Below are 54,283 nucleotides of genomic sequence, written 5' to 3'. Positions count from 1 at the left end.
CCCTGCTCAAAGGCTTCGACTGGGAAGAAGCCTGTTTGATGACCCTCACTGCCGCGTTGCTGGGTGTTTTCCGTCGTTCGTTCTATCGCCCGAGCCGTCTGACCGAACTGCCGTTCTCGCCGCTGTATCTGGTGGCCAGTCTGTGCGTGTTGGGCGCTTCGACGTGGCTGCTGCTGTTCGCCTATCAAGACGTGCCGTACAGCCATCAGTTGTGGTGGCAGTTCACTCTCGACGCCGACGCACCACGCGGCCTGCGCTCGCTGCTCGGCGCTGCCGTGCTGCTGCTGGTGATCGCCCTCACCTGGCTGCTGCGCACCGCGCGCCCGGTCATTCACCTGCCGACGCCTGACGAACTCGATCGCGCCGCGAAAATCCTCATGGCGTCGTCGCAACCCGACGGTGGCCTGGCGCTGACCGGTGACAAGGCGTTGCTGTTTCACCAGAACGACGAAGCCTTCCTGATGTACGCACGCCGTGGCCGCAGCCTGGTGGCGCTGTACGACCCGATCGGCCCCGGCCAGCAGCGCGCCGAGATGATCTGGCAATTCCGCGACCTGTGCGATATCCATCACGCTCGCCCTGTGTTCTATCAGGTGCGCGCGGAGAACCTGCCGTACTACATGGACATCGGCCTGACCGCGATCAAGCTGGGCGAAGAAGCCCGGGTCGATCTGCAGCGCTTTGACCTGGAAGCCAAGGGCAAAGAGATGAAGGACCTGCGCTACACCTGGAACCGTGGCACCCGTGACGGCTTGTCGCTGGAAATCCATGAGCCCGGTCAGGCGCCGATGGATGAGCTGAAAGTGATTTCCGATGCCTGGCTGACCGGCAAGAACGTGCGCGAGAAAGGCTTCTCCCTCGGCCGTTTCAGCGACGATTACCTGAAGCATTTCCGTATTGCGGTGATTCGCTTCGAAGGCCGCCCGGTGGCGTTCGCCAACCTGCTCGAGACCTACAGCCATGATCTGGCCAGTCTCGACCTGATGCGCGCACACCCGGACGCGCCCAAACTGACCATGGAATTCATGATGGTCGGCCTGATTCAACACTATAAGAGTCACGGATACGCGCGCTTCAGCCTGGGCATGGTGCCGTTGTCGGGGTTGCAACCCCGGCGTGGTGCACCGCTGACTCAGCGTCTGGGCTCGATGGTCTTCCGCCGTGGTGAGCAGCTGTACAACTTCCAAGGCTTGCGCCGCTTCAAAGACAAGTTCCAGCCTGACTGGGAACCCCGTTATATGGCCGTGCCCGCCGGACTCGATCCGCTGGTGGCGCTGGCCGACACTGCTGCCCTGATCGCGGGTGGCTTGACTGGATTGGTGAAACGCTGATGATTCAACGCTCCCTGAAGTACATCCTGGCCGCACTGATCGTGCTGGCCGTGATTGCCGGCGGCGGTTTCTGGTACCTCAAACGTCCGGCACCGGAACCAACGCTCGAACCTGTTACGGCGGCAGACGGCACCGTTTTGACCCGTGTCATCCCCGGCACCAAGCCCAAGGCGCAGGTGCTGGTCGCGGTCAACGACGACCAGAAACTCTCCGAAAAGCAACTGACCACCCTGAGCCGCAGCGCCTCGGCGCAAATCGTTCAGGTGATTCTGCCCAAGGACTGCCTGCTGCAAAGCCGCGCCCTGCAAACCGGTCTGCGCGAATTGAACGGCCCGGCGACACTCGTTAGCGGCATCGGCCCAGGCGCCGTGCTGGCCTGGCGCTGGTTGTCCGAGCAAAAGGACGACAAGGCCCAAGCGATTTCCGTGGACCTGGCGCTGGAAAAACCCGGCTGCACTCATCTGTTGCCGAAATCCGCCGCGCACGGTCACTGGCTGGTGGCATGGAACGACAACCCGGATGATGCCAGCGCGGGTTTCGTGCGCGATCAGCCGAACGCCGAAACCAGCATCAGCGACTACGACATCAACCTGCCGCAAGTGCTGAACAACGAACTGCGCAAAATCCTCGTCGGCGGCGACAAGGCCAACGGCGGTCTGGCGATCCCGGTGGTGGAAGTCCCGGCCGGTCAGGCCAAGGACACCGTGACCCTGTTCCTCTCCGGTGACGGCGGCTGGCGCGACCTCGACCGCGACGTGGCCGGCGAGATGGCCAAGATCGGCTACCCGGTGGTCGGCATCGACACCCTGCGCTACTACTGGCAGCACAAGAGCCCGGAGCAAAGCGCGCTGGACCTGACCGAACTGATGCAGCACTACCGGCAGAAATGGGGCACCAAACGCTTCATCCTCACCGGTTACTCGTTCGGCGCCGACGTATTACCAGCGATCTACAACCGCCTGCCGGACACCGAGCAGCAACGCGTCGACGCCATCATCCTGCTGGCCTTCGCCCGCACCGGCAGCTTCGAAATCGAAGTCGAAGGCTGGTTGGGTAACGCCGGTAAAGAAGCCGCCACCGGCCCGGAAATGGCCAAGCTGCCACCGGCCAAGGTTGTGTGCATCTATGGTGAAGAAGAGACGGATGAAAGCGGCTGCACGGACAAGACTGCGGTGGGTGAAGCGGTGAAACTGCCCGGCGGCCACCACTTCGACGAGAACTACCCCGCGCTGGCCAAGCGCTTGGTGGATCTGATCGAGAAGCGTCAGAGCAAGGACTCGGTCGCCGAAGAGTGATCTGAGCCGCGCCCACAAAAGCCCCCGCAACTTCGCAGTTGCGGGGGCTTTTTACATTCCAGCAGCCACGAAAATCCCCTGTGGGAGCGAGCCTGCTCGCGAAGCGGTGGGTCAGTTTACAGATTCGTCGACTAACACTACGCCTTCGCGAGCAGGCTCGCTCCTACAAGGGATGGCGCTGAATTCAGGCAACTCGTCAGTCTCGCTGGCCAAGCTGAACATCTATCCACGTGACATCATCGTCGCCAACGCTAAAGTCGCTATCCGGCACCGCCAACAAAGTGCTTTGCTGGGCTTGCGTCAAGTCCGCCCAAAAGCCATCAGTCACAAATACCAAGCGCTCAACAGCGTCCAGTGCACAACAAACAAAATCAGGGTTCGGAACCCGATTGATCTTCAAACATCGCGTTACCGAATTTCGTGCGGGGTCTTGTGCCAATTCACAGTGCGAACGATCGCGTCGCCAATTAGCCTTGCAGTGAGGTGGCGTAATCCACTCGATGGCTCCCGCCAGCGTCACAATCCCGCATGAACAGTCTCCCTCGTATGCAATGGTGAGTCGGCCATGAGCGAGCAAGCCAATCAGGTAACAGATGGCTCCCGTCTGATCAGCAGGCAACGACGCATGAAAATCCGCCAGTATTGAACCCAATAGACGCTCAACAGCTGCGGGCTCTGCAGGATAGCCTCCCTGCTCCATCTGTGTGGAATGAGCCGCCAACACGCCGTTTACGAAGCTTTCAGCCAGCTGTCCACTGCCGCGCCTCGAAGTGCCATCCGCGACAACAAAAATCCCACTGTCACCCTCACAGGTCGCTCCGGCATAGTCATCATTTGCCCTGCTGGCTTGCCCAGTGATTGATCGGGAGTGGTATCTCATGCGTTGGCCAACGCTTTCATACGCCTGTGAATAATCTGCCCTCTGCCTGGATTCGCCTGCACCGAGCCTGAACTTTCGATTACATAGCCAACCCCATCGAGCGCCATCAGCTTGTGGATTCCCTCTGTGATGAACGCCTTGAGGTCCTTGTCAGTCTGGCGCACCTCCTCCAACAGCTCAGGCCGACCATCGATCAAGATGATCATGTCCTCGACATCCTTGTGATAAGGATCGCCATTTCCCCGACCTGCGAAAGCTTCCAGTTTCGTCGCGAGAAAATACGTGGGCTGGAATATCTGGATGACAGTGCCGCTGGGCAGGGTGAATTTATCGGCCCTCGCCAGCCCCTCGACGAACCAGCGGTTGGCATAGCCGAGCACTGCAGGGTCGGAAGGCATGACATCCACGACAACGTCATTGAAGCGAAAACGACAATTGACCTCGTCCTCACCGGTGATCTTGAATCCCTTGGCCGCCAGCCGTTCGGTGAGTTGGTTCCAGGCGCTGACACCGGCCAACTCGATCACTAGATCAACGTCATCAGTGAAACGAATGTCGTCCAGCACGGCTGTATCTGTAACCAGCATGGCGGTTGTGCAACCGCCAACAAAAGCAACTTCGGCGAGAAACGCCTCGCCCAAGCCTTCAGCCACGAACTCAATGAGCTCGTAGTTGTGATCCGCGTTTGACGACATGTTATTTCAGCCCCATCCCTGCCTTCAGAATACTGATTGCCACACCACACTCACGCGGACCACCCAGACGGATTGCATCAGCGAGCGCCAGATAGTGGTAAAGGATCCGGTCTTTTTTCACCGCTTCCGGCACTGTTTTGTAAAGCGGCTCGATCGCTTGACCTCGCTCGGTTCCCTGCGCATCCGGCCAGACCGGAATCAAACCACCCGCACTCTTGATGCTTTTGGACAGCGCAGGCGCCGCAAAGCCTGTGGGTATGCCACGAACCATCGCGCCAGGCTTGACCGGGAAGAAGTACTTCAGTGCGTGCTCGATAATTTTCAGCAGCTCCCGGCGGTGCACTTTGGCAAGCCCGGTGTCGTAGTCATGGATGAGCAATCCGGATTCCCGGCATCGGGCGAGAGCATTTGAGACTTCGCTTTTGCTCAGTCCGAGAGAGGCAGACAGCGCACGCAGAGAGTACCGATCGCTCCAACTTGTCAGCGGTGGATCAGATGCTGGTTCCGCCCATCCCTCCCAGCCTGGCCCATCAGCGAAAGGCGAATCGAATTCGCGGCGCTGGAAGACTGTGTCTTCCCCATCAGTGGAATAGGTAACCAATGGCTTCGCCACACTCTCCCCTGCGGACATTCGGCTGACGACATAGGGCCTGAGCAGCTCTTCGACCCTGTCCGAATTCGATTCGACCTCCATCTCCCCCAAGAGATTCTCTTCCTGAGCGTGGAGACTGGCCATTTTGAACAAAAGTAAAATGTCTTGACTCTTCATTTAGCTCAAAACCTCAAGTGTCCACATTCCATAAAACGTGGACACTTGTCTCACTGACAAGGTCGGGTCGTCAAGCCCTTGGGTCGATCACTAATCGCTGCATACCTTGCCCGCATATCTTCATGGCTGATTGCTTGGGCCAGATCAAAGATGAGCAATCGTTCACTGGCCTTCTTTTCGAGCCGAAGGTCCTTCGGTTCATCCTGTGATTCTTGTTGCGCTGATGCTGTCATACGTACCTGAATGCTTTGCACACGTCGGTTCGTGTCAGACGTTTAGTATCGTTTACTTCCAGTCTCGCAATATCGGATGACGTCCACAGACCTTGTAGGCAAACTCCGAAACTCTTGTTGGGACGCTGTGCCGCTCTATTGCGCTGTTTTTTGACGGGATACTCTCCGGACGTCGCTGACCCATTCAGCGATCGGGCTTGGTAACCCGGTGGAATAAGGCGCAACAGCGCACCCGACACGACTCAGGCGTATTACACGTCTGTACCCCAGTGTTATGGCAGCTGTGCGTGGGACGCTTTCGGGCGTGCCGGTTTCCTTGATTCCCCGGTTTACCAACCTGCGCACAGCTGCCACCCATTCGCTTGGTATCGGATGCGGCAGCTCTCGAAATCAAGGGAACTGACAATGAACAATCCATCAGATCTTAAAACCATCGGCTTCACCCCCTTCCTCTACAACTCGGATCAAGCGTTCTTCAACGTCCGCTCCGGCATCCCGATCCTCAATGCCTTGTCGCAATCCTCCGACCTGCTATCCCTCGCCAAATCCTTCGCCGAGGACGCGGCCTTCATCAAAGACACCGACCGCCATGCCTGGGCTGCGCATTACCTGACGGTGATGGGCAAGGCCTTGATTGATGACGTGATCCATGCGCTGATCCCACGACCTGCACGGACGAAAACCGAATCAGAAGAGCGACCTGATAGAACGTAACACCACGAAACTCTTGTGGGAGCGGGCTTGCTCGCGAAGGCGGTGGATTAGCCGCTGGAGATGTCGACTGACACGACGCATTCGCGAGCAAGCCCGCTCCCACAGGGGATTTGCGCTGGATTTGAGGTTTATGTGGGCAGTAAAAAGCCCCCGCCAGCCACAAGGCCGACGGGGGCTTTTCAGTTGAGGCGCAGGCTTACATCTCCACCTGCGTCCCCAGCTCAATCACCCGGTTCAACGGCAGATTGAAGAACCGCAAATTCCCATTGGCATTCTTCAACATGAATGCAAACAGCGCCTCACGCCAACGCGCCATGCCCTCAAGTTTAGAGGCAATCACCGTTTCACGGCTGAGGAAGTAAGTCGTGCGCATCGGGCTGAAATCCAGATCATCCAGATGACACAGCTTCAAGGCTTGCGGCACGTCCGGCTCGTCGGTGAAGCCGAAGTGCAGGATCACCCGGAAGAACCCTTCGCCGTGCGCTTCGACCTCGAAACGTCGTGATGGCGGAACGCGCGGGATGTCTTCGTAGACCACGGTCAGCAACACCACTTGCTCATGCAGCACCTGGTTGTGCAGCAGGTTGTGCAACAGCGCATGCGGCACGGCGTCGGAGCGGGCGGTGAGGAACACCGCCGTGCCCTGCACCCGGTGCGGCGGTTGCACGCGAATGCTGCTGATGAAGATCGGCAGCGGCAGCGCGCCTTCGTCGAGGCGTTCGACCAGCAGTTGTTTGCCGCGTTTCCAGGTGGTCATCAGCACAAACAGCGCGATACCGGCGATCACCGGGAAGGCGCCGCCCTGAACGATCTTCGGCACGTTGGCAGCGAAGTACAGACCGTCCACCAGCAGGAAGCCGATCAGCACCGGCACCGCGAGGATCGGTGGCCATTTCCACAGCAGCAGCATCACCGCCGACACCAGAATGGTGGTCATCAGCATGGTGCCGGTCACCGCCACGCCGTAGGCCGAGGCCAGAGCGCCGGAGGACTCGAAACCGAGCACCAACAGGACCACGCCGACCATCAGCGCCCAGTTCACCGCGCCAATATAGATCTGGCCCTGCTCGTCGCTGGAGGTGTGCTGGATGTACATACGCGGGATGTAACCGAGCTGAATCGCCTGACGGGTCAGGGAGAATGCGCCGGAAATCACCGCTTGCGAGGCAATCACCGTGGCCAGCGTCGACAGACCGACCAGTGGAATCAGCGCCCAGCTCGGTGCCAGCAGATAGAACGGGTTACGCGCTGCTTCCGGGTTTTCCAGCAGCAAGGCGCCCTGACCGAAGTAGTTGAGCACCAGCGCCGGCAACACCAAGATGAACCACGCCCGGGCAATCGGCTTGCGACCAAAGTGGCCCATGTCGGCGTACAGCGCTTCTGCACCGGTCAGCGCCAGCACCACGGCGCCGAGGATCGCCACGCCCATGCCTGGATGAACGACGAAGAAATTCACCGCCCAGATCGGGTTCATCGCATGCAGCACTTCTGGCGCGTGGCTGATGCCATACACACCGAGGGCGCCGAGGACGAGGAACCAGGTGACCATAATCGGCCCGAACAGAATGCCAATCCGCGCCGTACCGTGTTTCTGAATCAGAAACAGCGCCACCAGCACCACCAGCGACAGCGGCACGACCCAATGGTCGATACCATCGAATGCCAGTCCCAAACCTTCAATCGCCGACAGTACGGAAATCGCCGGGGTGATCATGCTGTCGCCATAAAACAGCGCCGCGCCGATCAGTCCGCACACCACCAGCAACGACCGCAGCTTTTTGCGATGCCCTGCCGCACGACGCGCCAGCGCGGTGAGCGCCATGATGCCGCCCTCGCCCTGGTTGTCGGCGCGCAGCACGAACATCATGTATTTGATCGACACGACCCAGATCAGCGACCAGAAGATCAGCGACAGAATGCCCAGCACGCCATCGTGATTGACCGATACGCCGTAAGCGCCGGAAAACACTTCTTTGAGGGTGTACAGCGGGCTCGTGCCGATGTCGCCGTAAACCACCCCGACCGCCGCGACCAGCATGCTCAGCGGCTTGGAGGCCGAACCCTCGGCGCCTGCCGCATGACTACTTGCCTGACCCATCCAACACTCCTACTTCTCAGAACCGGCTTCTTGAATGAAGCACTATGCTTTGTGGTGCAGCATGCGCTGTTTTACCTGTTGTTACAGACGTTTTGTTGACTGTAAAAAATTGGTAAAGCTCAACGGCGCGAAGCATAGCGCAGCACTCGTCGTATTTCCCTGCATAAAGCTGGTCAAGTGCGTTGCCCGCCGCTAGAATTGCGCACTTTTTGATCAGAGGCGCGCCCTAAGCGCCCGTCCGTCGGCTTTCGCACCAAGAAAGCGATGTCACAAAATACCGAGGTTAGACATGTCCACCACTCCTGCGCCGGCCAATCCAAAGGTTGGCTTTGTATCTCTGGGTTGCCCGAAAGCACTGGTCGACTCCGAGCGCATCCTGACCCAGCTGCGCATGGAAGGCTATGACGTGGTGTCCACCTATCAGGACGCCGACGTTGTAGTCGTCAACACCTGCGGTTTCATCGATTCGGCCAAGGCTGAATCGCTGGAGGTGATCGGTGAAGCGATCAAGGAAAACGGCAAGGTGATCGTTACCGGTTGCATGGGCGTGGAAGAAGGCAACATCCGCAACGTACACCCGAGCGTGCTGGCCGTGACCGGTCCGCAGCAGTACGAGCAAGTGGTCAACGCCGTGCACGAAGTGGTGCCACCGCGTCAGGATCACAACCCGCTGATCGACCTCGTGCCGCCGCAAGGCATCAAGCTGACCCCGCGTCACTACGCCTACCTGAAGATTTCCGAAGGCTGCAACCACAGCTGCAGCTTCTGCATCATCCCGTCGATGCGCGGCAAACTGGTCAGCCGTCCGGTCGGTGACGTGCTCGACGAAGCCCAGCGCCTGGTCAAATCCGGCGTCAAAGAGCTGCTGGTGATCTCGCAAGACACGAGCGCCTACGGCGTTGATGTGAAATACCGCACCGGCTTCTGGAACGGCGCGCCGGTGAAAACCCGCATGACCGAACTCTGCGAAGCGCTGAGCACCCTCGGCGTCTGGGTGCGTCTGCACTACGTTTACCCGTATCCGCACGTTGACGAGCTGATCCCGCTGATGGCCGCCGGCAAAATCCTGCCGTACCTGGACATCCCGTTCCAGCACGCCAGCCCGAAAGTGCTGAAGTCGATGAAACGCCCGGCGTTCGAAGACAAGACCCTGGCGCGGATCAAGAACTGGCGCGAAATCTGCCCGGACCTGATCATCCGTTCGACCTTCATTGTCGGCTTCCCGGGCGAAACCGAAGAAGACTTTCAGTACCTGCTGAACTGGCTGACCGAAGCCCAGCTCGACCGCGTCGGCTGCTTCCAGTACTCGCCGGTAGATGGCGCTCCTGCCAATGATCTCGATCTGGAGATCGTTCCGGACGACGTCAAGCAGGATCGTTGGGATCGCTTCATGGCGCACCAGCAAGCGATCAGCTCGGCACGCCTGCAAATGCGCATCGGCCGTGAAATCGAAGTGCTGGTGGACGAAGTCGACGAGCAAGGCGCGGTGGGCCGCTGCTTCTTCGACGCCCCGGAAATCGACGGCAACGTGTTTATCGACAATGGCAGCAATCTGAAGCCGGGCGACAAGGTCTGGTGCAAAGTGACTGACGCTGACGAATATGATCTGTGGGCTGAGCAAATCTAAGCATCACCCAGTACCTGTGGGAGCGGGCTTGCTCGCGAAAGCGCTGGATCAGTCACCCGACATGTCGACTGACACAACGCCTTCGCGAGCAAACTCGCTCCCACAAGGGGAATAGTGTTGTATTCAAAGGCCCCGCTCTTTTTACGAGATGCGGGGCTTTTTTACGGCTATCGTTTAGCGGGGGACGGACTCCCTTTAAACGGACAAGAGGCAGACGGGCATGCGTCACCATTCGGGCATCCACACGCCGAAACTCAGCGATTATCAGGAACTGACCCGGGTCTGGGAGGCCTCGGTCCGTGCGACCCATGATTTTCTGCCAGACAGCTACATCGAGTTGTTGCGCAACCTGGTGCTGACCCGCTACCTCGACTCGGTGATGCTGATCTGCACCAAGGATCGCGAGCAACGCATCACCGGCTTCGCCGGCGTTGCGGCAGGCAAGATTGAAATGCTCTTTATCGATCCCGACCGTCGCGGCCAGGGCCTGGGTAAAACGCTGCTCAATTACGCCCTGCAGCATCTGAACGCCGATGAACTGGATGTGAACGAACAGAACCCGCAGGCGCTGGGGTTTTACTTCAAGCAAGGATTCGAGGTCATCGGCCGTTCGGAGGTCGATGGCATGGGCCAGCCGTATCCGTTGCTGCACATGCGCTTGCGGCAGAACCAGCAGCGCACCAGCAATGGCTGACACACCATAAAACCCTGTGGGAGCTGGCTTGCCAGCGATGCGGGCGCTGCGGTCTGCAAGAAATACCGAGGTGATGCCATCGCTGGCAAGCCAGCTCCCACAAGGTATACAGAACACCGTGAAATGGAACCGGGCTTAACCGGCGCCACACAGGTACAATGCCCACCCCTTTTTTGTTACGGCCCTGTCATGACTGACCCGATTCGCCTCTCCAAACGCCTCATCGAACTGGTGGGTTGCTCCCGCCGCGAGGCCGAGCTGTTCATCGAGGGCGGCTGGGTCACCGTGGACGGCGAAGTCATCGACGAGCCGCAATTCAAGGTCGGCGACCAGAAGGTGGAGCTCGACAAGGCCGCCAAGGCCACCGCGCCGGAGCCGGTGACCATTCTGCTCAACGTGCCGGCGGGCATGGATGCGAACAGCGCGATGCAAACCCTGAGCGCCGAAACCCTCAGCGAAGAACATCGCTACAGCAAACGCCCGTTGCGTGGCCACTTCCTGCGCCTGACCGCCAGCACCGACCTGCAGGCCAAGGCCAGCGGCCTGCTGGTGTTCACTCAGGACTGGAAGATTCTGCGCAAGCTCACCGCCGATTCGGCCAAGATCGAGCAGGAATACATCGTTGAAGTCGAAGGTGACATGGTCGCCCACGGCCTCAACCGTTTGCAGCACGGCCTGACCCACAAGGGCAAGGAGCTGCCGCCGGTCAAGGCCAGTTGGCAGAACGAAAACCGCCTGCGCTTCGCCATGAAAAACCCGCAGCCGGGCATCATCGCCCAGTTCTGCGAAGCGGTTGGCTTGAAGGTTGTCGGCATCCGCCGCATCCGTATCGGCGGCGTCTCGATTGGCAAAGTACCGGTCGGCCAATGGCGCTACCTGTCCGGCAAAGAGAAGTTCTGACGCTTCCATTGCCGCCACACATTCCGGCAGCGCGCCCGCGCGCTGCCCACAACGCTTATCAGGATTACCGACATGGTTCATAACGACGTATTGCGCAGCGTGCGCTACATGCTCGACATCAGCGACAAGAAGGTTATCGAGATCATCAAACTCGGCGGCATGGACGTGACCCTCGCCGACGTGATCACCTGGCTCGACAAGAAAGAAGAAGACGAAGAAGGTTTCGTGCGCTGCCCGGACGAAGTCATCGCACACTTCCTCGATGGCCTGGTGATCTTCAAGCGTGGCAAGGACGAAAGCCGTCCGCCGCAGCCGATCGAGGTGCCGGTGACCAACAACATCATCCTGAAAAAGCTGCGCGTGGCCTTCGAACTGAAAGAAGACGACATGCACGCGATCCTCAAGGCGGCCGAGTTTCCGGTGTCCAAACCTGAGCTGAGCGCGCTGTTCCGCAAGGTCGGCCACACCAACTACCGCCCGTGCGGCGATCAGTTGCTGCGCAACTTCCTCAAGGGTCTGACCCTGCGCGTTCGTCCGGACTGATGCCCTTCTGCGGTGGCGACTGATGGTCGCCACCGCAGCGCATGACCGTTCATTCCCTTCGAAAATAGTGGCTCCGTTTTTTGCGGCTGGCGACTAGGGTGTATTGATCCCTAGCCCTCAGGATTCGCCATGCACCCGTACTTTTCCCTGCAAGGCCGCACCGCTCTGGTGACCGGCGGCACCCGTGGTATCGGCAAAATGATCGCCAAGGCCTTTGTCGAGGCTGGCGCCCGAGTGTTCGTCTGCTCCCGAGACGCCGAAGCCTGCCATCAAACGGCGCAAGAACTCAGTGCCTTGGGCACTTGCCACCGCGTGGCGGCGAATCTGGCGACGGAAGAAGGCGTGCAGGAACTGGCCGCGCGCTTGGGCGAGCAGATCACCCATCTGGATATCCTCGTGAACAACGCCGGCACCACGTGGGGCGCGCCGCTGGAGAGCTATCCGGTCAAGGGCTGGGAAAAGGTCATGCAGCTCAACGTGACCTCGGTGTTCAGCTGCATCCAGCAATTTCTGCCGTTGCTGCGCAAAGCCGGGTCGGCGGCGAATCCGGCGCGGATCATCAACATCGGTTCAGTGGCGGGGATTTCTTCGTTCGGCGAGCAGGCGTATGCCTACGGGCCGAGCAAAGCGGCATTGCATCAACTGTCACGGATTCTCGCGCGGGAACTGGTGAGCCAGCACATCAACGTCAATGTCATCGCCCCGGGGCGGTTTCCGAGCAAGATGACCCAGCACATCGGCAATGATCAGCAGGCACTGGCCGAGGACACGGCGCTGATCCCGATGAAGCGTTGGGGGCGTGAGGAAGAGATGGCGGCGCTGGCAATCAGTCTGGCGAGTACGGCGGGGGCTTATATGACCGGGAATATTATTCCGCTGGATGGTGGGTTCAGCCTCTGAGATTGGCGGCGCGGCCTTCGCGAGCAGGCTCGCTCCCACAGGAATTTTGTTTACGACACAGGTCAACTGTGGGAGCGAGCCTGCTCGCGAAGAGGCCGGTCCTGCTACCACCAGTCTTGGGGCCCGCCGGGTTATCATGCCCGCCCTGATCCCGCTTCTGACTCTCAACCATGACTTACAGCGTCTCCCCCATCGGCTTCGTGCGCTCCTGCTTCAAGGAGAAGTTCGCCATCCCCCGCCAGCCGCAACTGGCCCCCGCCGCGCGTGGCGTGCTGGAACTGGTAGCGCCGTTCGATCAGGGTGACGCCGTGCAGGGTCTGGAGCAGGTCAGTCATGTCTGGCTGCTGTTCCTCTTCCATCAGGCGCTGGAAGAAAAACCGCGCCTGAAAGTCCGCCCTCCCCGTCTGGGTGGCAACAAGTCCATGGGCGTCTTTGCGACCCGCGCCACCCACCGCCCGAATGGCATCGGCCAATCCGTGGTGAAACTGGACAAGGTCGAAGCCAACCGCCTGTTCATCTCCGGCATCGACTTGCTCGACGGCACACCGGTTCTCGACATCAAACCCTACGTGCCTTACGCCGACATCATCACCAGCGCCTCCAACAGCATCGCCAGCGCTGCGCCGCAGTTGATTGACGTGCAGTGGACGGATGCCGCGTTGCAACAGGCGCACACCCACGCCCAGCGCCTTGCCGAGCCACTGGTCGAGTTGATCGAGCAATGCCTGGCACAGGATCCGCGCCCGGCCTATCAGACCCCGGCGCCGGAACGTGAGTACGGTGCGCAGTTCTGGGATCTCGACGTGCGCTGGCATTACCCGACGCCTGAACAGATTCGCGTCCTCGAAGTCATCCCCGCCAGCGCGTGAACCCGCACCCAATGTAGGAGCTGCCGCAGGCTGCGATCTTTTGATTTTGCTCTTCAAAAGCAAGATCAAAAGATCGCAGCCTGCGGCAGCTCCTACAGGTGAATGTCGCGGGCATAAAAAAGCCCCCATTGCCAATTCAGACAATGGGGGCTTTTTCAGTGGGGCTTACTTCTCGACGAACGCACGCTCGATCAGGTAGTCACCCGGCTCGCGCATACGCGGCGACACGGTCAGGCCGAAGCTGTTGAGCACTTCGCTGGTCTCGTCGAGCATGCTCGGGCTGCCGCACAACATGGCGCGGTCGTCCTGCGGGTTGATCGGCGGCAGGCCGATGTCGCTGAACAGCTTGCCGCTGCGCATCAGGTCGGTCAGACGACCTTCGTTCTCGAACGGCTCGCGGGTCACGGTTGGGTAGTAGATCAGCTTGTCGCGCAGCGCTTCGCCGAAGAACTCGTTCTGCGGCAGGTGCTCGGTGATGAATTCGCGATAGGCGACTTCATTCACATAGCGAACACCGTGGCACAGGATCACTTTTTCGAAACGCTCGTAGGTTTCAGGGTCCTGGATCACGCTCATGAACGGCGCCAGACCGGTGCCGGTGCTGAGCAGGTAAAGGTGTTTGCCAGGTTTCAGGTCATCCAGTACCAGCGTGCCCGTAGGCTTTTTGCTGATGATGATCTCGTCGCCTTCCTTCAGGTGCTGCAACTGCGAAGTCAGCGGGCCATCAGGCACCTTGATGCTGAAGAACTCCAGATGCTCTTCCCAGTTCGGGCTGGCGATCGAGTAAGCGCGCATAAGCGGGCGGCCATTTGGTTGTTGCAGGCCGATCATCACGAACTGCCCGTTCTCGAAACGCAGGCCCGGGTCGCGGGTGCACTTGAAGCTGAACAGGGTATCGTTCCAGTGATGAACACTGAGGACACGCTCGTGGTTCATGTTGCTCATGTACGTTTGACTCCTGGATATTGGCTCTGCGCTTGCTCTGGGCTGAAAAAATGCCGATGGTGCGCAATTGCATCGCATTCTAATAGCGCTGACAATATCTGTTAACTGGATTATTAAGATAAGGGTTATCGGTTATATCGATATGCGATTTACTCTCCGTCAACTGCAAGTCTTCGTCGCTGTCGCCCAGCAGGAAAGCGTATCCCGTGCTGCGGGTCTGCTCAACCTCTCGCAATCGGCGGCAAGCACTTCGATCACCGAACTGGAGCGCCAGTCCAGCTGCCAGCTGTTCGACCGTGCCGGCAAACGGCTGAGTCTCAACGCCCTGGGCAAACAGTTGCTGCCGCAAGCCGTGGCGCTGCTCGACCAATCCAAGGAAATCGAAGACCTGCTCAACGGCAAATCCGGTTTCGGCTCGCTATCAGTGGGGGCAACGCTGACCATCGGCAATTATCTGGCCACCCTGCTGATTGGCAGTTTCATGCAGCGCCACCCGGAAAGTCAGGTGAAGCTGCACGTGCAGAACACGGCCAATATCGTGCAACAAGTCGCTCACTATGAAATTGATCTGGGTCTCATCGAAGGCGATTGCAGCCACCCGGACATCGAAGTGCAGAGCTGGGTCGAAGATGAGCTGGTGGTGTTCTGCGCGCCGCAGCATCCGCTGGCCAAACGCGGCAGCGCGACCATGGAAGAGTTGACGCACGAAGCGTGGATTCTGCGAGAGCAGGGTTCCGGTACGCGCCTGACCTTCGATCAGGCCATGCGTCACCATCGCAGTGCGCTGAATATCCGTCTGGAGCTGGAGCACACCGAAGCGATCAAACGCGCGGTGGAATCGGGGCTGGGGATTGGCTGCATCTCGCGGCTGGCTCTGCGAGATGCCTTCCGCCGCGGCAGTCTGGTGGCGGTGGAGACGCCGGATCTGGATCTGGCGCGGCAGTTCTACTTCATCTGGCACAAGCAGAAATACCAGACCTCGGCCATGCGCGAATTTCTTGACCTGTGCCGCGCCTTCACCGCTGGGGTGCAGCGCAGCGACGAGATCGTCTTGCCGACGATTGCTTAAAGCAGAACCACTGCCCAGACCAGGGCAATCATGCTCAAGGCCACGAATTGCGCGGCGCTGCCCATGTCCTTGGCGTTCTTGGACAGTGGGTGCAGTTCCAGCGAGATACGGTCAATGGCCGCTTCCACCGCCGAATTCAGCAACTCGACAATCAACGCCAGCAAGCACACGGCGATCAGCAGCGCCTGTTCGACGCGGCTGACATTGAGGAAGAATGTCAGCGGAATCAGCACCACGTTGAGCAGCACCAGTTGACGGAACGCCGCTTCGCCAGTGAAGGCTGCGCGCAGGCCGTCCAGCGAGTAACCAGAAGCGTTAAGGATGCGTTTCAGGCCGGTCTGGCCCTTGAAAGGTGACATAAGGTAGAAACCAACCAAAAAGGAATGGGAAAACTAGATCAACGAAAGTCAAAAAAGCGTGAAGGCGCCAGGCTTTATTGGCTCGGAATTGACTCAAGTTGTTGCAAGAGCAACGCAGCCTGCGTCCGGGTACGCACATTCAACTTGCGAAAGATCGCCGTAACGTGGGCCTTGATGGTCGCTTCCGACACGCTCAATTCATAGGCAATCTGCTTGTTCAGCAGGCCTTCGCACACCATGGTCAATACGCGGAACTGCTGGGGCGTCAGGCTCGCCAGGCCATCGCTGGCGGCCTTGGCTTCGGCGGAAACGCTGACCGCTTCGAACGCCTGCGGCGGCCAGAACACATCGCCATCGAGCACTTTACGCACTGCTTCCTGAATCACGCTCAGGCCACTGGACTTGGGAATAAAGCCACTGGCCCCGAATTCACGGGACTTGACCATCACCGAGGCTTCTTCCTGCGCCGAGACCATTACCACCGGAATCTGCGGGTATTGTCCGCGCAACATCACCAGCCCGGAAAACCCGAATGCGCCGGGCATGTTCAGATCCAGCAGGACCAGATCCCAATCAGCCTTTTCGGTCAGGCGCGTCTCCAGTTCGGCGATGCTCGCCACTTCCACCAGTCGCACGTCCGCGCCAAGGCCCAGCGTCACCGCTTGATGCAGAGCGCTACGAAACAGGGGGTGATCATCGGCAATCAGGATGTCGTATGTGGCCATTTTTCAAATGATCCTGTTTTTGATGGCAGACCCGGTGCATTCGGGTCTGGCCAAAGCAACTCAAGATGCCGCCTTATAGCGGTATCTACAGGGGCACGTTCAACGCCAATAACCAGCAAACACGGCGTTTCAAACCTTGGCCGCACCCTAATCGGCGCCAAGCATGCCCAGCGAAAACCGGGTGGTCAAGCAGCACGGCCGCCGCTGCATACAGTATGGGCCACTATTGGGCCAACTCCGGCTGCGGCTTTCGTATATAGGGTTGCAACTCGGCGTGAGCCGGCGTGGCTTCATTCACGTCCAGTTGCTGTTTGGCCCCCAGGTAATGCTGGCTGAACACGTCGAAATAGGCGTCAAGCGCCGACGCGGCGTCACTGTCACCCGCCAGTTCCAGGCACAACGCGGCAACTTCGGCGGTGCACAGGTGCTCGCTGCGCGTCGAGCGCCGCAAGCGATAGCGCGACAGTTTGTCGGGGAGCAGGCTGAGAATCGGCAAGCGGTCGAAGTAGGGACTCTTGCGGAAGATCTTGCGTGCCTCGGTCCAGGTCGCGTCGAGCAGAATGAACAGCGGACGCTTGCTGTTATCGGGGGCAACGGTGTTGGTCACGCGCGACGGCTCGACGTATTCGCCGGGAAACACCAGATAGGGCTGCCATTGTGGATCGTTGAGCAGCGCCAGCATCTGCGGGTCGGGCTCGGTGCGCGACCAGATGAACGCGTGGTTATCGCGCACCACATCGGCAATCAGCCAACCGGTGTTGCTCGGTTTGAACACTTCCTTGCCGGTCATGATCAGGCACACGCCGGAACGGGTGTCGACCGTTGGCCGCCAGGCGCACAGGCAATGGCTGATGATCACGCGGCAGTCGCGGCAACGCTCGGAGCGAAAGCCCCGGGCTTGAATCGGCTTGATGCCCTCGTCTTCGCGCTGATCGCGCAGGCGGGCTACGGCGTTGGGGGCATGGTTCATCGCAGGCAAGGCCGGCAGACAGGGAAACTCGACACGAACAAGACTCGGCAGGGCAATAAAGACCGGCAGTTTACCAGAGCAACGGGCACAACCCTGTACCGTCCAGACCGGCTCCCCTATAATTCGCGGCCACTGAACGCACAGTCACGTGGCTGGTCGAACCACCAGTCACTGAACCAGGAGAGTTTCATGCTGCGCCTTATCGTTCCCACCGCTGCCATTCTGCTGGCGTCGTCCTTCACCGCTCAGGCTGCGTCCTTGAGTGAGCAGAATCTGAACAGAGAGCTGCGCAACGTCGCCGCCCAAAGCAGCGTCGGCACGCCACGGGCAATCAATGAAGACATTCTTGATCAGGGCTACACCGTTGAAGGCACCACACTGATCAACCACCTGAGCGTGCAGGCAAGCCATGCTGAAAAGATGCGCGCGGACCCAAAAGCCGTGTATTTCCAGTTGGGTGCTTCGGTGTGCAACAACCCGTCTTATCGCAAATTGATGGCCAAGGGTGCCGTGATGCGTTACGACTTCACCGAGGTCAAGACCAATCGTGCCATCGGTTCGGCCAGCTATCAGGACGCCGATTGCCCGAAAGCCGCTCCTGCCAAGAAAAAGTAATCATCGTGAGTTGGCGCGCCGCTGTTCATCCTCGGCGCGCAATTCGGCCACCAGCGCCTGTAAATAACGCGATCGGCGTTCTCCGCCTGCCAACCTTCGGCAACACTCCTCCTCGAGACTCACTTGGTTAGTCTCGGCTGACGCCTTCAACATCCGATACAGCTGCGTATCGATCTCCAGAATCACTCTGACCATGTGTCCCGCCTCCTTGCCACCCACAAATCCTTGAATAGCGTGCGCCTTGCGTACATCTGTTGACGCGAAGTTGTCGTCCGGTGCCTGTACATTAGTTAATCAGAGGGTTTACTGCCCGGCGCACGTTCGGACGAGCGGTGACGCCTTGGCGCAAAATTCCACAAGCGGTTGCCATGCAGAACTTTGCAGCGCCATGATCAAGTCAGCACGAAGACGCGCAAGGGTCTAGATTCAGAGTATTCCCGATCAGTTGTCAGCGGCAGGAAAGGAACTGCCGATTGTGTTTTTTTGCAGCGCGGCACTGACGCCGTTCGTCAGCGCTACAGGCTCTGTGCAGAAGGAGACGTTGAATGCCTTACCAACCGAATGACCTGCTCAGCCGTCATTTTCAAGAGAGCGGCCCCGACCTCATCAGCAAGGTCGAAGAACAACTCAACCATGTTTCACCCAACAGCCCGAATCTCCCCATCTACCGCGACATGATCCTGACCGTGCTGCGCATGGCCCAGGAAGATCACAATCGCTGGAACGCCAAGATAACCCTGCAAGCCCTGCGCGAACTGGAACAGGCGTTTCGGGTGCTGGAGCAATTCAAGGGGCGACGCAAAGTCACCGTGTTCGGCTCGGCGCGCACGCCAGTCGAACATCCACTGTATGCGATGGCTCGCGAACTCGGCGCGGCACTGACACGTTCCGACATGATGGTCATCACCGGTGCCGGTGGCGGCATCATGGCCGCCGCACATGAAGGTGCTGGCCGGGATCACAGCCTGGGATTCAATATCACCCTGCCCTTCGAGCAACATGCCAATCCCACCGTGGGCGGCACCGGCAATCTGTTGCCTTTCCACTTTTTCTTCACCCGCAAGTTGTTCTTCGTCAAGGAAGCCGATGCCTTGGTGTTGTGCCCGGGCGGTTTCGGCACGCTGGACGAAGCGCTGGAAGTGCTGACGCTGATCCAGACCGGCAAAAGCCCACTGGTACCGGTGGTATTGCTCGATGCGCCGGGTGGCACGTTCTGGCAGGGGGCGATGGATTTCATCCACCAGCAATTGGCAGACAACCACTACATTTTGCCAACCGACACGAAGCTGATGCGGCTGGTCTACACCGTCGAGGAAGCGGTGGAACAGATCAACCAGTTCTACAGCAACTTCCACTCCAGCCGCTGGCTCAAGCGCCAATTCGTGATCCGCATGAATCACAAGCTCAGCGACCAGGCGCTGGAGCATATGCAGGAAGCCTTTGCCGATCTTTGCCTGAGCGACCAGTTCCATCAACACGCCTACGCTGGCGAAGAACACGATGAAGCGCAGTTCAGCCACCTGACGCGGTTGGCCTTTGCTTTCAACGCCAGGAATCACGGGCGTCTGAGGGAGTTGGTGGACTACATCAACTTGCCGGAAAACTGGGCCCACTCCAAACCACAGACCGCGCAACGCAATCGAGAACCGTCGAAAGCCATTTAAAAGGCAAAAAAAAACGGCCCGCTATTTTCATAGCGGGCCGTTTTTTATTTAACCGTCTTAATCGTCCATTGCTCTACCGCTGAACAAGCGGTTGATCATCTCCATCGAGAAGCCACGATAGGCAAGGAAGCGGCCTTGTTTGGCCCGTTCCTTGGCATCGATCGGCAGATGTCCGGAGAACTTTCGCTGCCACGTTTCCTGAAGTTGCTCCTGCCAACTGATACCGCTTTCGCGCAGGGCGAGTTCGATATCAGCGCGTTGTAGGCCGCGCTGGCCGAGTTCCTCGCGGATTCGCAGAGGGCCATAGCCGGAACGCGCTCGGTAGGAAACAAAGCTTTCAAGATAACGGGCTTCGGAAAGCAGCCCTTCTTCCGTCAAACGGTCGAGGGCTGTTTCGATCATCTCCGCCGGAGCACCGCGCTGACGCAGTTTACGCGTCAGTTCGACTCGACCGTGCTCGCGACGTGCGAGCAGGTCCATGGCGGTTCGCCGCACCGCGACGAGGGTATCCAGTACAAGTGTCATTCAAAGACTTCAAACGTCGATGTCGGCCTCGGCCATATCGTCGACCTTGTCTCGGGTCGCCGAAGCCTTGACGTCTGCTGCTGGCGCCAGCAGCTTGTCACGCAGTTGCTTCTCGAGCTTGGCGGCGATTTCCGGGTTGTCTGCCAGGAACTTGGCCGAGTTGGCCTTACCCTGACCGATCTTGGTGCCTTCATAGGCATACCAGGCGCCGGACTTCTCGACGAAACCGTGCAGTACGCCCAGGTCGATCATCTCGCCGTTGAGGTAGATGCCCTTGCCGTAAAGAATCTGGAACTCGGCCTGACGGAACGGCGAAGCCACTTTGTTCTTCACAACCTTGACGCGGGTTTCGCTGCCGACCACTTCGTCGCCTTCCTTCACCGCGCCGGTACGGCGGATGTCGAGACGAACCGAAGCGTAGAACTTCAGCGCGTTACCACCGGTGGTGGTTTCCGGGCTACCAAACATCACGCCGATCTTCATGCGGATCTGGTTGATGAAGATCACCAGGCAGTTGGCGTTCTTGATGTTACCGGTGATTTTACGCAGCGCCTGGGACATCAGACGGGCTTGCAGGCCCACGTGCATGTCGCCCATCTCGCCTTCGATTTCAGCCTTCGGTACCAGTGCAGCCACGGAGTCGACGATGATCACGTCAACGGCGTTGGAACGCACCAGCATGTCGGTGATTTCCAGGGCTTGCTCGCCGGTGTCCGGCTGGGAAACCAGCAGGTCGTCGACGTTGACGCCCAGTTTGCCGGCGTACTCAGGGTCGAGGGCGTGTTCCGCATCGACGAATGCGCAGGTCGCGCCAGCCTTTTGCGCCTGGGCGATCACGGACAGTGTCAGTGTGGTTTTACCGGAAGATTCAGGACCGTAGATTTCAACGATACGGCCTTTTGGCAGGCCGCCAATGCCGAGTGCAATGTCCAGACCCAGAGAGCCAGTGGAGATGGATGGGATCGCCTGACGGTCCTGATCGCCCATACGCATTACGGCACCCTTGCCGAATTGACGTTCGATCTGACCCAGGGCCGCAGCCAAGGCTTTCTTCTTGTTGTCGTCCATTAAAGTCCTCACGTAATCAATAAGGCCTGACGGCCAACACCTGTATAAGTAGCCAGTATTATTCCACAGCGTTCGCGGATCGCCTACCCCTGATTTTCGATTTCTCGTGCCGCCAGTCGCAGGAGCCCCTCTAGCGCGGCCTTCACCGTTTGTCGGCGGACTTCATCGCGGTTGCCGGGGAAGTGCTGCACCTCACTGGAAACCACGTCGCCGACGCCCCAGGCCAGCCACACCGTGCCCACCGGTTTGTTCGGCGTGCCGCCGTCAGGACCGGCCACGCCGCTCACCGCCACGGCAAACCGCGCCAGGCTGTGTTTCTGCGCGCCCTGCACCATCGATTCGACCACCTCGCGACTGACCGCACCTACCGTATCGAACAACTCGGCCGGCACATTCAGTTGCTGGGTTTTCTGCCGGTTGGAGTACGTCACGTAACCGGCCTCGAACCACGCCGAGCTGCCTGGAATGCGCGTGATGGCTTCGGCTATCCCGCCACCGGTGCAGGACTCGGCGGTGGTGACGTGGGCGTTGAGCACTTGCAGACGTCGGCCCAGCTCGGCAGCCAGTTGAGTGATCTCTTTCACGGTGCGCTCCGGATCGGATGGAATGGGTACCACCGTACACGAGCCGGTTGCGCTTTCAATATACAAGCTTATTCAAAATGTTCGGGCGCCAGCGCTCTGACATAGGCCTGACAGGCCTGCAGGGCAATCAGTCCGCGGTCGCCGGTGTCGGTGATGGCGATAATTCGTTGAGCATGCGCCGGCTCAAGTCGGGCGCGTACGGTTGCATGATCCACGCCGCCGGTGCCGGCGGAGGCAGGCACCGCACAACCTGCGGCAATGTCACCGGCGTCGAGGAGGACTGACAGGCGCACATCAGCAGTGGCAAGACGATCGCGCAGGCGATCCTGATCACGTTGGGCATCGTTCATCGCTCGATAGTGGGTTCGTTCACTGGCCGCGAGCCGCTGCTCCAGTGCCAGACGTTTATCCTGCTCGGCCTGTTGTGCCGTGGCGGCGGCCGTGGTCTGTTGACTAAGGGTTTCGGCGTTTAACCGAGCCTGCTCGGCCAACTGCCGACCGTAACGCCAGTCCTGAAACTGCCAGGCCAGCGCCGCCGCCCCCAAGGCCAGCAGCAAGACACCAATCACTCGCCAGGGGATTGGCATAGCACCGCCCTCGCCCGCGCCCAGATTTCCAGGCGATCCTGCAGGCCGTTCAACCCGCCGTTGATGCGGCGAGTAATGGTGTTGAACTGGTCGCGATCGGCCAGTTCGTTCAAACCATTCTTTTCCCAGAACCATGCGGCAGATTCGGCGGCCCATTGCGGTTGCTCCAACAGTTCCGGCAAGGACAACAAGCGCTCATCACCGAACAAGCCAAGGCTGCATTGGCGATAGTTGGCGCGTCCGGTGATCTGGATCAGTCCGCGTCCGCGGTACTTTTGCCCATCACCGTCGGCCTCAGGCGTATTGCCCAGACGTAACGCCAGAGTGCCGGTGTCGTATTTGCTCAGGTACTGGTTGTTGCCCAACTCGCGCACATACTGCAACTGGCCCGACTCGTGGCCTATTTGCGCAAGAAATGCAGCGACACGTTTAGGCGTATCGATGCGGTGGTTGGCCATGGCGCTATTGAGCGCAGAAACAAAAACGCCCGCTTGAGAGCGGGCGTTGGGCATGATGTTTAAAAGGTTGTTTTCAGTTATTTGCATAATGCGTAATCCTCCCTGGATGCCGGGATTGAATCATGGTTGGGCACTAATGCCTGCCAGCCATTTTTTTGCCAGAGTTTTCAGGAGGCTCTCCGGGGCAATTTCTTCTGGCGCTGCGAACACCCAACCGAGTGTGCCGAAGTTGGCTGTCCAATCAATTTGAGGGGCCGGCGTGATATCGCTGATGTCGACCCAGAACAAATCCGGATGAAACATCTCCGCCATGTTGCCATCGGTCGAGAACAACTCAACCACCGTGTTGTTGACGATGCGTGCGTAAGTTCTCATCAGGCGTACTCGTAGATGATTACAGCACCGGTGGCACCTGCTGCACCCGGTCTACCCGGCTGATTGGTTGTATTAGCGATCCCGCCCGCGCCTGAGCCATAACCGGAGCCGGGTGCAGCCACGCTCAACGAGACGCTGCTCGCATAACCACCACTGCCAAGAGGTGAGTTTGCGCCGTGCCCAGCAAGTGTTGATCCGCTCAGGCACATTCCAGGGCTGCCGGCCGCTCCTGACGAATTGATCAGGTTGCCCCCACTTGAGGTTTGGCTGGGAAATCCGCCCACATACAGGCCGAAACCAGGCAGCGTGAGTGGTGTACTCCAAGGAGAACCGCCACCGCCGGTGGCCGAAACCAGTGAGCCAAGCGAACTTGTTCCGCCGCTCCCCCCGCCAATGCCGACCCCACCCGCCACGCCCCCCGCACCCACTGTAATGATTTGGCTCTGCCCGATTACGTCAAATGATAACCAGGCTTGTGCGTAGCTACCTGAAGCGCCACCTCCTGTGAGAGAAACCTGAGTAGCGTTCGTCGCGCCGATTCCCGAGCTGCCACCACCTGCGCCGACTACCGTGACCAAGACGTTCTTCATCCCCACCGTCGGCACGTAGTTACCGGACGCGGTAAACGTCTTCACCGCCAACAGCCGACCGCTAAAACCTTTACCGCCACTCGCATATACCAGCACCCAACTGTCCAGTGCCGCGCTATACACTACCGAGCACACACTCCCCACAACAATTTCCGCAGGCCGCAATGCACTCAGCGCCAGGCTCACCAGCGGCTTGGGCATCGACCCGTTCGGTGCAAAGGTACTCGCCCCGGCATTGGCGTTACCGGCAGTAAAGCGCAGTGCCAGACCATCCTTCAAAACACTGATGGCGGGCACGTAATTGGCCATGTACAGATTGGCCGCACCGATATCGGTCGCATGTTTGTCTTCACCGGCCTGACTGATTTTTTTCAGCGCCTGCACCAGCTGCGTCGCATCGGTTTCACTGGGTTCAAGACCCGCCGATTTGACGACGTTCAAAAGTTCATCGGTAACGCTGTTGCCCCAGGTTGCCGGGATCAGTGATCCGGGCAAACCGGCGACGGCATCTTCATTGACGAACTTGCCATTCACCAGCCCTACGCTGGGAACGCTTTTGGGATAATCCATTTCAACATCCTTGATGACTTACAGCGCACCAGCCAACCACCTTGGCGCTACCGGCCGATGCTCGCTGAACGGGAAAAAAGAACCTTGCGGCCAGTCCCGCAACTCACGTCGATAGGTTTGTAATTGAGCATATTGCTCGGTGGTCAATGTGGTGCCGCCGCCGTCCTCCAGCTCATCGCGATCACGGGCCACCAGACCGTCAGTGGCGGCCAGTTGCGCGGTGCGCCAATGACGCTCAGCATCGGCGGCTTCCTCTGCTGAAGGAGGCGGCGGGTCAACGAGAATGGGAAAGCCGTTATCCGCCCGTACACCAATGACTTTTGCAGAGACCGCCAGTTGCTGGAGCAGCGAGGTCCAGTAGGCTTGAGGAATTTCAATGACGTCGTCGGGAATGTCCGACAAATGGATACCCGGTACATAAACGCCCCGGGTGCTGGCGCTGAAGAGAACACTGTAGACGTTCATTCAATAACCCTTCACCTGATAGTGGACAGTCCAGCCAGCCGAGACCGTGCCGAGATAACTGCGAATTTTCAGATGGCACCCGAATTTGTTTGCCGGCGGGTTGCCATTCAGAATAACCATGGCGCTATCGCCCCCGGCATGAGTCGCCACGATGTTGCTGAATGCATTGGGGAAAGCGATAGGGAATACGACATTGACATCGCCATTGGCGTCCGAAACTGCCGCCCCCCACTGCTCGATAACGCCGCTCGCAAACCGCTGATAGCCGGCATCGCCAAAGACACCTGAATGAACCGACGCGAACCGGTCGCTGACCGAGCCGCCGTAGAGGCGCCAGTCGCCGCCTGTACGGAACAACTGCGCGGAGTCACCGATACCCAGTACCAGCGATCCCACCGTATTGCTGCTGACAATACGGTCGTTCGGCGCCGGGTTGATCGTCAGCACACCGGTGCCAAGATTAAGGATAGTCAGCGTGCTTGTGCTCATGACACTGGTGGTAACCGGCATCGTGGCAGTGACCGCCGTGCTGCTGTAGAAACTCACCACTCCGCCCGCTTGAGCCGCTGTCAAAGCAGCGCTGGTCGCATAGGTCGAAAATCCGGAAAACTGCGTACCGCTGCGGTTCACAAACCCGGTGGTGGCAACGTTCTGGCTGTTATCAAACTGTGGCGGTGTTGCAAACAATCGGTTGCTGCGCAAGGCCGTCAGCAACTGATCGGTTTTGGCTTCTGACGCGGTGAGGCCGGCGGCCTGGATGACATTAAGCAACTCCTGCGTAATGCCATTGCCCCAACTGGCCGGAATCAACGATCCCGGTTTGCCGGCGATCGGATCTTCATCAACAAACCGGCCGTTGAGCAAGCCGGCACTCGGGACACTATTTGGATAGTCCACTGTACTTCTCCTTGTGTTTGTGAATCAGGTGTTGACCGTCGTTCCGGGTGCAACGGGCCAGATGATTTCCTCGGGGAAAGCAGCCTGTTTCTCGATGCGGTTCAGCTCCACGCTGTAGAGTTTCCATTCGATCAACAGAAGCTGTTCGTCATGACTGGCATCGCCGATGTCTTCGGCGTATTGCAGGGGGGCGATGCGCAGGACGGCGTCACGAAGTAACGTGTCTCGCAAGCGGAACACATCGACCTTGATCGCAGATACGCGCGCGGTTTCATCGAGTTTCCAAGTGTTGTCGATCCAGAAGTAACCGTCGCCCGGCCACGGTTCGGCAGTGAGTTCGTCTGGTAACTCTCCCGGCTCACTCCATATCTGCTTTACTCCGTTTTCCTTCCGATACACCACTCCTCGACGGTCTATCACTTCACGGGGAACGTTGTTCACCAGTGTCCAGACGCGGCCACTTTCAGGCGCTGGTAACTTGAATGAAAGTTGAACGGCATTACTCGGCAGTTGGACACCGAGGCCTGGTGTAACAGCAAATTCAACAGGGCCATTCAAGACGCCCAAGTGATCAATCAGATAATTAAACATGGGGCACCTCAGATAAGTTTGATTCGAGCCGGATAGGCAATATTTCGAGGACGCGTGATACCGCCATGGTTCAGCAACTCAGAATCCGCAATTGGCGTAACCGGCGCTGCTGGTGTGATGTATTTGACTGTCGCACCCGCGTAATCGGCGTAGTTGCCCATGTCGAGACCCAACTGGGTCTTCTGGGAAATGATGTGTGTCGCGAACAAAATATTGTCGGCAATCCCATTGTCGCCCTGAACCAAAGAGCCTTTTTGCCAAGACCCCGGTGTACGCCCGGTATCGACCAGACCGCCTTCGGCCAGTACGCGCAAAAACTCGCCACGGGCTTCTGGCAGACGAAAAGTCGTGGCGCCGTCTCCAGGCGTCCACGCACCACCTCGATCGGCCTCCGAACGCAACATGCCCGACTGCTGCGCGTGATCCCAGAGCCATGGCCATTCCGAGCGATTCAATAACGATCCATTCAGCGCGGCATAGCCACCGGGCAGTACTGCCAGCGTGGTCTCAAAGGCGATGTACCCGAGTGAGGAACCGTCCAGACGACCGACTGGCCACCAATTACCCACTGTATCGCTGCGTAAATGCCACCAGTCACCCGCTCCCATCAAAACGAGAAACGGATAACCCGAAGCATTCAGGTGGGTGTGAAACTTGATCACATCGCCGCTTGAACTTTGCACGACCAAGCGATTACCACTGTTATCGACACGCCGCACAATGACGTCACGTACTCCTAAGCTGGCATTGGCTGGCGGCAGACGTACACTCAGTGATCCGGCCCCGGCATCAATCAAAACCAGACCAAGCTCTTCACCGGTCAACAACCTCGACGTGCCTACGCGCGTGATGACCGAACGCATCGGACTGGCATTCCCGACAATCGCCTGAATCGCCTTGAACAACTGACTGTTGTCCGCTTCAGAAGCCACCAGCCCGCCACCGCTAATCACACTCAGGATCTCCTGAGTCACACTGTTGCCCCACACCGCCGGAATCAAAGAACCCGGCGTGCCCGCCACCGGGTTTTCATCGACGAAGCGGCCATCGACCAGGCCAACGCTGGGGACGCTTTTTGGATAATCCATAGGTCTTTCATTCCTCTGAAATACAAATGAACCGCGTCCCGAGCGCTGCCATTGCAAGCTCGTCCACGGTCAGTTTCTGAAAATAAAAAAGCCCACGGTGAAGTGGGCTTGGCTGAAGCAGATTGGCGTTTTAACCGGCCTGTTGGCTGACCAGTTCGCGGATTGCCGCAATCGCCTCATCGGCGGCGCTGCGAGCCAGCTCGACCTTGCCTTTGGCTGCCTGAGTACGGATCTGTGTTTTCGCCTTCAGGCGCAACGTGCGCAGGGTCAGCAAATGGTTGGTGAGCTGATCGGCCTTGCCGAGAATCTGCTCGGCAGCCTGTTTGGCTGTGCGTCCTTTGATCACCCAGGCAGCGACCGACAGCGGTACTTCTTTCTTCGGGTAACCGGCGTCCTGATAGGCTTGAGCATCGGCGGCAGCCTGGGCGTATTCCATGGCTTTGAGCGGGTCGCCGGCCAGTTGTGTGCGGGCACTGTCGGCGGCTGCATCGACCCTGGCACACAAACGTTCGGCTTCCTGCTGTTCCAGCAACGCGACTTTTTCCGGATTGACGACCCACTGTTCGCCGTTCCAGTCATGGGCGGCAGACGGCTGCGCGGGGCGCAACTCGCCGTCAATCTGATGGAGTTCCTGAATGACGATCATCGAATGAGCTCCCACTGCAACTGGACGTTCACGGCTTCCCCGAAATTGATCGCGATGCCGGCGCTGTAGTCGGTCAGCGGATGACTTTTGATCCCCATGCTGAAGAGCAATTCATCACTGTCGGCATTGGCTTGCCCAAGATTGTGCTCGGCCTGATAGGACTGCCAGAGCGAGCGCAGGTTGGCGTGATCAAAACTGGCGGTCAGCGTCGAAACCGTGACGTCGTAGAGAATATTGTTGGTGAATATCACGCAAGGTTGCAAAGTGGCCGGGTTCCAGCCTCCCGCATTATTGGAAACGCCCGTTGAAACGGGGGAAAGGTAGCTGTAGTTGCCTCCAGCCCATCCCGTTGCCGGAAACGCGACGCTGGTGACGGCCGTCGATGAGGGCGTCGGATTGCCCACCACCAGCCGAGCTGCACGGGCATGGGGATCCAGCGGCAGAAACACCGCACCGGTGCCGTTGACAGTTTGAGTCCAGGTCAAGCGCGCCCGGTTGTAGATCGCACGCACCGTCGGCACGGAGCCCGGCGCACCGGTGACCACCCAAGCCAAACACATATCCAGCACCGAGCTCTGGAAACCACCGCCAGCAGCGCCGTTGGCCGTTCCTTTCAGAGACTCGGGCGCCACGTCGAAAATCGTCCCGCGCTGGGTATAGAAACTCAGCACACCGCCCACCACCTGCGCCCGCAGAAAATAGCTTGAGCTAGGCAACAGGTCTGCACTGCTCCAGGCCTGAGTCGTGAACGTACGCGAACGCCCCAACTGACCGGCCACCACTTCCTGGCCAATGCTGACGTAGACACCCGCCGGCACCGACACTCGCCCGCCACTGGCCGATGCGGCTGCCGGCGTAATCGGCAACCGGGCATCTGCCGTGGCAACGGTTGGCAAAGGCAACGCCGACAGCGGCAACGCCGAATCCAGATTCCAGCCCTTGGCCGAAACACTCTGGATGGCCTGCAACAACTGATCGTATTTCTTCTCGTCCGGGGTCAAATCCCCGGCCTTGATCACGTTGAGAATTTCCTGCGTAACCCCATTCCCCCACTCCGCCGGAATCAACGACCCCGGCGTCCCCATCAACGGGTTTTCATCAACGAACTTCCCATTCACCAACCCGGCGCTGGGCACACTGTTTGGATAATCCATCCCATCACTCCCTAGTCATAATTGATGTGCACCTTGGTATGCGCTGGCGCGCTGCGGTGGATCAGGCATTCAAGCGCCGAGCCCGGGTTCACGCCGAAGCGCTCGCCCCAGTAACTCGCGCCGAAACGCCGGCCAAGCAGCAGGCGGCCGCCGGTGTTGAGCGTCCACATGAATTGCGCTTCCCATGTGCCGAAATGCGCCGCGCCGAACCGTGCACGGCCCATGCGCGGGGCTTCGTGTTCGGTGATGGTGGCGTTGGGGTAGCCCTGGCTCTTGGCGATTTCGAGGTAGTAGCCGACGGCCTGGCTGCCGACCGCGAGCAAGCGGCGGCGCACGGCGAGGCGGCGGTCGTCGAACAGTGGCGTGGCGCCCAGGCATGGGTCGGGCAGGTCCATCACCCGCTCCCAGTCCGGCACCAGTTCGCTGACGCCGGCCGGGTCCATTTCGTTGAGCAGGTCAGCGGCGCGGGCGTCAAGGCGGGCCAGTTCGACGGCGACGCCTTGCAGCACTTCCTCCAGTTCCGGTACGCGCTCCGGGTCCCATGCCGGGCCGCTCGGCAGTAAGGCGCGCAGTTGCGCCTGGTATTGCGCGGCGGTTCTTATGCCCCCCATACGCAACCTCCGAAGGTCAGCAGTTCACTTCGCCCCGCCGGCACGTCAGCGGCCGGCGCGGTGAGCGTGTGATCGTATTCGCCACCGGCGCTGCTGATGGCTTCGCGGATATGGCTGATCAACAACGGCACGCCGAGGTCAGCCTCGCGGTTGTGCAAATCGCGCAACTGCGCTTCGACGGCGGCGCGCACAGCGGTGGTGTCCGGGTTGACGCTTTTGAAGCGATAGACCACCGGCACCTGAATCGGCCGCTGCACATGCACCTCGGCGGTGACCGGGCGCAGCGGTTCGATGTAGTCCTGAACCTCGGCCAGTTGCTCGTCGTTCGGCACGGGTTGCGGGTCTTCGTCACGCATGATGAACACCGTTACCGTGCCCGGCCCGAGCAAACCACCACGGCACCATGCGCGGGTCACGCCCGGCACTTCCAGCGCCCAGGTTTCGTAGTCGCTGGCCGAGCCGCCATGTGGGATGACGCGATAGGAACGGATCACCCGCGAGCGCAGCGACTCCAGGCTTTCCCGCGCCACACCGCCGCTAAGCCCGGGTGCCAGCACCACGAAACTGTTGCCGACAACACCGGCAATCGGTTGCACCGGCGTCAGCGCCAAACCCGCGTCGGCGTTGCCGATGCTGCCGGCATCCAGCGCAGCGATGGTGGTGCTGTTGCTGCCATTCACCGTGGTGCGCGAAGCGCTGACTTTGTAGGTGCGACCGTCGCTTGATTGCAGCAGCGTATCGACGTCGAGCACCGCACCGGCGGTCGCGGTAAAACTCACACTGCCGGTAGCCACCTGCGCGGGTTTGCGCGGCTGGTTCAGGCGCAATGCAGCGATGCGTTCCAGGGTCGATTCATCGGCCTTGTCCGGCAGGATCTGCTCGGCAATCCAGTCGAGATAACCGTACAGGCCATAAGCGGCGCCGCCCAGGGTGCGGGCCAGCACTTGCGCATCGGACTGGCGCAGCGAATCGCCGGCCAGGTCGCTTTGGGTGCGCTTGATCAGCACCGGCAGCGAAGGGGTTTCAAACGGCATAGATCACCTGCCAACTGTTATCGGGGTTGATGTCCAGACGTTCGCCGTCGGCCAGGGTCAGGACCGTGCGCAGGTTCAGGCGCTGGGCGTCGAGGCGTTCGCTGATGATGTCGATGGCGCTGCAGTGGCCGTCGTCGAGCAGCCACTGCAAGGCTTCGCGGGCATAGAACTCAGCGTCCATCTGGGTCTGTCGGGTCAGCTTGACTCGCCGCAACAGCCACAGCCGCGAGCCGATGCGGTCGTCGGCGACGGTGGGAAAGGTGTCGCCCCACCAGCCGTAGCGTTCGTCATCGTCGAGGGCGTCGTCATCGGCGGCGCGGCGCCAGGTGAACAGGCTGATGAGCACGGCGCGGGTCAGCGCGGCATGGAGGTTCTGGCTGATGAACATCATTTGCCTCCTGCCGGCGTACCGGTCTGGCCGTTGCCGGCCTGCACGCCAACGTGCACGTGTTTGATCTGGCTGATGCCGCCAGCGAGTTGGTCGCCCGTGGAGACGATCTTGCCGGTCTGGTTGATCACTGGCGTATCGAAGTTCACGGCAGTACTGGCGCGGATGTTCAGCGTGGCGGTTTCGATGTCGATGATCCGCCCGCGCTTGAAGTGAATCTTGTCGCCTTCGTCGGTGTAGATCGCCACTTCACCGGGCGCCAGCGATTGCAGGCGATAGCGGCGGTCGGCGACCACCAGAGCAATGGCGTGGGAACGATCACCGCCGAGGAAGGTGACAACGCCCTCGGCGCCAGCCAGTGGATGACTGGTGAAGCCATAGGGTTCGAAGTGTTCGAGGTCGTCGTTGACCTCCCCGGCGGTGAGGCGCATTTGCAGCGATTGCAGCTTGGATGCCGAATTGGCGAGCACGACAGTGCCGCGCGCCAGCAGGCGTGTCAGTAGGCTCATGGGGTGTCCTCAAGGAGCAGACCCGACACGGACAAAATGTGGGAGCGGGCTTGCTCGCGAAAGCGGTGGGTCAGTCAATAGGGTGTTGGAGCTACCGACGCTTTCGCGAGCAAGCCCGCTCCCACAGGGGTTCGGTGTCAGGCTCAGGTTTTTTTCGGGGGTGTTGGATCAGGATCGAAGGTGTGCGGCGGCGCCACTTGCAGCGTGGTCACCGAGCCTTGTGCCGACAGCGAATAAGTGACCTTGGAGATCAGCATGTCGCCATCAAACCCGAGCACCGGATCCTTGACCTTGACCAGCGTGTTGTGGCGCCACAGATCACCGTTGGACTGACGCCAGCCCTGCACCTGATAAGTGGTGGACTGCGCCCGGCCCATGCGCGTGGCGCTTTCCCATTGGGCGCGCTGCTGGGCCAGTTCGAAAGTCAGCGCGGTACCCTCGTTGATGATCGTGGTGCGCCGCCGCTTGAAGGTCAGGTCAGCCGCCGTCGATTCAACTTCGCTGACCGCCGCCCCGCTCTTCTTGTCCGAACCTTTTTGCTGGCCGATCACCCGATATTCGGAGAACACCTGGCTCTGATCCATCGGTGCGTTGGCCGACAAAATGTTCTTGCCCAGTTCCAGCGCATCGCTGGCGCGACCACCGCTGCCGGGCTTGGCCAGCACCAGCCGGCCCTGCGCGTCATCGGTGGAAAACACCCGAAACAGCGAGAGCAACCGGTCGATCGACTGAAACACCGTCTCACCCGGCACAATCGTGTGCTTGGCCAGCCTTGAGGTCTCGGGGATTTCGTTGACCACCATCAGCGAATACTCCATCGCCAGCGCCTGCACGATGGTCAGCAACGGTTGTTCCTGCCATTGACCGGGTCGGTTGGTGGCGGCGCAATCGACCAGGTCCTGGGTTTTGGAACTGCCTTCGATACTCAGGCTGATCTGCCGACCGTCATAGCTGATCGGCGCCTTGAAAACGTAACCGGTGAGCACCAGATCCTTGCCGATTTTCACTTCGCAAGGGTCACCCGGTTTGATCCGCTGATCCACCGTCTGCCCCGGCCATTGCCAGGTGATGTCGAGTTTGAAGGTGCGGAACTGGCGCTCCAGATCAGCGCTGATTTCCACGCTTTTCCAGCCGCCGTATTCCATGTTGTTGACGGTCAGCGTGACGCGATTATCCATCTCGCTCATGGCTTACTCCCTGGACACTTTCACATCGTTAGGTGAAAAGCCCGGATGGTTCATCGCGTTGCTCTGAGTCACTTGAGTCACCCGTGTGGCATCGGCAAATTGCTTGTAGGCCACGACCAGCGCCGGCAGGCTTTCCTGGAACGACTTACTGACCTGTCGCACACCGGATGACGCCACTGCCTTGAGATGCGCAATCAGCGCTTCCTTCACATCATTGATTGCCTGGTGATGCTTGGGATCGGCCTTGTCCAGCATCGGATCAATGGCCGCCCCGATAGCCTTCTGCAGCGCTTTCATCTCATCGGTCACCGGCACTTCCTGACGGGTCACCGGTTGATCCGCCTGCTGAGCCACCGACGGTGTCGATGACAATTTCACCGCGGGGGTCGCTATCGGCATCGACGCCACCCATTGCGCCACTTTCACCAGCAGGGTGTCCTGCACCAGATCGGCCATGGCTTGCGCCGCCGCGTTGGTGTCCTTGCCGGTGGTGATCTTCGGCGCATCAGCCTTGCGGATGGCTTCGAGTTGTTGGGACACGTCGGCAATCACGCCACGATAGCCTTCCTTCGCGAATTCCTTGAGCTCCTTGATATCGCCGAGCAAGCCCTTGAACTCGGCCGCCACTTCCTTGGGCAATTCCTTGACCGCTTTGACCAGTTCGGTGATCTGCCGGTACTGCTCGATCAGCGGTTTGAGCTGTTCCTTGATCACCTCGTACACCCCGGTAAGGCTGTTGCGCAGATTGGCAATGCCGATTCGCGCAGCCTTGATCAGGGTCATCGCCTGTTCGAAGCGCGCCACTGCCGAACCCAACAGTGTGTCGGCTTTGGCCAACAGAACTTTCTGGGTGCTGACGTTGGCGGTCGGAAAAGGCAGCGGTTTATCGGGGTAAAACTTCAACGCGAAAGTCACCAGACCGCCGTCCTGGCGGGTGTGGGTCATGTCGCATTCGCCGACCTTGACTTGCAGGCGGCCGAGCCATGGGTGCACCAGTTCACCACTGCCCGCCTCCAGTGCCTTGAGCAACTTGTCGCGCTGCTCCAGGCAATCGGCGCCGATGATGAAGGCCGTCAGATCATGGGTCTTGGCCTGCTGGCCAAGATCCTCGAAATACGGCAGGTCGCGTTGCGGATACTCGTGCAACTGACCCTTGCGACCGACCGGGGTTTTCGCCTGATCGATCCAGAACCCGACACCGCGAAAGGATGCCGGCAACAAACGGTCACGCCAGTTCATTGGAACCTCCTGCCGACAGCGAGCGATAGCCAATGCGCGAAGACAGCGCCAGGCCCGGTTGATTGCTTTGCGGTTGATCGGTACGCAGCCCCGCCGGCGCATTTTCGAAGCGCACGGTCAGGCCGCCTTCGAGTTGCGTACGGTTATTGGCGGCGCTTTGCTGGATCAGGGCGCTGGAAGATTGCGGCAAGGAGCCGCCCTGCAACGCCCCGGTGGACGGCGTTTGAGGGTTTGCGCCAAAAAACGCTGGGGCCAATTCACCTTTGCCTTCGGCATTGGTCTGGCGTTGCGCTTGGGTCAGGGTTTCGACCTTGCCGGTGACCTTGGCGATCAACCCGGCGAAACCACCGTCGAACAGTTCCTTGATCGGCGCGATGACGGTTTGCAGCTTTTGCCACAACTCGCCGAACCACTCGGTGATCGGCCCCCAGCTCTCGATGATCTGATCCAGGGGCATCCATTCGAACAGGGTGTGCAGAAAATCCACGACCGGCGCGGACAACGCCAGCAGTACATCCCACAGCGCCGAAAATACTTCACCGATCGGCTGCCAGTACTGCGCAATCTGCTCCAGCGGCGACCACTCGAACAGGCTGGTGAAAAAGCCTTTGACCTGTTGCACTGACGTTTGCAGAGCCATCCAGATCGGTTCGAAAAATTCAACGACACCGCCCCAGGCGCTGGTGATCATTTCCATCGGGAAAAAATCGAACAACGTCCGCAAAGCCTCTCGGGTGCTTTGTACAGCCGATTGCAGTGCCGCCCACAACGGCTGGAAGTACGCAACGACACTGCCCCAAGCGCTGGTGATCATCTGCATCGGCGAGAAGTCGAACAACGAAACGAAGAACTCTTTAGTCGACTGCGCCACTTTTCGCAGCCCGGCGAACATCGGCTCGAAGTACGTGACAACACCGCCCCACGCACTGCTGATCATCTGCATCGGCGAGAAATCAAACAGGTTTCTGAGAAACGCCATCACCGGCACACTCAAGGCCTTGAGCAATTCCCAGATCGCCGAAAACAGTCCCGTCAGCGGCGCCCAGTTTTCCAGGATCATGCCGGCGGGCGTCCACGAGAACACCGATTTGAAAAAGTCGATCACCGGCGCGGTGACGGTTTTGACCTTGTCCCAGATGCCCGAGAAGAATCCCGTGATCGGTGACCACAACGCCGCCAGTGCATCCAGCGGGCGCCAATCGAGGATCGAGCGCAACGTCGCCATCGCACTCGCCCCCATGTTTTTCACGCCCTCCCACAGGCCCTTGAAGAAAGCGCTGATCGGCGTCCAATTGGCATAAATCAAACCGGCCGCCACCGCGATGCCCATCGCGATCAACATGATCGGATTGGTCTTGAGCACCATGCTCATCACGTCCATCACTTGGGTCATGCCGGTGACGGCGGTTTGCATGGCGGAGAAGGCAATTGCCCCCGCCGCCAGGCCTTCGACCAGTTTCGGGTTATCGGCGAGCAGGCTGCCGACCTGGGTCAGCATCGGTTCCAGTCCGACCACGAGTGCGCCGACCGCCGGCACCAGTGCGGCATCGACGGCGGCCGAAACCTTTTCCATCGACGCACTGAACACGTTCATGTTCTGCGCAGCGGCTTTCGGCGCGGCGGGCAGGTCGACGGTTTTTGCCGTCTCGCTGACGTCGGCCAACTTGCCCTGAAAGGCTGCCGCCGACTTGATACCGTCCACGAACGGCGTGATCACGCTGCCGCCCTTGAACAACCCGCTGATGTCGAGTTTGCCCAGACCGGTCTGCTCGAGATTTTTCTTGAAGCTCTCGACCTTGGCCCGGAGGGCACCGAGCTTGGGCGACAGCTCATCGATGCCGGTAATCAGCACCGATGTTTTCGGTTTGCTATCTGTGTCTGCCATCACTGCACCTGCTGCATCGCATTGATCCGTTGCGCGTGCTCCAGCGATTCGCGGAGCACATCCAGTGGCCTGGCCATCATCTGTTCGGGGTCAACCTTCCAGAACCAGGCCAGGTCATAGGCGACAGCGATCAGGTCGGTGATGGCGCCGACGCCGCACTCATGAAAAAACTCGCAACGGCCCAGCTCAGCGCGTTGAGGTCAGCCAGATCGAGCTGGTTGACCGACGACGGCGGAATGCCGGCGCACACGGCGATGTATTTGGCCGCGACGTCCATGTCGAGGCTGACCTCTTCGCTCTTGTCGATCTTGTACGGCAGCGCCTTGATCGCTCGCACTTCCTGCACCGTCGGACGGCGCAGGACGAGTTCGGTCAGGGGCTCGCCGTGAGCTTCGATCGCAACTTGAAGCTTCACGGCGCCGCTCATTGCCAGGTCCCCTTGATGCCTTCGAATTTCAGTTCGATGGTGGCGTCATCGCCTTTGGAGACTGGCTCCTCGACCAGATACGCGCCGGCCAGTACGTAAACTTTGCCGTTGCTGAATTCGCAGGTGACGGTGATGTCGGTGCCTTCGATCAGCTTCTTCAGCGGGAAGTCGGCGGTGTGCAGCGCGGTCACTTTGAACGACGGCGCGATGTCGGTTTCCTTGTAGAAGCCGGGTACGACGGTTTCGCGTTTGACCGCCATCAGCGGGGCTTCGCAGCCGCCATTGATAGTCAGTTGTGCGCCGTCGACCTTGACGTAGCAGGTGCCTGCAATCAGTTGACCCATGGTGTTACTCCCTTGAATAAAAAAGCCCACGCGAGGTGGGCTGAAGGCTTGACGCTAAACGCGGTTATCAAGCCGCGTCGTCGTACTGCAGACGGAATTGGTTGAGCAATGCGAACACGCGCAGACCGTTGATGTAGTCCGGCGGGAACAGCACATTCACGCGGCTCGGGTCCTGCACGTCGCGCTCGACGATCAGGTGCTCGGCGAACAGTTCGGCGTTCTCCACGTGGCCTTCCAGTTCGAGCTTGGCGTACTGGGCGATCAGTTCACCGCGAATGGTCGCAGGCGTGACGATTGGCTGGCCGGCGCCGAAACGGGTGCCGTCGGAGGCCAGTTTGTGCCGGCCGTATTTGCTGGTGATCACGCTTTGCAGACGACGCACGATGAACGCCGACTGGTGCATGGTTTCGCTGTCCAGGTAGGAGTTGTCGGCCTGGCCGTAAGCGTTTTTCTGGTAGGTGGTGATCGAACGCTGGATGCGCACGTAACCGCCTTCGTAGTAAGCCGTGGCGATGCCGTAGTTGAGCAGCGACTGACGCTCGGTCAGGGTGAAACGCTCGCTCGCCGGGGCCGGATCGACACCCGGCAGGCTGCCACTTTGGGTCGGACGGCTGGCGTCGGCGGAGATAAAAACCGCAGTGCGCGCAGCCAGTGCAGCCGCTTGGACCCAGAACGGTTGCGGAACACCCGGCTCCAGCGCCTGAATGGTCATATGCTGGTCGTTACGCGCCTGACCGGCCGCCACCAGAGTGCCGACGGTGCCGCGTTTGGCGCTGTAGACGTGACCGAACAGTTGCTTGGCCCACGACCAGCGACCGGTGCTGTCATCCATGACCGCTTGCCAGGTGTTGAGGGTCGACAGATCCGACCATGGCAGCGCGATGAACTCGAATGGCTCGTCACCCAGTGCCGCAACGGCAGCGATCTGATCCGGGACGCCAGCGCCGCCGGTCATGGCGGTGATGGCGCTGGTCAGGCCGGCCGGGGTTTCTTCGCCGTTGCTCTTGCCCAGGCGATTGAATTGCAGGCTGATGTCATTGCCGCTGTCGCCAGTCCATTTGGCGTTCAGGGTCACTACACCTTCGGCAGCCGCAGCGCTCACCGGCAGATCGGCCGTGGCGTTGATTTTCTGCGCCAGTGCAGTGGCTGCTTGTGCGGCAGTAGCGCCGTTGACCACGGTGGCTTGCACACGCACGCCGCCGACATACAGGTTGAGTACGCCGGCCTGAGTGGCGGTGCCAGTCAAGGTCAGCACGCCTTTGGCGATGGCGCCTTCAGTGTTGTGCAGCGGCAGGCACCAGATCTCGCCGATCGGGTCGGCCTTGCGGAAGGTCTCGTACATCGAGGCGAGCATCGAGCCTTGGCCACCGATGCTCTTGGCCAGCGCGACGCTGGAGACCAAAATCAGTTTGCCGACTTCAGTCGGGGCGATGTTGTCGTTGACCTGAGCCACGATCAGACGACGCAGGGTCGAGCTCGCGCTATTGGCGGCCGAGTTGTCCATTTCGGCATAGAACAGCGGTACACGAATGTCCGCGGGGATGTTGCTGAATCCGATCGCCATTATTTGGCTCCCTGTGGTTTAGCCGCTTTTGCGGTTTTGAGTGTGATATCGCCGTCGGCCAGACGTCGGCGCCACCAGGCGCTGTCCAGCACTTCTCGGCCTTCAAGAGGCAGCAGATCGCCCGCCTCCGGGTCTGGCACGGCACGGCCAGCGGCCGGCACTACGGTGATGCGATTGCTCATGGGGTTACGTCTCCAGAGAAAGTCAGTTCCACGCGCCCATCAGGGCCCGGGTGTTTCAGGTTGGGGTCGGCCGGGTCGATCGCATCGACCCGCACGGTGACCCCGGTAAAGGACGACAAACCGTCCAGTTCACGTTCGTGCCAACTCTCCGCAGGCTGACTCGGCAGATTGCGACCGAGCTGGAACTCGGCAAAAAAGCGCAGCCGGTAATAGGCGCGGCTGCTGTTGATTGAGACCAGTTCACCGCCGTCGTAGGCGATGGCGCTGTAGTCGATATCGGGTTTGAACCCCACCAGCGCGCGCCACAGTTCGGCGCGCAGGTCGTGCAACCGATCCAGCGCTTTTGTAGCGTCGCTGGCGTCAAGCACCAGGACGATTTCGAAGCGGTCACGGATCGCCTGGACGGTGAGGTTTTGTGCGCTGCTGTTGCTGGCCACATCGGCCAGCGGTGTGACGTAGGCCGAAGGTGTCGGCAGATCAGGGTTGCCTTGCAGCAACGCCAGATCGACACCGACGGCAATGTGATTGCCCAGGCTTGGGCATTGCGCACGCAACTGCGTGAGGATCGGGGTGATCTTCATGGGGATGTTCCAGAATTAGGGGGAGTTAACGCAGAGCCCAATGTGGGAGCGAGCCTGCTCGCGAAAGCGCTGGGTCAGTCGCCATCAATGTTAGATATGCCGGCCTCTTCGCGAGCAGGCTCGCTCCCACGGGATGTTGTGCAGGGATCAGGCCTTGGGGTCGAGGCCGGTTGCCTCGATCAGGCAGCGATAGCTTTCCTCGCGTTTGCCGCTGGCGGTGACTTTTTCGATCGACCAGCGACCGCGCATGAAGTCTGGCCAGGTGTCATCGAGCACCAGCAGGCCTTCGGCAGCCAGCAGCGGATCGCCCGGGCAGGTGACCTTCAGCTTGTATTTCTGGCGCAGCATCTTGCGCACTTCGGCTTCGCCGATGGCTTTGGCTTCTTCTTCACTGGCCTGTTTCTGGCGAATGACCTTGTAGGGCCCGGAACCGGTGATCACCTCGCGCAGTTTGCCGGCGGCGATGTCCCAGAAGCAGGTCTTGCAACCCTGGTTCTGGGTACGAGCGGTCTCTTCCAGTGTGGCGCTGATGAAGGCGTGATCACCCGGTCGATTGTTGCTGGTCACCGACAGCCTGACGTCGGGTATCACCTGGCCCGACAGGTTTTTCAGCTGCGCCGGTTTCGCCAATACGTAGAGGTCGTTGAACGGTTTGGCCACCGCGTCGTACTTGAGCGCCAGTCGCGTGATGAAGCTCATGTCGGTTTCGTTCGACTGATCAACATGAGCAATCCGGATCAGCGCCAGTTCGGGATCGACGCGCGGCGAAAAACCATGCGGCGAGACCAACTGGCGAAACAGTGCGCCAAGGGTGGTGGGGCCATGACTGGCCGTGCGCCGTTCCTTGAATCGGGTCTCATCCTTGCCGCTGAAAGGCGCTGCGGTCGCCACCAGCGTCAAGCGCAACGGGAACAGCGTCGGGGTCAGTCGAGTCACCTTGAACTGGCCTTTTTCGACCAGCCCGGACTCCCGATAGCCCACCCGCAGGCCGATTGTTCCGCCCAGGGTCGGCAAGCCTTCAAGGCCTTCCAGGTCGATCACCAATGTCAGTTGATCGGACTCCATCCCGGCAGCATCAATGTGTTCCCAACTGATCAGGCGCTGGTTCAGCAAGGCCTGGTTGGCGCCGTAGATTTCGATCGCCGGTGTAAATCCCTGTGCCATGCAACCTCCTTAGTCCCAGGCCAGAACCGGCTTGATCGCGGCGGGTTTGCTGTCGAGTTCCGGCAGTGTCACCCAGATGCCCGCCGGCAAAACGGGGCCGTGTTCGGCCAGGGTCGAATTGAGTTTCCACAACGCGGCTTCGGCCTGATCGTCTGAGCGACCCGATTCGCGGTAGAGCAGCAGATTGACCGAATCACCGGCCACGCTTCGGACCTTACGCATTGTTGAACTCCGCTAATTCGAGTACCCACTTGATCACCATCGCGGTGCCGTCATCGATGACCTCGCTCTGGTTTTCCTGAACGCTATTGATCCGCCACAACCCCCAGTTGCGACCGATGCCATCGATCAACGGCAGCGGTGCTCTCAACGCTTGCAGCGCACGCAGCTCATCGAGCCGCTCCATGGCCACGGCGTACATCGCGGTGCCGCCGATGGTCAGGGTTTCCGGCTTCTGTCCGGTCTGATGGGATTTGGGTTTACTGGTGAGGATCTGCAATTCAGTCCAGCCACCGTCGGATTTGCGCGCCAGCGTGCTGTAGGCAAACTCGCGGGACAGGCCGAAGATGAAACTGCCGAGTGCCATTTGTTGTTTCATCAGGCGACTCCATCGGTGAGGGCTGCGTCGCGGCGCGTGGCGAGGGGATTAATACTCATCGCCGGAACGAATTGGGCGTTGAAATGGTTTTCCATGACCTGCGAGATCATCGTGCCAACCTTTTCGGAACTGACAATTTCACTGCCGCTGATCTGAATCGACGGGGCGTAGGTGATTTGCTGATTTCGCGTCTGAGCAGTGGACAAGTCTTTGGCTACCTGCGCCGGCGGGGCAAGTTTGTCCTCAGCGGGAGTCGCCAGTTGTTCACCGACATAAGAACCGAGCATGCCGCCCAAAGTCCCCCCGATGAAAGTACCGATGCCAGGCGCAATCAACGAACCGATCGTGGCACCGATTGCAGTTCCGGCCAGTTCGCCGGCGGCGCCTTTAACCGCTTTGTCGTCACCCTCTCGCCAGCCCTTAAGGCCGGTGTAGGCTGCACTCACGATGGCCAGCGGCGCACCGGCCTTCACGGCCGGCATTGCACTGGCAAGTCTGGGCAGCAAACTGCCGCCGAGACGCTGTACCGCCGGCACCTGTCGGGCGGCAATCTTCTCTATTGAGCGCGGCGTCCAACTGCCGATTTTATCAGCCCACATCTCGAGGCCGATTTTCGCGTTGTCAATGAAGGGCAGCACTCTTGCCGTAACACCTCGCAAACGACTGCCGCCAACGGAACGCGAAGGTGCCTTGGCAGGATTCTGTCGAGCAGGAGAACGACCAGATTTTTTCCTTTTGCGAGGGCGATCAGCGCCCTCATCCCCGACAATCACATCACCGATTTCAGGCGGCAATCGGGTGGTGGCCAGACGCAACAGCTTTGTCGTAACCGCACCGAGCACAGCAGTCGCACCGCTCTTCAGGGCAGCCGCCACAAATGGCAAGGTAACAGCGCCCAGCACGACCAGCCCTGCAGTGAGGGCGGGGAATGCTTCTGCCGCTGTACTCGCGACATTGACCAACGCCGTGAGCCCGAACGCGAGACCCTCTGTGATCGGTGCCAGTGCGGTACCGAATGCCGTGGTTAGCCGATTGAGACTCGCATCCAACGCATTCCAGCGCCCTTGCGAAGTATCACCAAACGCCTCGGCCGTTTTCGTCGCTGCACCGGCCCCGGAACCCAGTTCCGAGGTTGCATATTGGTGCTTGTCGGACACTCGTGTGAAGGCTGTCTTGACGTCGTCGGGCTTCTTCAACAACTCAAGAATGCTTGTACCGCTCTCGCCAAACAGCGTCTTCGCCGTGGCTGCACGTTCGGGTACGGATTGTTTACTGAGTGCTGCGAGCACCGAATCAATTGCACCTGGCGCATCCGTGCGCATCTTCTCACGCAACGATTCGGGATCCAGGTGCAACCGGGTCATCGCCGAACGCTGTTCGGTTGACGAAGCGTTGCCTTTGCCGAAGGCCGACGTAAAGCTCTTCAATGCCGCACTGGCACCGTCCTTGTCCGCCCCGCTGTTCAACAGCGCAGTGGCAAACGCTGCCACCTGTTCCGGTGTCATTCCCGATGCAACGGCACTCTCGCCCGAGCGCTGAACGACCGCGCCGATATCGGCAGGCTTGGCATCCAGACCGCTGCTGCTCAGGTAACTGACCGCATCGGCCAGATCCTGGCCTTGGTATCGATCCAGCTTCAAGGAGGAACGCCAGACCGCGAGCATTTCCCCCGCAGCCTTGACGTCGATCCGGAAGGCCGTGGCATTGATCGCAGCGTCGCCGGAATACGCTCTTAGCTCTGTAGCCCGCTGATCACCCTTGGCACCGTCGGCAATACCAGATCGCGCCCCGACCTGCTGGATTTGCAAGAGATCCGCGCCAGTCGCGCCACTGGCTGCGATCGACCGCTGAGTCGCGAGTTCGAGGGTTTGCTCTGAATGCGCTTGAAGCTGCTCTTTGTTGAGTCCAATCAACTGATTGAGCTCAACCAGTGCGGTCTCGTTAGCCATCGCCGATTGCAGGTTCTTCGGTGGCGGTCGCTGCTCGATTTCCGCCTTGAGTTTTGACTTCGGATCACTATTGGCGGCTGGCGGCGCCGCGACGACCTTGAACAACGATTGCTGGCTCACCAGCAGCTCGCGCAGCTTGATCTGCTCCTGAGTCAGCAAACGAATATTCACGCTTGCCAGGGACAGCGTCAGGTTAAGGTCCTGCAGCGATTTGCCGAGGTTGGTCGGTAGTGCGTCCGCCGTATTGCCACTCTCACCGGCGTTCGTGAGCGCATATTTGCTCTCTGCCATTGCCGCTCTACTCCTGTTTCACGCCAAGGCGAGTGATCGCTATGTCGTAGCGGCGCAACGCCTTTTCGGCGTCCCATTCCAGAATTTCCGCCTCACTTACCGGGTAAATGAGCGGGACGATATCGAGGATTACTTCGATGTCGCGTTCCGAAAGTAGGCCGCCGGCTGGTTTAAAAAATCGTCTATGCGCACCTGCAATTGGGTCCAGTCCGGGACGGTCAGTAGGGCGAGATCGGGGATCATCAGGCCGGTGCAATGGGCGGTGATGAACTCGGCGCGTTCCTTGGCCGTTTTCAGTTTCTTCATCACTTTGGTGGCACGCAGCACTGGCATTTCCAGACTCAGCGAGGTCAGGGTGCGGCCGGTCACGGCGAGCGGTTGCAGCAGCTGGATCTGATCGGGATCGGCGGTTTTTTCCGCGTCTTCGACCTGATCGAGGAAGTAAGCTGCCGGACGGGTCGACATCTCGTATACGTACTGGGCGATGCTCACGTAGTCCGGACGTTTGAGCTGGTCGAGCTCCTTGACCGACAGGCCGGTGGCCAGCAGCGCCAGTTCGAAGAACTGATCGTCTTCGTCATCGCCGGCGCGCTCCAGCGCTTCTTTCTGCGCGGCGTAGAACAGCGGCTTGAGCTGAATCTGCTCGATCTGCGCGCCGTCATCGCCGGTGATTGGCGACAGCAGGTCATGCTTGGGTGGCATCCACGACATGAATGAATTCCTTGGTGATTCTTGAGGGGGGTGTTGCTTAACATCTGCCAGTCACGCTGATCCATTGTGGGAGCGGGCTTGCTCGCGAATGCGGTGGGTCAGAGCCACAAATTTCGCCTGACACACCGCCTTCGCGAGCAAGCCCGCTCCCACAGGGGTTTGTGCCAGGCTTGCCTACTGGGTTACGGCATCAGCACCGCACGGCGGGCATCACCGAGGATGTCGACGCCGTTGAGCACGAACTTCTGGGTGCGCACGTCGATGTCGATCACCGGGATACCGTTTTCCAGGCGGGTGTAGGTACGGCAGGACAATTCCAGGGTGGTCTTGGGTTTATCACCCATTTTGATCACGCCTTCATCGAGAATCTTCAGCTTGCCGCCGACGGTGTGGTAGGTGAACCACGTGTTGCCATCCTGATCCTGACCGGCTTCACGCACGTTCAACAGAATGTCATCGCCGAGCTTCACGCCCAGTGCGAGCATGATTTCCGGGCCAGCGCCCTGCAGGATCAACTTGGCGCCAAGCGCCTTCGCGCTTTTGGCCATTTCTTCGACGATGAAGCGTCCGCCCGCCATGTTTTCCATGTCGAATTCGATCTTCGGCGGGGTGAATTCCTCCACGGTCGCCGACAGCGGCAGGCCTTGCAGGGTGGCCGCGATGGCCTGGCGATTGCGGTTGGTAAACATTAGAGAACGTCCTCCAGGAACTGCTCGATGATTTCATCGCGGGCGTTGAGTTGATAAACCATGTGTTCGTTCGGCGCGTAGCGGCCGTAGTCGATGACCACGTACCAGGTGCCGTTCTTGTACTTCTCGACGCTGTTGAGTTCCGGGTGCAGATAGACGCTGCCGCCAGGAATGGTTTCGTCGGCGACCAGGGTTTGCAGCCAGTCGTTGATGCGTTTGACCTCTTGATCCATGAACGACTTGGTCAGGTTCTTGGCCATGGCTTTCTGGCCGGCCTTGACCAGCTTGCGGCTGATCGCATCTTCAAGGCCGACGTAGCTGATGAACTTGCCGGTGATCGAGCGGTTGCCCAGCAGCGAGAAGCCGCCAAGCACAGTGCGGGCGTAGTAGCTGACGCCGTAACGGTTGAGCAGATCGCCTTCGGTGGAGGTGTCGAGGATGTTGTATTCCACGACGCGGGAAACGTCTTCGGCGTAGGTCACCTGATTGCCTGGGCTTTCCCACTGCTTGACCTTGGCCAGCGCGGCAATCGCCAGGCTGGATGGAGCGAGGAACACATTTTTCTTCGCCGCTTTCGAGTAAACGGCCGGCATGTTGTGCACCACCAGGCAACGGTCGAAACCGAGGTCGGCGCCGCCGAGTTCCTGGCTGTAAGTCACTTGATCAGCGACCGAGGCGTCCTTGCCGTCCAGCACCACACGGGCCTTGATGCGCTTGCCGAACGAGGCGAACTCGCTGGCCACCGCTTTGGTGCCGGTGAAGCCCGGCGCGCCGATGATGGTCAGATCTTCCGGGACACTGCCCAGTGCAGCCAGACCCAGTTTGCGACCGGTCGCCGGCTCAACGCCGCCGATCACTGCGTTGACGGTATCGGCCGGGGTAGCACCCGCTTCGACGATCACGACATACACCGGCACCTTGACCACTTTGAGGATCTGGTAAACCGCGTGATACAGCGTGCCCTCTTCCGAACCGGTCGGATCGAGCAGTGCATGGGTGGTAAAGCTATTGATGCGGAACGGCGCGTTACGCGGAATCAGCGGATCAGCCTTCGGCGCGGTGCCGACCAGACCGATGACGTTGTCACCCAGGCCACCCATGGCTTCGGGGGATTCGGTGGCATTGACGGTAATGCCGTTGTGCTCGAAGTTCAAAACCTCAGCCATGTTCAGTCAGCCTTCTTGGCAGCGGCCTTTTTGGCCTGGGTGGACGATGTTTTCAGTTCCAGTCGACCGGCGCTGTGCAAGGCACTGGCCTCGACGTCGAGCAGATCGAGGTCTTGACCGACGCTCGACCAGTGCCCACCGCCGGTGGGGAATGGGACGAGCACGGTGTAGGTTTGGCGGGTTGCCATTTTTCGTTTCTCCATAAACGGGAAAGCCCCTCGTGGGGAGGGGCTTTGGCGGGTAAGAAAACGCCCCGACGGTGCGGGGCGTTTATTGAAGCGTCACAAACCGGGCTCAGACGCTGGCGGTACAGCCGGCCAGCCCTCAGTCAGCATTTCGGGACGATAATTTCCAAGGTCGATCGCCAGCAGTAAATCGCGCTCACGATCAAAACATGCCTGGACATGAGTACGCACAGCCTTGGCGATTTCGAGGATTCGGGTCGCATCAATTTCGACAAAGCCATTGGCTGTCTTGAAGTTGCATCGGTACTCGGGATCGACAATTGCAGACAAGCCCGTTCCAGCAATCAATGTCTGGCTGTCACGTGTGGTTTCGATGGTGAATCCATCGACGATGACGCCACCTGCTTCACGCAAAAAGCGTTCGGCAGCAACGGCGGTTGCCAGTGTTTCAGGCGTGACCGTCATAGAAGGTTGCGGCGAAAACAACCAATCACCGTCATGCTCCTTTGCCGCCCAGCCTTGCTGGGGACGTGGATCGAGATGATCGACGCACACCCATACCAGCGTCGGCGGGTACAACGTCGAAATATCGCCCTCGGTTTCGATCTGCTCGACAACCATGTCGGCATAAATGCGTACATAGGTACTCATCAGGTCCACTCCTCGATAATCACGATGCCGTCACCACCATTGCCGCCTTTGAGGTTGGACGGACACGATGGCTTGGCTAACGCTCCCCCGCCACCGGAACCAGGATTTACGGCACCCTCGCCGTCTCGACTGGCACCGCCCGAAGAGTTACCACCCGGTCCAAATGCACTGAGGCCTCCTTCGCCGGATGTACAAAAAGCCAAGGTCGGCCCCTTCACTCCACCGCCTCCCTGGCCATTGGCATTGATCGTCGAACCACCTGTGGCGGGCTCGGAATTGGGGCTGCGGCCAAGTTGCAGAGGCGGCACAGTGTTGGCCGAGAATCCTCCTCCATATCCTCCTGGTGCAGCGATTCCGGCAAAAGATGTTGTTCCCCCATTGAGACCGATACTGGCAACAACGCCCGTGCCCCCTTTACCGATAGTGATCTGCTGACCGTCGAAACCCTGAGTCAACCAGCCTTCTGCATAAGCACCGCCAGACCCACCGCAACCGGCGGAAAGCTGAGTATTGGCTGTCGAGACTGCACCACCACCCGCACCGCCACCACCTTGCAATCTGTATTTGATCTTTTTGGTTCCAGGCCCCGGCAGATAGATCTCGTTTGCCTTGAAAACCCGGGTTCTCAGATAGCGACCCGAAGCGTTGCGAACTTCATCGGCGAGGGCGGCGATATCGATGCTTCCCTGATTGATCGGCGCGTTCCAGGCTTTGATGCACCACATCACCGTCAGGTTGCGTGGCCGGGTTTCTGTCGAAGTGCGTGCCACCTTCGAAGCATCGAACGACATATTGATGACACCGGTAGAGGCTATGCCTCCGGGGAGCTGAGTCCCACCTGTCGCTGGCGCGCTGAAAGCGCCACTGACCGTGCCTGTTGCTGCGAGCTGAACACCGTTGTTCGCGGCGTACTGCCCTGTGATGTTCTGGAGCGAGTCGAGTTGATAACTGCCGATTGCCCTGCCTGCATCCACACCGCGTCCGTGATCCCACCCTCGCAGGAACTCGCCGCGAGATTCCGGCAAGCGGAAATTCCCGGCCCCCTCATCCCCTTTGTTGAACTTTGTGCCGAGATACGCCGCCAGATCCGGATAGGTCGCAATGCTCTGCACACTGCCATCCAGCTCCAAAAAGCCCGATGGCACGATGCCCGTCGGGAAGGCCATTACCGCACCGACCGGTACAGCCGATCCGAGACGCGAAACTTCCTTTACCAGTGCCGCTACGTCGATGTTTCCCTGATTGACCGGGGCGTTCCAGGCTTTGATGCACCACATGACGGCGATGTTGCGAGGGCGTGCCTCCGGGCCACCAGAACTATTGAAGCCTGCTGCGAAATTGGTCATTACGGCCGTATTGCCGTTGTCTACCACTACCGCACTCGGATTACTGCCGGTGGCATTGGCGAACGCCTGCATGCGGGTGACGGTATGAGCATGCGACTTGTTGTCGTCGGCCTGCCAGCTACCGAGACCACGTCCGGCATCTATTCCACGCCCATGATCCCAACCACGCAAGAACTCCCCACGTGCCTCAGGCAAACGGAAATTCCCGACGCCCTCATCACCCTTGTTGAACTTGCCGCCCAGATAAGCGCTCAAGTCCGGGTAAGTCGCGCTGCTCTTGACGCTGTTATCCAGTTCCAGAAAGCCCGGCGGCGGAGCATCAACCGGGAACGCGACAATCGAGCCCACCGGCAACGCCGATGCCTTGGCAATCAGCGCTTCGACTTCAGCCTTGGTGTACGAATCCTTGATCCCGAATCCAGCCAGCGTTTCAGGATTGGCACCGGCAGTCGCCCGACCATACTCATCAACGGTCAGACTCTTGTAAGTGCCAGCAGCAATCCCGGTACGCCCCGCGAGCATCTTGAACGTCAGCGCCGTGGTGCCGAGGGTGATCGGTGCATTGGTGGTCAAGTGCCACAACGAATCACCGTTCGCGGTGCCCTCCTCCACCATCACCGTCAGGCCCGGCGTGACCTTGGCGTTGCTGTTGGCATCCGTCGCCCGCAACCAGTCGCCATTGGCGACGATCCACAGGCCGTTGTCCTTGGCCAGCGTCTGATTCGGCAACAGCACACGGTCACCGGCAATCACGGCCACACCATCAATCTGCTGCGCACCGTTCAACACAACATTGCCAGTCGCCGCAACGCGTACCGACTGTTTGCCGTCAAGTTTGCCGAGTTCTTCGGCGAGGTAACTCATGACCCAGGCACGCGTGGCTTTGACGACGGTGTCGTCGATCAGCAGCGTCACAAGCGACGCATTACTCGTCTCGAAAATCGAACGAATGTAGAACTCTTTACCCGAACCGGACGTGGCCAGAACCGGTTTGAACGACTCTGGATATTTGACGATGGCATAGAGAACGCCAGTGTCAGTCCACAGCCCCGCTTCCCGCACATACCAGCCGCCAACATCCGGCGGAATGGTCACTTCAGCGAGCAGCCAGCTCGGGTTCTTCTCGTCCTGGAACAGCGCATTGAGCGGCCCGCGCCAGACTTCGCGTTTCAGCGCCGTGGCGGTCGCGGCCGGGTTGTAGACCGCGCCGCCGCCGTCGCCGACTGAAATCTGCGTCAACTTGATCGGCACGCCCGCAGCTTTACAAGCCGTTTCGTAGGCAATCCCTGCGTTGGTGAGCAGGGTGTAATAGTCAGCCATTCAGGCCCCCTGAGGATAAATAGTGGATGTTTCGACGGTGTACATACCGGCGGCCATGAACGCCTCTCCCGAGGTTTCGAGCCCTTCGATGAACACCGGATAAACCGTGGTCAGTTCGCCGCAGAACGTCGCGGCGCCGATGACGTGAGTACCGAATGCGCTCAGGCCTACAGAGACCGACAGCACATCCCGTTCGCTTTTGGCATCGGCCAGGCGTCGGTCGAGACGGGCGTCGATTTCTTCGCTGTAGGGCTGGTCGCTGAAGGCGCGCACAGAAAAACTGTAAGGCGCGCCGGGCGGTGTCTGTTCGTACCAGGCGCGGACTTCGGGGCGCAGTTGCAAACCCTTGGCAGCGTTTTCCAGTGCCTTGCGAGTGCCGGCCTGGCGTGCAGTGGGCCAGGCCAGTTCGACGGTCAGGCGCTTTTCCGCTTCCGGTGCGGCGGTGCTCCATTCGGCGACGCCGCGATCCGCTGCGAGATAAGGGAGAAACGCGGCCGGTGTTTCACTCGGATTCATCAGTTCGGGAAACGGCGGCGCGATACGATCAAGCAAAGTGCCGAAGCCCAGATCCAGCCCGCGCTCCAGCGCCGAACTGTTGGCCGGCAGCAGCGTCGGGCGTTGCGTTGGCTCACTCATAGCGTCAACACCTCAACCTCGACCGCCGTGCAGTACGGCGCCTGAAACGCGGTGGTCACGATCGGCGTCAGCGGTTCCAGAATCTGCAATTGCACGGCACCAGCGCTGTGCAGCGTGTAATCGATCCAGCTCGGATCGACCCGCCCTTCGAGGCGATGGCAACTGTCGGCGTAAGCCTGCAATTGCTGCTGCGCGGCGACTTGGGTCAGGCCCGAATCGGGGCCGGAATTGATCTTGGCGACGACACGTATTTTGTAGCGCTGAATGTCGGCAGCCTTGACGGTGACGAGGTCGGTTTCCGGTCGCACATCCGGCCGGGCGAAGTGCTGGCGGACGCCTTGAAGCAATGCCTCGGACGGCGTGCCGTCACCGTCCCGCGCAAGTACGGTGACCTGCACTTCACCCGGCGCGGTGCGGCGGCCATTGCCATCCTTGACCTGCGCGGCGAAGCCGTCCGGGTTGAAGGTGTAAGTGACATTCACCACACCGGCGTCGGTGGATTCGACTTTCACCGTCGGCCGCTCGCCGAGGGTGAACACCTCGCGGCGATACTGCATCCGCGACCCCGCCGCCGGGGCATGCGGCGCCAGGTAATAACGCAACCGGGCGTCGTCGTCACCTTCGTAAATCGCCGGCACCGGCGGAAAGGCCGCGGGGTCACCGGGATCGAGCAACTGCCGCTCCAGGCCCATGTCCGCCAGCCGTGCGTCGAGGTTGCTGCCGGTCGCCCACCACGCCAGCATCTGCTTGATGCGGGCGTTGTATTTACGCTCGTGGGTTTGCAGCCGGACACAGAAAGCTTCCAGTGCCAAGGTCAGCAGTTCGCTTTCGTTTTCCAGGCTGGTCTTGAGTTTCGCTGCACTGTCCGGCGAGCGGGCACCGACGTATTCGATGACGAAGGTCTTGAACTCGGCGAGCAGATCTTCGAACGCTTCGACGGTGATCAGCGCGGGTTCGGCCAATTGGTTCTGGCCGGGGATCAACATGCTCATGTCACGACCTCGAAGGTTTGTTGACGGTTTTTCCAGGTGCCGGCGAAACGCAGCAGCAGACCGGCGCCCTGACGGCTGGCGACGATCACTTGCGGCTGAAAATCATCGATGCCGTTTTGCTTGTTGTAGAACGCTTGCGCTGCATGGCTCTGGGCCAGAAGCAGCACGTCGTCACCGAGGTTCTGCCCCAGTAGCGAGGGGATCAGCGAGCCATACAGGGGCCGTTTCTGCCGGGTGCCCAGCGGCGTAGTCAGGGCCCGGGTCGCGCGCTGCACAAACTGCAGCCAGTCGTCGACCGTGGCCCCGCTGTCTCTATCGATTCCGATCATGGAAGGCTCTTGAATCAGGGGCTGATGACGCGGCCCTGGTGATCGACCGACGGGCCGCTGAAGTGCACGCCCGAAGCGTCGATGGTCATGCCGACGACGCCCAGTTGCAGGTTGATGGCCTGCGGGGTCAGCGCCAGTCGCGCCGGGCCGATGCTCAGTTCCAGCGACTCGCGAGAACCGTTGAACGCCGCAGGGCCGTTCTGCCAATGCAGTGTGTGTGTGGCGTCGTCGTAACCGCTTTCGCTGCCGTCCTGATGTACTCGACGGGTCAGCGTCGGTACGGTCGAGGTCGGAGGAAAGCGATCACTGTTCAAACCGAACAACGCCACCGACTGCGCACCGCTTTCGCCGCTGCCGTAGTTGAACAACAAACACTGCTCACCCACTGTCGGAATCCGCGATTCGCTCTGCGCTCCGGCGCTCGGGTTGAAGAACTTGATGGCCGGGGTAAGCAGTCCACCGTGGCTGACCGTGCAGGTGTTACTCGCCGCGTCGACTGTCTGGCAGACGCCGATTCGGCAGTAGCTCTCGGCACGCCGATGCAGGTCTTCGATTTCCGCTTCCATCTCGGCCAGGCGTTCGATGATCGGACCCAGTTGCATGCGCAGTAATGCGTCGAACATCGATCAGGCCTCCAGCGCGGTGTATTGGTCGGGGTCGTCGATGTTGCTGACTTCCCAGGTACGGGCGAATTTCGGCGTGCCGAGTGGATCGTCGAGCAAGGTCGGGCCGAGGTAGAGGGTCTGGTTGAACGTCAGTGTCCAGGCCCTGTATTGCTGATCGGCGCGGATGAGCAATGACGGCAAACCATCCATGTTCATCGGCAGATCACACTGATCGCCGGGCAGTCCCCAGCGGTTGTCGGTGATCAGATTTTTCAGCACCGCGATCAGATCGCAGGCGGCAAATGCCGTAGCGGAAAGCGCCGGGATGACTTGCAGCGACAACGTCATGACATGAGCAATTCGCCCATCAGCGGCGCGCACTCCCGAGGCATTTCGGTCGAAGTCGATCAACCCCCAGGCTTGATCGCCCGGAGCACTGAAATCCTCGTGATTGCCGACATTGAGGTTCAGCCCGGCGGTGTTGCGCAGCGTCGTCGCGATGGCGGTGAACAGTTGCGACGGCTGCTGGATCGGTGTGGGCATACATGACCTCCTTTTCAATCGTCCACGCGAAGCCCTGCCGCCAAAATGGCGGCACGGAAAACAGTCAAGGTTAAGGCTGGTCGCGCGGCGGGACTTCGCAGACGCCGATGCGTTTGGCGGCCCAGCGTTCGTAGAGACCGATGGCCACATCGGCGCCGGCCATGGCGGTCAGGCATCCGAATGCGCCGGCCGCCCAGATCGACAATCCCGCAGCGTAAAGCAGCATGATTGCCGAGACGCCGCAGATCATGCAGGCGCCTGAGCGCAAAGCCAGGCGCCGCAGCAGTGACCAGCCGCGGGCGCCTTCCTTGTCGGCGCGCCACATTTCACCGGACACCCCGCCCACTACGGCGAGGAGGATGACCAGCCAGATCGGCATGTCCGCCAACGCTTGTTGCTCGCTTGTCATGTCACGCCTCCTGGGGGTGATTGATGAGTGGTGTGTGTTGGGTTCAATCGTTTTCTCTTGAGGTAGGCATTCCAAAAAGCCCGGCATTGAGGCCGGGCCTTTCAGTAATGCGCTCTCGCTTCTCGATCTGACAATTGCAGTGGAGTCAGAACGGAGCGACTGGCCAGTTGATCGTCGGAAATGCGTTTTGGTTTATCACTTTGGTGACGGCAATGTAGTACTGCTTGTATGCAACCAGTGCAGCCGCTTCTGCCGCAGTGGCGATCTCGAGATCCAGCTTGTATTGCAATGGATTGAACATCAGCCAGCGGGAAGCCTGGTCAAGGCGCAGCTGTATGCGTCCAGAAGTAAAGGCCTGTCGCTCATAATCAGAAGTATCACTGTAGGTCGAACCCCAATCCGTCTTCATCCCTGGCTCCACAATCATGCCATCGGGAACTTCTCGCCAAACTGAACTCGGCTCATCTGCAGGCGTTGCAGGCACACTCCCGTCAGTCTCCAGTACCTGAAGAACGACGGTGTAACCCGTTGCTGTAACTGTAAGTGCGTAACGACTCATTTCTGATTCCTTCTTAGCGGTTCTCAGCGAACCCTTTTGGAGACCGTCTGTCAGTACGACGTAACTGGACAGACGGTGATCGCCGGAAAGCCGGCTATCTATTGCTTTCGGAAGTAGTGATGAATTCCGGCAGGCATTCCAAAAAGCCCGGCGCAATGCACCGGGCTTTTCAGTAATGCGCTCCTTCGCCTTCCTTCAAATCCTGTGTTCAAGAAGGAAGCTGACTTTTCGGCGCTACTGGCGCGGTACGAGTCCATTCAAATTGTTTTTCCGACCGCGGTCCCTGCCCGCCGGATAACTGCTTCTGGTGCTTTACGCTGCACACCCGGGTCAGTTGCCAACCCTCTGAACCGTTGAGGCCGGTTCATCGCTGCCTGTTCTTGTGGAACTAAAGAGCTTTCGTTTCCAGCCGCTTTGTCGAGCGGCTTGGTGGCAATAATATGCATATATGCATATCCAGTCAATGCGTAAATGCATTTATTTATACGTGAGAAATGCATGAACGCATGAAGGCCGCATAAACCATGGCGTTGAGGGTTTTGCGCGGGCGAAAAAAAACCCGCCGATGGGCGTAATGCTGTTCACTTAAGCATTTGAATCCTCGCCGGGCTTCTTCGAAAATCCGATGTCAGATCTCTGGCATCGGATTTTTTATGTCTGTTCAACAGGACTTGCTCGACCTCGGCGACCTTTTCA

Annotated in this window: 64 protein-coding genes (1 of these 64 cut by a window edge); 12 read left to right on the top strand and 52 right to left on the bottom strand. The window is 59.7% G+C overall.

The genetic code is table 11. The features are described from left to right. Both mprF and CKW18_RS11550 read left to right on the top strand, forming a co-directional pair. Positions 1-1,331: the 3' portion of a bifunctional lysylphosphatidylglycerol flippase/synthetase MprF gene (mprF, locus tag CKW18_RS11555; protein WP_095188913.1), read on the top strand. It extends 1,309 nt beyond the left edge of the window; 1,331 of the gene's 2,640 nt are visible here — the last part of the coding sequence; its start codon lies off the left edge, out of view; the stop codon is at positions 1,329-1,331. Continuing rightward, positions 1,331-2,626, top strand: coding sequence for a virulence factor family protein (locus CKW18_RS11550; protein WP_095113867.1), 1,296 nt, complete (start codon positions 1,331-1,333; stop codon positions 2,624-2,626). The genes mprF and CKW18_RS11550 overlap by 1 nt, the downstream gene beginning before the upstream one ends. Positions 2,627-2,822: 196 nt before the next feature. Here CKW18_RS11550 and CKW18_RS11545 read toward each other — a convergent pair whose 3' ends face one another. From CKW18_RS11545 to CKW18_RS11535, 3 genes are read right to left on the bottom strand one after another with little or no spacing between them, the layout of a single operon-like run. After that, a complete protein-coding gene (locus tag CKW18_RS11545; RefSeq protein ID WP_095188912.1) occupies positions 2,823-3,506 on the bottom strand; it encodes a serine/threonine protein phosphatase in 684 nt (227 codons plus the stop codon). After that, the gene (locus tag CKW18_RS11540; RefSeq protein ID WP_095188911.1) at positions 3,503-4,201 is read right to left on the bottom strand and encodes a hypothetical protein; all 699 of its coding nucleotides are present in this window, start codon (positions 4,199-4,201) and stop codon (positions 3,503-3,505) included. Before CKW18_RS11540 ends, CKW18_RS11545 begins: the two co-directional genes overlap by 4 nt. Position 4,202: 1 nt before the next feature. Beyond that, positions 4,203-4,970: a MarR family transcriptional regulator gene (locus CKW18_RS11535; protein WP_095188910.1), complete on the bottom strand. Its 768-nt coding sequence runs from the start codon at positions 4,968-4,970 to the stop codon at positions 4,203-4,205. 638 nt (positions 4,971-5,608) lie between these two features. On the opposite strand from CKW18_RS11535, the gene CKW18_RS11525 reads away from it, so the two are divergent. Next, positions 5,609-5,917, top strand: coding sequence for a DUF3077 domain-containing protein (locus tag CKW18_RS11525; RefSeq protein ID WP_095188908.1), 309 nt, complete (start codon positions 5,609-5,611; stop codon positions 5,915-5,917). A 196-nt stretch (positions 5,918-6,113) separates the two neighbouring features. Here CKW18_RS11525 and CKW18_RS11515 read toward each other — a convergent pair whose 3' ends face one another. Next, positions 6,114-7,955, bottom strand: a complete 1,842-nt coding sequence (locus CKW18_RS11515; RefSeq protein WP_371857626.1) for a potassium transporter Kup — start codon at positions 7,953-7,955, stop codon at positions 6,114-6,116. 349 nt (positions 7,956-8,304) lie between these two features. On the opposite strand from CKW18_RS11515, the gene rimO reads away from it, so the two are divergent. From rimO to tsaA, 6 genes are all read left to right on the top strand, one after another. Then, complete coding sequence (rimO, locus tag CKW18_RS11510) at positions 8,305-9,642, top strand: 30S ribosomal protein S12 methylthiotransferase RimO (RefSeq protein ID WP_095188906.1); 1,338 nt, start codon at positions 8,305-8,307, stop codon at positions 9,640-9,642. 220 nt (positions 9,643-9,862) lie between these two features. Then, positions 9,863-10,336, top strand: a complete 474-nt coding sequence (locus tag CKW18_RS11505; protein WP_095188905.1) for a GNAT family N-acetyltransferase — start codon at positions 9,863-9,865, stop codon at positions 10,334-10,336. A gap of 189 nt (positions 10,337-10,525) precedes the next feature. Then, on the top strand, positions 10,526-11,236 hold the full coding sequence (locus CKW18_RS11500) for an rRNA pseudouridine synthase (RefSeq protein WP_095188904.1): 711 nt from the start codon (positions 10,526-10,528) through the stop codon (positions 11,234-11,236). A 72-nt stretch (positions 11,237-11,308) separates the two neighbouring features. Continuing rightward, positions 11,309-11,779 (top strand): DUF1456 family protein, encoded by a 471-nt coding sequence (locus tag CKW18_RS11495; protein ID WP_095188903.1) that lies wholly within the window; start codon positions 11,309-11,311, stop codon positions 11,777-11,779. Between the two features lie 129 nt (positions 11,780-11,908). Further along, complete coding sequence (locus CKW18_RS11490) at positions 11,909-12,679, top strand: SDR family oxidoreductase (protein ID WP_095188902.1); 771 nt, start codon at positions 11,909-11,911, stop codon at positions 12,677-12,679. Between the two features lie 170 nt (positions 12,680-12,849). Continuing rightward, a complete protein-coding gene (gene tsaA, locus CKW18_RS11485) occupies positions 12,850-13,548 on the top strand; it encodes a tRNA (N6-threonylcarbamoyladenosine(37)-N6)-methyltransferase TrmO (protein ID WP_095188901.1) in 699 nt (232 codons plus the stop codon). A 165-nt stretch (positions 13,549-13,713) separates the two neighbouring features. Here the strand turns inward: tsaA and fpr are convergent, their stop codons facing one another. Next, positions 13,714-14,493, bottom strand: coding sequence for a ferredoxin-NADP reductase (gene fpr / locus CKW18_RS11480; protein ID WP_002554680.1), 780 nt, complete (start codon positions 14,491-14,493; stop codon positions 13,714-13,716). Positions 14,494-14,635: 142 nt separating this feature from the next. On the opposite strand from fpr, the gene CKW18_RS11475 reads away from it, so the two are divergent. Next, complete coding sequence (locus CKW18_RS11475) at positions 14,636-15,562, top strand: LysR family transcriptional regulator (RefSeq protein WP_095188900.1); 927 nt, start codon at positions 14,636-14,638, stop codon at positions 15,560-15,562. Here CKW18_RS11475 and CKW18_RS11470 read toward each other — a convergent pair. The 3 genes from CKW18_RS11470 to CKW18_RS11460 all read right to left on the bottom strand — a co-directional run bounded on the left by CKW18_RS11470 (position 15,559) and on the right by CKW18_RS11460 (position 17,616). Further along, complete coding sequence (locus tag CKW18_RS11470; RefSeq protein ID WP_095188899.1) at positions 15,559-15,921, bottom strand: diacylglycerol kinase; 363 nt, start codon at positions 15,919-15,921, stop codon at positions 15,559-15,561. The genes CKW18_RS11475 and CKW18_RS11470 overlap by 4 nt on opposite strands. 74 nt (positions 15,922-15,995) lie before the next feature. Beyond that, the gene (gene erdR / locus CKW18_RS11465) at positions 15,996-16,646 is read right to left on the bottom strand and encodes a response regulator transcription factor ErdR (RefSeq protein ID WP_095188898.1); all 651 of its coding nucleotides are present in this window, start codon (positions 16,644-16,646) and stop codon (positions 15,996-15,998) included. 223 nt (positions 16,647-16,869) lie between these two features. Next, on the bottom strand, positions 16,870-17,616 hold the full coding sequence (locus tag CKW18_RS11460; protein ID WP_095188897.1) for a tRNA-uridine aminocarboxypropyltransferase: 747 nt from the start codon (positions 17,614-17,616) through the stop codon (positions 16,870-16,872). Positions 17,617-17,805: 189 nt separating this feature from the next. On the opposite strand from CKW18_RS11460, the gene CKW18_RS11455 reads away from it, so the two are divergent. Continuing rightward, a complete protein-coding gene (locus CKW18_RS11455) occupies positions 17,806-18,231 on the top strand; it encodes a PA3611 family quorum-sensing-regulated virulence factor (RefSeq protein WP_095188896.1) in 426 nt (141 codons plus the stop codon). On the opposite strand, the gene CKW18_RS11450 is transcribed toward CKW18_RS11455, so the two are convergent. Then, on the bottom strand, positions 18,232-18,426 hold the full coding sequence (locus tag CKW18_RS11450; protein WP_095188895.1) for a hypothetical protein: 195 nt from the start codon (positions 18,424-18,426) through the stop codon (positions 18,232-18,234). A gap of 350 nt (positions 18,427-18,776) precedes the next feature. On the opposite strand from CKW18_RS11450, the gene CKW18_RS11445 reads away from it, so the two are divergent. Next, positions 18,777-19,895: a TIGR00730 family Rossman fold protein gene (locus CKW18_RS11445; RefSeq protein WP_095188894.1), complete on the top strand. Its 1,119-nt coding sequence runs from the start codon at positions 18,777-18,779 to the stop codon at positions 19,893-19,895. 57 nt (positions 19,896-19,952) lie between these two features. Here the strand turns inward: CKW18_RS11445 and recX are convergent, their stop codons facing one another. The 43 genes from recX to CKW18_RS29945 all read right to left on the bottom strand — a co-directional run bounded on the left by recX (position 19,953) and on the right by CKW18_RS29945 (position 54,033). After that, the gene (gene recX, locus CKW18_RS11440) at positions 19,953-20,420 is read right to left on the bottom strand and encodes a recombination regulator RecX (RefSeq protein ID WP_095188893.1); all 468 of its coding nucleotides are present in this window, start codon (positions 20,418-20,420) and stop codon (positions 19,953-19,955) included. A gap of 9 nt (positions 20,421-20,429) precedes the next feature. Then, positions 20,430-21,488, bottom strand: coding sequence for a recombinase RecA (recA, locus tag CKW18_RS11435; RefSeq protein ID WP_095188892.1), 1,059 nt, complete (start codon positions 21,486-21,488; stop codon positions 20,430-20,432). A gap of 83 nt (positions 21,489-21,571) precedes the next feature. Continuing rightward, positions 21,572-22,072, bottom strand: a complete 501-nt coding sequence (locus tag CKW18_RS11430) for a CinA family protein (RefSeq protein ID WP_095188891.1) — start codon at positions 22,070-22,072, stop codon at positions 21,572-21,574. A gap of 127 nt (positions 22,073-22,199) precedes the next feature. Continuing rightward, a complete protein-coding gene (locus CKW18_RS31480) occupies positions 22,200-22,367 on the bottom strand; it encodes a lysis system o-spanin lipoprotein Rz1 (RefSeq protein WP_371857625.1) in 168 nt (55 codons plus the stop codon). Between the two features lie 270 nt (positions 22,368-22,637). Further along, complete coding sequence (locus CKW18_RS11420; RefSeq protein ID WP_095188889.1) at positions 22,638-23,204, bottom strand: glycoside hydrolase family 19 protein; 567 nt, start codon at positions 23,202-23,204, stop codon at positions 22,638-22,640. A gap of 33 nt (positions 23,205-23,237) precedes the next feature. Continuing rightward, positions 23,238-23,492 carry a hypothetical protein gene (locus CKW18_RS11415; protein WP_095188888.1) on the bottom strand — a complete coding sequence of 85 codons (255 nt, stop codon included), beginning with the start codon at positions 23,490-23,492 and terminating at the stop codon, positions 23,238-23,240. Beyond that, positions 23,492-24,652, bottom strand: a complete 1,161-nt coding sequence (locus tag CKW18_RS11410; protein WP_095188887.1) for a hypothetical protein — start codon at positions 24,650-24,652, stop codon at positions 23,492-23,494. The genes CKW18_RS11415 and CKW18_RS11410 overlap by 1 nt, the downstream gene beginning before the upstream one ends. An 18-nt stretch (positions 24,653-24,670) precedes the next feature. Further along, the gene (locus CKW18_RS11405; protein WP_095188886.1) at positions 24,671-25,117 is read right to left on the bottom strand and encodes a phage tail assembly chaperone; all 447 of its coding nucleotides are present in this window, start codon (positions 25,115-25,117) and stop codon (positions 24,671-24,673) included. Continuing rightward, entirely contained in the window at positions 25,118-26,014 is an 897-nt protein-coding gene (locus CKW18_RS11400) for a phage tail protein (RefSeq protein WP_095188885.1), read from the bottom strand. It abuts the gene before it with no gap. A 24-nt stretch (positions 26,015-26,038) separates the two neighbouring features. After that, entirely contained in the window at positions 26,039-26,605 is a 567-nt protein-coding gene (locus CKW18_RS11395) for a tail fiber assembly protein (protein WP_095188884.1), read from the bottom strand. An 8-nt stretch (positions 26,606-26,613) separates the two neighbouring features. Continuing rightward, on the bottom strand, positions 26,614-27,693 hold the full coding sequence (locus tag CKW18_RS11390; protein ID WP_095188883.1) for a phage tail protein: 1,080 nt from the start codon (positions 27,691-27,693) through the stop codon (positions 26,614-26,616). Between the two features lie 130 nt (positions 27,694-27,823). Further along, positions 27,824-28,339, bottom strand: coding sequence for a phage tail protein (locus tag CKW18_RS11385; RefSeq protein ID WP_095188882.1), 516 nt, complete (start codon positions 28,337-28,339; stop codon positions 27,824-27,826). Next, positions 28,336-29,493, bottom strand: coding sequence for a phage tail protein (locus tag CKW18_RS11380; protein ID WP_095188881.1), 1,158 nt, complete (start codon positions 29,491-29,493; stop codon positions 28,336-28,338). The genes CKW18_RS11385 and CKW18_RS11380 overlap by 4 nt, the downstream gene beginning before the upstream one ends. A gap of 11 nt (positions 29,494-29,504) precedes the next feature. After that, positions 29,505-30,104 carry a YmfQ family protein gene (locus CKW18_RS11375; RefSeq protein ID WP_095188880.1) on the bottom strand — a complete coding sequence of 200 codons (600 nt, stop codon included), beginning with the start codon at positions 30,102-30,104 and terminating at the stop codon, positions 29,505-29,507. Beyond that, positions 30,092-31,138 (bottom strand): baseplate J/gp47 family protein, encoded by a 1,047-nt coding sequence (locus CKW18_RS11370; protein WP_095188879.1) that lies wholly within the window; start codon positions 31,136-31,138, stop codon positions 30,092-30,094. Before CKW18_RS11370 ends, CKW18_RS11375 begins: the two co-directional genes overlap by 13 nt. Then, a complete protein-coding gene (locus tag CKW18_RS11365; protein WP_095188878.1) occupies positions 31,128-31,526 on the bottom strand; it encodes a phage GP46 family protein in 399 nt (132 codons plus the stop codon). The genes CKW18_RS11370 and CKW18_RS11365 overlap by 11 nt, the downstream gene beginning before the upstream one ends. Continuing rightward, entirely contained in the window at positions 31,526-32,035 is a 510-nt protein-coding gene (locus CKW18_RS11360) for a phage baseplate assembly protein V (protein ID WP_095188877.1), read from the bottom strand. Before CKW18_RS11360 ends, CKW18_RS11365 begins: the two co-directional genes overlap by 1 nt. A gap of 143 nt (positions 32,036-32,178) precedes the next feature. Beyond that, the gene (locus CKW18_RS11355; RefSeq protein WP_095188876.1) at positions 32,179-33,222 is read right to left on the bottom strand and encodes a phage baseplate assembly protein; all 1,044 of its coding nucleotides are present in this window, start codon (positions 33,220-33,222) and stop codon (positions 32,179-32,181) included. Positions 33,223-33,225: 3 nt separating this feature from the next. Then, the gene (locus CKW18_RS11350) at positions 33,226-34,461 is read right to left on the bottom strand and encodes a DNA circularization protein (RefSeq protein ID WP_095188875.1); all 1,236 of its coding nucleotides are present in this window, start codon (positions 34,459-34,461) and stop codon (positions 33,226-33,228) included. Next, positions 34,448-36,346: a phage tail protein gene (locus CKW18_RS11345; protein ID WP_095188874.1), complete on the bottom strand. Its 1,899-nt coding sequence runs from the start codon at positions 36,344-36,346 to the stop codon at positions 34,448-34,450. Before CKW18_RS11345 ends, CKW18_RS11350 begins: the two co-directional genes overlap by 14 nt. A gap of 130 nt (positions 36,347-36,476) precedes the next feature. Then, positions 36,477-36,773 (bottom strand): phage tail assembly protein, encoded by a 297-nt coding sequence (locus CKW18_RS11340; protein ID WP_007908778.1) that lies wholly within the window; start codon positions 36,771-36,773, stop codon positions 36,477-36,479. Then, a complete protein-coding gene (locus tag CKW18_RS11335) occupies positions 36,770-37,117 on the bottom strand; it encodes a phage tail tube protein (RefSeq protein WP_007908779.1) in 348 nt (115 codons plus the stop codon). Before CKW18_RS11335 ends, CKW18_RS11340 begins: the two co-directional genes overlap by 4 nt. 67 nt (positions 37,118-37,184) lie before the next feature. After that, the gene (locus CKW18_RS11330) at positions 37,185-38,681 is read right to left on the bottom strand and encodes a phage tail sheath subtilisin-like domain-containing protein (protein WP_095188873.1); all 1,497 of its coding nucleotides are present in this window, start codon (positions 38,679-38,681) and stop codon (positions 37,185-37,187) included. Continuing rightward, positions 38,681-38,863, bottom strand: coding sequence for a DUF2635 domain-containing protein (locus CKW18_RS11325; RefSeq protein ID WP_095188872.1), 183 nt, complete (start codon positions 38,861-38,863; stop codon positions 38,681-38,683). Before CKW18_RS11325 ends, CKW18_RS11330 begins: the two co-directional genes overlap by 1 nt. Beyond that, a complete protein-coding gene (locus CKW18_RS11320; protein WP_095188871.1) occupies positions 38,860-39,444 on the bottom strand; it encodes a hypothetical protein in 585 nt (194 codons plus the stop codon). Before CKW18_RS11320 ends, CKW18_RS11325 begins: the two co-directional genes overlap by 4 nt. Before the next feature lie 147 nt (positions 39,445-39,591). Then, positions 39,592-40,608: a phage tail protein gene (locus CKW18_RS11315; RefSeq protein WP_095188870.1), complete on the bottom strand. Its 1,017-nt coding sequence runs from the start codon at positions 40,606-40,608 to the stop codon at positions 39,592-39,594. 9 nt (positions 40,609-40,617) lie between these two features. After that, positions 40,618-40,830 carry a tail protein X gene (locus tag CKW18_RS11310; protein WP_095188869.1) on the bottom strand — a complete coding sequence of 71 codons (213 nt, stop codon included), beginning with the start codon at positions 40,828-40,830 and terminating at the stop codon, positions 40,618-40,620. Then, the gene (locus tag CKW18_RS11305; RefSeq protein ID WP_095188868.1) at positions 40,823-41,206 is read right to left on the bottom strand and encodes a phage tail protein; all 384 of its coding nucleotides are present in this window, start codon (positions 41,204-41,206) and stop codon (positions 40,823-40,825) included. Before CKW18_RS11305 ends, CKW18_RS11310 begins: the two co-directional genes overlap by 8 nt. After that, entirely contained in the window at positions 41,206-43,446 is a 2,241-nt protein-coding gene (locus CKW18_RS11300) for a phage tail tape measure protein (RefSeq protein ID WP_095188867.1), read from the bottom strand. The genes CKW18_RS11305 and CKW18_RS11300 overlap by 1 nt, the downstream gene beginning before the upstream one ends. Positions 43,447-43,575: 129 nt before the next feature. After that, a complete protein-coding gene (locus CKW18_RS11295; RefSeq protein ID WP_095188866.1) occupies positions 43,576-44,157 on the bottom strand; it encodes a phage tail assembly protein in 582 nt (193 codons plus the stop codon). A 182-nt stretch (positions 44,158-44,339) separates the two neighbouring features. Then, complete coding sequence (locus CKW18_RS11290) at positions 44,340-44,846, bottom strand: phage major tail tube protein (protein ID WP_095188865.1); 507 nt, start codon at positions 44,844-44,846, stop codon at positions 44,340-44,342. After that, positions 44,846-46,012: a phage tail protein gene (locus CKW18_RS11285; protein WP_095188864.1), complete on the bottom strand. Its 1,167-nt coding sequence runs from the start codon at positions 46,010-46,012 to the stop codon at positions 44,846-44,848. Before CKW18_RS11285 ends, CKW18_RS11290 begins: the two co-directional genes overlap by 1 nt. 2 nt (positions 46,013-46,014) lie before the next feature. Then, on the bottom strand, positions 46,015-46,200 hold the full coding sequence (locus CKW18_RS11280) for a hypothetical protein (protein WP_095188863.1): 186 nt from the start codon (positions 46,198-46,200) through the stop codon (positions 46,015-46,017). Between the two features lie 93 nt (positions 46,201-46,293). Further along, complete coding sequence (locus CKW18_RS11275; RefSeq protein WP_256586930.1) at positions 46,294-46,848, bottom strand: DUF4376 domain-containing protein; 555 nt, start codon at positions 46,846-46,848, stop codon at positions 46,294-46,296. Then, the gene (locus CKW18_RS11270; RefSeq protein WP_256586929.1) at positions 46,848-49,514 is read right to left on the bottom strand and encodes a phage tail protein; all 2,667 of its coding nucleotides are present in this window, start codon (positions 49,512-49,514) and stop codon (positions 46,848-46,850) included. Before CKW18_RS11270 ends, CKW18_RS11275 begins: the two co-directional genes overlap by 1 nt. Continuing rightward, positions 49,515-50,150: a phage tail protein I gene (locus CKW18_RS11265; RefSeq protein ID WP_095188862.1), complete on the bottom strand. Its 636-nt coding sequence runs from the start codon at positions 50,148-50,150 to the stop codon at positions 49,515-49,517. It abuts the gene before it with no gap. Beyond that, positions 50,147-51,142 carry a baseplate J/gp47 family protein gene (locus CKW18_RS11260; RefSeq protein ID WP_095188861.1) on the bottom strand — a complete coding sequence of 332 codons (996 nt, stop codon included), beginning with the start codon at positions 51,140-51,142 and terminating at the stop codon, positions 50,147-50,149. The genes CKW18_RS11265 and CKW18_RS11260 overlap by 4 nt, the downstream gene beginning before the upstream one ends. Then, positions 51,139-51,471: a phage baseplate protein gene (locus tag CKW18_RS11255; RefSeq protein ID WP_095188860.1), complete on the bottom strand. Its 333-nt coding sequence runs from the start codon at positions 51,469-51,471 to the stop codon at positions 51,139-51,141. The genes CKW18_RS11260 and CKW18_RS11255 overlap by 4 nt, the downstream gene beginning before the upstream one ends. 14 nt (positions 51,472-51,485) lie before the next feature. Beyond that, positions 51,486-52,094, bottom strand: a complete 609-nt coding sequence (locus CKW18_RS11250) for a phage baseplate assembly protein V (protein ID WP_095188859.1) — start codon at positions 52,092-52,094, stop codon at positions 51,486-51,488. Between the two features lie 3 nt (positions 52,095-52,097). Next, on the bottom strand, positions 52,098-52,619 hold the full coding sequence (locus CKW18_RS11245) for a hypothetical protein (RefSeq protein ID WP_095188858.1): 522 nt from the start codon (positions 52,617-52,619) through the stop codon (positions 52,098-52,100). A gap of 70 nt (positions 52,620-52,689) precedes the next feature. Next, entirely contained in the window at positions 52,690-53,028 is a 339-nt protein-coding gene (locus CKW18_RS11240; RefSeq protein ID WP_038357950.1) for a phage holin family protein, read from the bottom strand. Positions 53,029-53,173: 145 nt separating this feature from the next. Continuing rightward, complete coding sequence (locus CKW18_RS11235) at positions 53,174-53,587, bottom strand: tail fiber assembly protein (RefSeq protein ID WP_256586928.1); 414 nt, start codon at positions 53,585-53,587, stop codon at positions 53,174-53,176. A 257-nt stretch (positions 53,588-53,844) separates the two neighbouring features. Continuing rightward, the gene (locus CKW18_RS29945; RefSeq protein WP_141233098.1) at positions 53,845-54,033 is read right to left on the bottom strand and encodes a hypothetical protein; all 189 of its coding nucleotides are present in this window, start codon (positions 54,031-54,033) and stop codon (positions 53,845-53,847) included. Positions 54,034-54,283 lie beyond the last annotated feature (250 nt).

This window comes from Pseudomonas sp. Irchel 3E19 (genome assembly GCF_900187585.1).
Classification (GTDB): domain Bacteria; phylum Pseudomonadota; class Gammaproteobacteria; order Pseudomonadales; family Pseudomonadaceae; genus Aquipseudomonas; species Aquipseudomonas baetica.
This window is presented reverse-complemented; position numbering and strand designations above follow the sequence as displayed.

What these genes read in the sequence shown, in the direction of transcription:
- CKW18_RS11420 (WP_095188889.1), bottom strand. Translation starts at nt 23,204, where the DNA reads ATGCAAATAACTGAAAACAACCTTTTAAACATCATGCCCAACGCCCGC.
- CKW18_RS11300 (WP_095188867.1), bottom strand. Translation starts at nt 43,446, where the DNA reads ATGGCAGAGAGCAAATATGCGCTCACGAACGCCGGTGAGAGTGGCAAT.
- CKW18_RS11505 (WP_095188905.1), top strand. Translation starts at nt 9,863, where the DNA reads ATGCGTCACCATTCGGGCATCCACACGCCGAAACTCAGCGATTATCAG.
- CKW18_RS11260 (WP_095188861.1), bottom strand. Translation starts at nt 51,142, where the DNA reads ATGAGCATGTTGATCCCCGGCCAGAACCAATTGGCCGAACCCGCGCTG.
- CKW18_RS11450 (WP_095188895.1), bottom strand. Translation starts at nt 18,426, where the DNA reads ATGGTCAGAGTGATTCTGGAGATCGATACGCAGCTGTATCGGATGTTG.
- CKW18_RS11250 (WP_095188859.1), bottom strand. Translation starts at nt 52,094, where the DNA reads ATGTTCGACGCATTACTGCGCATGCAACTGGGTCCGATCATCGAACGC.
- CKW18_RS11330 (WP_095188873.1), bottom strand. Translation starts at nt 38,681, where the DNA reads ATGGCGATCGGATTCAGCAACATCCCCGCGGACATTCGTGTACCGCTG.
- CKW18_RS11395 (WP_095188884.1), bottom strand. Translation starts at nt 26,605, where the DNA reads ATGTTTAATTATCTGATTGATCACTTGGGCGTCTTGAATGGCCCTGTT.
- CKW18_RS11355 (WP_095188876.1), bottom strand. Translation starts at nt 33,222, where the DNA reads ATGAGCGAGATGGATAATCGCGTCACGCTGACCGTCAACAACATGGAA.
- CKW18_RS11540 (WP_095188911.1), bottom strand. Translation starts at nt 4,201, where the DNA reads ATGTCGTCAAACGCGGATCACAACTACGAGCTCATTGAGTTCGTGGCT.
- recX (WP_095188893.1), bottom strand. Translation starts at nt 20,420, where the DNA reads ATGACACTTGTACTGGATACCCTCGTCGCGGTGCGGCGAACCGCCATG.
- CKW18_RS11495 (WP_095188903.1), top strand. Translation starts at nt 11,309, where the DNA reads ATGGTTCATAACGACGTATTGCGCAGCGTGCGCTACATGCTCGACATC.
- recA (WP_095188892.1), bottom strand. Translation starts at nt 21,488, where the DNA reads ATGGACGACAACAAGAAGAAAGCCTTGGCTGCGGCCCTGGGTCAGATC.
- CKW18_RS11245 (WP_095188858.1), bottom strand. Translation starts at nt 52,619, where the DNA reads ATGCCCACACCGATCCAGCAGCCGTCGCAACTGTTCACCGCCATCGCG.
- CKW18_RS11380 (WP_095188881.1), bottom strand. Translation starts at nt 29,493, where the DNA reads ATGGATTATCCAAACAGTGTGCCCAGCGCCGGGTTGGTGAATGGGAAG.
- CKW18_RS11525 (WP_095188908.1), top strand. Translation starts at nt 5,609, where the DNA reads ATGAACAATCCATCAGATCTTAAAACCATCGGCTTCACCCCCTTCCTC.
- CKW18_RS11265 (WP_095188862.1), bottom strand. Translation starts at nt 50,150, where the DNA reads ATGAGTGAGCCAACGCAACGCCCGACGCTGCTGCCGGCCAACAGTTCG.
- CKW18_RS11305 (WP_095188868.1), bottom strand. Translation starts at nt 41,206, where the DNA reads ATGAAACAACAAATGGCACTCGGCAGTTTCATCTTCGGCCTGTCCCGC.
- CKW18_RS11360 (WP_095188877.1), bottom strand. Translation starts at nt 32,035, where the DNA reads ATGAGCCTACTGACACGCCTGCTGGCGCGCGGCACTGTCGTGCTCGCC.
- CKW18_RS29945 (WP_141233098.1), bottom strand. Translation starts at nt 54,033, where the DNA reads ATGCATATTATTGCCACCAAGCCGCTCGACAAAGCGGCTGGAAACGAA.
- CKW18_RS11350 (WP_095188875.1), bottom strand. Translation starts at nt 34,461, where the DNA reads ATGAACTGGCGTGACCGTTTGTTGCCGGCATCCTTTCGCGGTGTCGGG.
- CKW18_RS11545 (WP_095188912.1), bottom strand. Translation starts at nt 3,506, where the DNA reads ATGAGATACCACTCCCGATCAATCACTGGGCAAGCCAGCAGGGCAAAT.
- CKW18_RS11270 (WP_256586929.1), bottom strand. Translation starts at nt 49,514, where the DNA reads ATGGCTGACTATTACACCCTGCTCACCAACGCAGGGATTGCCTACGAA.
- CKW18_RS11405 (WP_095188886.1), bottom strand. Translation starts at nt 25,117, where the DNA reads ATGAACGTCTACAGTGTTCTCTTCAGCGCCAGCACCCGGGGCGTTTAT.
- CKW18_RS11490 (WP_095188902.1), top strand. Translation starts at nt 11,909, where the DNA reads ATGCACCCGTACTTTTCCCTGCAAGGCCGCACCGCTCTGGTGACCGGC.
- CKW18_RS11295 (WP_095188866.1), bottom strand. Translation starts at nt 44,157, where the DNA reads ATGTCGTGGATGCCACCCAAGCATGACCTGCTGTCGCCAATCACCGGC.
- CKW18_RS31480 (WP_371857625.1), bottom strand. Translation starts at nt 22,367, where the DNA reads ATGTGCGCCTGTCAGTCCTCCTCGACGCCGGTGACATTGCCGCAGGTT.
- CKW18_RS11240 (WP_038357950.1), bottom strand. Translation starts at nt 53,028, where the DNA reads ATGACAAGCGAGCAACAAGCGTTGGCGGACATGCCGATCTGGCTGGTC.
- CKW18_RS11415 (WP_095188888.1), bottom strand. Translation starts at nt 23,492, where the DNA reads ATGAGAACTTACGCACGCATCGTCAACAACACGGTGGTTGAGTTGTTC.
- erdR (WP_095188898.1), bottom strand. Translation starts at nt 16,646, where the DNA reads ATGGCCACATACGACATCCTGATTGCCGATGATCACCCCCTGTTTCGT.
- CKW18_RS11320 (WP_095188871.1), bottom strand. Translation starts at nt 39,444, where the DNA reads ATGAAGATCACCCCGATCCTCACGCAGTTGCGTGCGCAATGCCCAAGC.
- CKW18_RS11470 (WP_095188899.1), bottom strand. Translation starts at nt 15,921, where the DNA reads ATGTCACCTTTCAAGGGCCAGACCGGCCTGAAACGCATCCTTAACGCT.
- CKW18_RS11475 (WP_095188900.1), top strand. Translation starts at nt 14,636, where the DNA reads ATGCGATTTACTCTCCGTCAACTGCAAGTCTTCGTCGCTGTCGCCCAG.
- CKW18_RS11345 (WP_095188874.1), bottom strand. Translation starts at nt 36,346, where the DNA reads ATGGCAGACACAGATAGCAAACCGAAAACATCGGTGCTGATTACCGGC.
- CKW18_RS11335 (WP_007908779.1), bottom strand. Translation starts at nt 37,117, where the DNA reads ATGGGTCAACTGATTGCAGGCACCTGCTACGTCAAGGTCGACGGCGCA.
- CKW18_RS11285 (WP_095188864.1), bottom strand. Translation starts at nt 46,012, where the DNA reads ATGGCTGAGGTTTTGAACTTCGAGCACAACGGCATTACCGTCAATGCC.
- CKW18_RS11385 (WP_095188882.1), bottom strand. Translation starts at nt 28,339, where the DNA reads ATGATCGTCATTCAGGAACTCCATCAGATTGACGGCGAGTTGCGCCCC.
- CKW18_RS11455 (WP_095188896.1), top strand. Translation starts at nt 17,806, where the DNA reads ATGCTGCGCCTTATCGTTCCCACCGCTGCCATTCTGCTGGCGTCGTCC.
- CKW18_RS11290 (WP_095188865.1), bottom strand. Translation starts at nt 44,846, where the DNA reads ATGTTTACCAACCGCAATCGCCAGGCCATCGCGGCCACCCTGCAAGGC.
- tsaA (WP_095188901.1), top strand. Translation starts at nt 12,850, where the DNA reads ATGACTTACAGCGTCTCCCCCATCGGCTTCGTGCGCTCCTGCTTCAAG.
- CKW18_RS11310 (WP_095188869.1), bottom strand. Translation starts at nt 40,830, where the DNA reads ATGCGTAAGGTCCGAAGCGTGGCCGGTGATTCGGTCAATCTGCTGCTC.
- CKW18_RS11275 (WP_256586930.1), bottom strand. Translation starts at nt 46,848, where the DNA reads ATGAGTACCTATGTACGCATTTATGCCGACATGGTTGTCGAGCAGATC.
- CKW18_RS11550 (WP_095113867.1), top strand. Translation starts at nt 1,331, where the DNA reads ATGATTCAACGCTCCCTGAAGTACATCCTGGCCGCACTGATCGTGCTG.
- CKW18_RS11445 (WP_095188894.1), top strand. Translation starts at nt 18,777, where the DNA reads ATGCCTTACCAACCGAATGACCTGCTCAGCCGTCATTTTCAAGAGAGC.
- CKW18_RS11410 (WP_095188887.1), bottom strand. Translation starts at nt 24,652, where the DNA reads ATGGATTATCCCAAAAGCGTTCCCAGCGTAGGGCTGGTGAATGGCAAG.
- CKW18_RS11255 (WP_095188860.1), bottom strand. Translation starts at nt 51,471, where the DNA reads ATGATCGGAATCGATAGAGACAGCGGGGCCACGGTCGACGACTGGCTG.
- CKW18_RS11280 (WP_095188863.1), bottom strand. Translation starts at nt 46,200, where the DNA reads ATGGCAACCCGCCAAACCTACACCGTGCTCGTCCCATTCCCCACCGGC.
- CKW18_RS11390 (WP_095188883.1), bottom strand. Translation starts at nt 27,693, where the DNA reads ATGGATTATCCAAAAAGCGTCCCCAGCGTTGGCCTGGTCGATGGCCGC.
- CKW18_RS11375 (WP_095188880.1), bottom strand. Translation starts at nt 30,104, where the DNA reads ATGGGGGGCATAAGAACCGCCGCGCAATACCAGGCGCAACTGCGCGCC.
- CKW18_RS11235 (WP_256586928.1), bottom strand. Translation starts at nt 53,587, where the DNA reads ATGAGTCGTTACGCACTTACAGTTACAGCAACGGGTTACACCGTCGTT.
- CKW18_RS11315 (WP_095188870.1), bottom strand. Translation starts at nt 40,608, where the DNA reads ATGGCACAGGGATTTACACCGGCGATCGAAATCTACGGCGCCAACCAG.
- CKW18_RS11535 (WP_095188910.1), bottom strand. Translation starts at nt 4,970, where the DNA reads ATGAAGAGTCAAGACATTTTACTTTTGTTCAAAATGGCCAGTCTCCAC.
- fpr (WP_002554680.1), bottom strand. Translation starts at nt 14,493, where the DNA reads ATGAGCAACATGAACCACGAGCGTGTCCTCAGTGTTCATCACTGGAAC.
- CKW18_RS11515 (WP_371857626.1), bottom strand. Translation starts at nt 7,955, where the DNA reads ATGCTGGTCGCGGCGGTCGGGGTGGTTTACGGCGACATCGGCACGAGC.
- CKW18_RS11460 (WP_095188897.1), bottom strand. Translation starts at nt 17,616, where the DNA reads ATGAACCATGCCCCCAACGCCGTAGCCCGCCTGCGCGATCAGCGCGAA.
- CKW18_RS11500 (WP_095188904.1), top strand. Translation starts at nt 10,526, where the DNA reads ATGACTGACCCGATTCGCCTCTCCAAACGCCTCATCGAACTGGTGGGT.
- CKW18_RS11340 (WP_007908778.1), bottom strand. Translation starts at nt 36,773, where the DNA reads ATGAGCGGCGCCGTGAAGCTTCAAGTTGCGATCGAAGCTCACGGCGAG.
- rimO (WP_095188906.1), top strand. Translation starts at nt 8,305, where the DNA reads ATGTCCACCACTCCTGCGCCGGCCAATCCAAAGGTTGGCTTTGTATCT.
- CKW18_RS11325 (WP_095188872.1), bottom strand. Translation starts at nt 38,863, where the DNA reads ATGAGCAATCGCATCACCGTAGTGCCGGCCGCTGGCCGTGCCGTGCCA.
- CKW18_RS11365 (WP_095188878.1), bottom strand. Translation starts at nt 31,526, where the DNA reads ATGTTCATCAGCCAGAACCTCCATGCCGCGCTGACCCGCGCCGTGCTC.
- CKW18_RS11370 (WP_095188879.1), bottom strand. Translation starts at nt 31,138, where the DNA reads ATGCCGTTTGAAACCCCTTCGCTGCCGGTGCTGATCAAGCGCACCCAA.